The sequence below is a fragment of the Caloramator proteoclasticus DSM 10124 genome, assembly GCF_900129265.1.
Classification (GTDB): Bacteria; Bacillota; Clostridia; order Clostridiales; family Caloramatoraceae; genus Thermobrachium; species Thermobrachium proteoclasticum.
In genome coordinates this window covers 1-57,671 of the sequence record NZ_FQVG01000002.1, presented here as the reverse complement: position 1 = coordinate 57,671, position 57,671 = coordinate 1, and the positions used below count along the sequence as shown (strand labels likewise).

58 protein-coding genes (1 of these 58 running past the window's edge) are annotated in these 57,671 nt (G+C 30.1%); all 58 read right to left on the bottom strand.

Annotation, left to right across the window (positions count from 1 at the left end; genetic code table 11):
• On the bottom strand, positions 1-497 hold the start of the coding sequence (locus BUB63_RS00920; protein WP_073247628.1) for an AAA family ATPase. It extends 943 nt beyond the left edge of the window; the window shows 497 of its 1,440 coding nt (coding positions 1-497); it begins with the start codon at positions 495-497; its stop codon lies beyond the left edge, outside the window.
• A complete protein-coding gene (locus tag BUB63_RS00915) occupies positions 494-1,477 on the bottom strand; it encodes a metallophosphoesterase family protein (RefSeq protein WP_073247627.1) in 984 nt (327 codons plus the stop codon). Before BUB63_RS00915 ends, BUB63_RS00920 begins: the two co-directional genes overlap by 4 nt.
• A 6-nt stretch (positions 1,478-1,483) precedes the next feature.
• Positions 1,484-2,107, bottom strand: a complete 624-nt coding sequence (locus BUB63_RS00910) for a regulatory protein RecX (protein ID WP_027307492.1) — start codon at positions 2,105-2,107, stop codon at positions 1,484-1,486.
• A gap of 57 nt (positions 2,108-2,164) precedes the next feature.
• Complete coding sequence (recA, locus tag BUB63_RS00905; protein ID WP_027307491.1) at positions 2,165-3,199, bottom strand: recombinase RecA; 1,035 nt, start codon at positions 3,197-3,199, stop codon at positions 2,165-2,167.
• Between the two features lie 160 nt (positions 3,200-3,359).
• Positions 3,360-3,893, bottom strand: coding sequence for a CDP-diacylglycerol--glycerol-3-phosphate 3-phosphatidyltransferase (pgsA, locus tag BUB63_RS00900; RefSeq protein WP_027307490.1), 534 nt, complete (start codon positions 3,891-3,893; stop codon positions 3,360-3,362).
• The gene (gene rimO / locus BUB63_RS00895; RefSeq protein ID WP_341465366.1) at positions 3,877-5,220 is read right to left on the bottom strand and encodes a 30S ribosomal protein S12 methylthiotransferase RimO; all 1,344 of its coding nucleotides are present in this window, start codon (positions 5,218-5,220) and stop codon (positions 3,877-3,879) included. The genes pgsA and rimO overlap by 17 nt, the downstream gene beginning before the upstream one ends.
• Positions 5,221-5,396: 176 nt before the next feature.
• The gene (locus BUB63_RS00890) at positions 5,397-7,625 is read right to left on the bottom strand and encodes an FtsK/SpoIIIE family DNA translocase (protein WP_073247626.1); all 2,229 of its coding nucleotides are present in this window, start codon (positions 7,623-7,625) and stop codon (positions 5,397-5,399) included.
• 68 nt (positions 7,626-7,693) lie between these two features.
• Positions 7,694-8,401, bottom strand: coding sequence for a ClpP family protease (locus tag BUB63_RS00885; protein WP_035165594.1), 708 nt, complete (start codon positions 8,399-8,401; stop codon positions 7,694-7,696).
• 223 nt (positions 8,402-8,624) lie between these two features.
• Positions 8,625-9,812 (bottom strand): aspartate kinase, encoded by a 1,188-nt coding sequence (gene dapG, locus BUB63_RS00880; RefSeq protein WP_073247625.1) that lies wholly within the window; start codon positions 9,810-9,812, stop codon positions 8,625-8,627.
• A gap of 66 nt (positions 9,813-9,878) precedes the next feature.
• The gene (locus tag BUB63_RS00875) at positions 9,879-10,127 is read right to left on the bottom strand and encodes a YlmC/YmxH family sporulation protein (RefSeq protein WP_035165593.1); all 249 of its coding nucleotides are present in this window, start codon (positions 10,125-10,127) and stop codon (positions 9,879-9,881) included.
• 44 nt (positions 10,128-10,171) lie between these two features.
• Positions 10,172-10,612 carry a dUTP diphosphatase gene (gene dut, locus BUB63_RS00870; protein WP_027307485.1) on the bottom strand — a complete coding sequence of 147 codons (441 nt, stop codon included), beginning with the start codon at positions 10,610-10,612 and terminating at the stop codon, positions 10,172-10,174.
• 3 nt (positions 10,613-10,615) lie between these two features.
• Complete coding sequence (locus tag BUB63_RS00865) at positions 10,616-11,875, bottom strand: M16 family metallopeptidase (RefSeq protein WP_073247624.1); 1,260 nt, start codon at positions 11,873-11,875, stop codon at positions 10,616-10,618.
• Between the two features lie 142 nt (positions 11,876-12,017).
• Positions 12,018-14,129, bottom strand: coding sequence for a polyribonucleotide nucleotidyltransferase (locus BUB63_RS00860; protein ID WP_027307483.1), 2,112 nt, complete (start codon positions 14,127-14,129; stop codon positions 12,018-12,020).
• Positions 14,130-14,278: 149 nt separating this feature from the next.
• Positions 14,279-14,542, bottom strand: a complete 264-nt coding sequence (rpsO, locus tag BUB63_RS00855) for a 30S ribosomal protein S15 (RefSeq protein WP_027307482.1) — start codon at positions 14,540-14,542, stop codon at positions 14,279-14,281.
• Positions 14,543-14,659: 117 nt separating this feature from the next.
• The gene (locus BUB63_RS00850) at positions 14,660-15,571 is read right to left on the bottom strand and encodes a bifunctional riboflavin kinase/FAD synthetase (protein WP_027307481.1); all 912 of its coding nucleotides are present in this window, start codon (positions 15,569-15,571) and stop codon (positions 14,660-14,662) included.
• A gap of 10 nt (positions 15,572-15,581) precedes the next feature.
• Complete coding sequence (truB, locus tag BUB63_RS00845; RefSeq protein WP_073247623.1) at positions 15,582-16,436, bottom strand: tRNA pseudouridine(55) synthase TruB; 855 nt, start codon at positions 16,434-16,436, stop codon at positions 15,582-15,584.
• Positions 16,420-17,406: a DHH family phosphoesterase gene (locus tag BUB63_RS00840; RefSeq protein WP_035165592.1), complete on the bottom strand. Its 987-nt coding sequence runs from the start codon at positions 17,404-17,406 to the stop codon at positions 16,420-16,422. The genes truB and BUB63_RS00840 overlap by 17 nt, the downstream gene beginning before the upstream one ends.
• Positions 17,399-17,749 (bottom strand): 30S ribosome-binding factor RbfA, encoded by a 351-nt coding sequence (gene rbfA, locus BUB63_RS00835; protein ID WP_027307479.1) that lies wholly within the window; start codon positions 17,747-17,749, stop codon positions 17,399-17,401. Before rbfA ends, BUB63_RS00840 begins: the two co-directional genes overlap by 8 nt.
• A gap of 14 nt (positions 17,750-17,763) precedes the next feature.
• Positions 17,764-19,878, bottom strand: coding sequence for a translation initiation factor IF-2 (infB, locus tag BUB63_RS00830; RefSeq protein ID WP_027307478.1), 2,115 nt, complete (start codon positions 19,876-19,878; stop codon positions 17,764-17,766).
• On the bottom strand, positions 19,865-20,200 hold the full coding sequence (locus BUB63_RS00825; protein WP_027307477.1) for a L7Ae/L30e/S12e/Gadd45 family ribosomal protein: 336 nt from the start codon (positions 20,198-20,200) through the stop codon (positions 19,865-19,867). Before BUB63_RS00825 ends, infB begins: the two co-directional genes overlap by 14 nt.
• A complete protein-coding gene (gene rnpM / locus BUB63_RS00820) occupies positions 20,190-20,459 on the bottom strand; it encodes an RNase P modulator RnpM (protein WP_027307476.1) in 270 nt (89 codons plus the stop codon). Before rnpM ends, BUB63_RS00825 begins: the two co-directional genes overlap by 11 nt.
• Before the next feature lie 16 nt (positions 20,460-20,475).
• Complete coding sequence (nusA, locus tag BUB63_RS00815) at positions 20,476-21,519, bottom strand: transcription termination factor NusA (RefSeq protein WP_073247622.1); 1,044 nt, start codon at positions 21,517-21,519, stop codon at positions 20,476-20,478.
• 2 nt (positions 21,520-21,521) lie between these two features.
• Positions 21,522-21,977 carry a ribosome maturation factor RimP gene (locus tag BUB63_RS00810; protein ID WP_027307474.1) on the bottom strand — a complete coding sequence of 152 codons (456 nt, stop codon included), beginning with the start codon at positions 21,975-21,977 and terminating at the stop codon, positions 21,522-21,524.
• A gap of 152 nt (positions 21,978-22,129) precedes the next feature.
• Entirely contained in the window at positions 22,130-26,422 is a 4,293-nt protein-coding gene (locus BUB63_RS00805) for a PolC-type DNA polymerase III (protein WP_073247621.1), read from the bottom strand.
• 15 nt (positions 26,423-26,437) lie between these two features.
• Entirely contained in the window at positions 26,438-27,064 is a 627-nt protein-coding gene (locus BUB63_RS00800) for a glycosyltransferase family 2 protein (RefSeq protein ID WP_084106387.1), read from the bottom strand.
• 22 nt (positions 27,065-27,086) lie between these two features.
• Complete coding sequence (gene ispG, locus BUB63_RS00795) at positions 27,087-28,136, bottom strand: flavodoxin-dependent (E)-4-hydroxy-3-methylbut-2-enyl-diphosphate synthase (protein WP_073247620.1); 1,050 nt, start codon at positions 28,134-28,136, stop codon at positions 27,087-27,089.
• Positions 28,137-28,153: 17 nt separating this feature from the next.
• Entirely contained in the window at positions 28,154-29,164 is a 1,011-nt protein-coding gene (gene rseP / locus BUB63_RS00790) for an RIP metalloprotease RseP (RefSeq protein ID WP_073247619.1), read from the bottom strand.
• Between the two features lie 14 nt (positions 29,165-29,178).
• Entirely contained in the window at positions 29,179-30,327 is a 1,149-nt protein-coding gene (locus BUB63_RS00785) for a 1-deoxy-D-xylulose-5-phosphate reductoisomerase (protein ID WP_073247618.1), read from the bottom strand.
• Entirely contained in the window at positions 30,324-31,259 is a 936-nt protein-coding gene (locus tag BUB63_RS00780) for an AI-2E family transporter (protein ID WP_073247617.1), read from the bottom strand. The genes BUB63_RS00785 and BUB63_RS00780 overlap by 4 nt, the downstream gene beginning before the upstream one ends.
• A 5-nt stretch (positions 31,260-31,264) precedes the next feature.
• Positions 31,265-32,053 (bottom strand): phosphatidate cytidylyltransferase, encoded by a 789-nt coding sequence (locus BUB63_RS00775; protein WP_073247616.1) that lies wholly within the window; start codon positions 32,051-32,053, stop codon positions 31,265-31,267.
• Positions 32,054-32,066: 13 nt separating this feature from the next.
• Complete coding sequence (locus tag BUB63_RS00770) at positions 32,067-32,831, bottom strand: isoprenyl transferase (protein WP_027307466.1); 765 nt, start codon at positions 32,829-32,831, stop codon at positions 32,067-32,069.
• An 84-nt stretch (positions 32,832-32,915) separates the two neighbouring features.
• Positions 32,916-33,098 (bottom strand): hypothetical protein, encoded by a 183-nt coding sequence (locus BUB63_RS00765; RefSeq protein ID WP_073247615.1) that lies wholly within the window; start codon positions 33,096-33,098, stop codon positions 32,916-32,918.
• A 1-nt stretch (position 33,099) separates the two neighbouring features.
• Positions 33,100-33,657, bottom strand: coding sequence for a ribosome recycling factor (gene frr / locus BUB63_RS00760; protein ID WP_027307464.1), 558 nt, complete (start codon positions 33,655-33,657; stop codon positions 33,100-33,102).
• Positions 33,658-33,674: 17 nt separating this feature from the next.
• Entirely contained in the window at positions 33,675-34,385 is a 711-nt protein-coding gene (pyrH, locus tag BUB63_RS00755) for a UMP kinase (RefSeq protein WP_027307463.1), read from the bottom strand.
• Positions 34,386-34,471: 86 nt separating this feature from the next.
• Complete coding sequence (tsf, locus tag BUB63_RS00750) at positions 34,472-35,389, bottom strand: translation elongation factor Ts (protein WP_027307462.1); 918 nt, start codon at positions 35,387-35,389, stop codon at positions 34,472-34,474.
• Between the two features lie 66 nt (positions 35,390-35,455).
• On the bottom strand, positions 35,456-36,172 hold the full coding sequence (gene rpsB, locus BUB63_RS00745) for a 30S ribosomal protein S2 (protein ID WP_027307461.1): 717 nt from the start codon (positions 36,170-36,172) through the stop codon (positions 35,456-35,458).
• A gap of 199 nt (positions 36,173-36,371) precedes the next feature.
• On the bottom strand, positions 36,372-37,151 hold the full coding sequence (codY, locus tag BUB63_RS00740; protein WP_027307460.1) for a GTP-sensing pleiotropic transcriptional regulator CodY: 780 nt from the start codon (positions 37,149-37,151) through the stop codon (positions 36,372-36,374).
• A 14-nt stretch (positions 37,152-37,165) separates the two neighbouring features.
• Positions 37,166-38,554 carry an ATP-dependent protease ATPase subunit HslU gene (gene hslU / locus BUB63_RS00735; RefSeq protein WP_027307459.1) on the bottom strand — a complete coding sequence of 463 codons (1,389 nt, stop codon included), beginning with the start codon at positions 38,552-38,554 and terminating at the stop codon, positions 37,166-37,168.
• Positions 38,555-38,569: 15 nt separating this feature from the next.
• Entirely contained in the window at positions 38,570-39,100 is a 531-nt protein-coding gene (hslV, locus tag BUB63_RS00730) for an ATP-dependent protease subunit HslV (protein ID WP_027307458.1), read from the bottom strand.
• A 175-nt stretch (positions 39,101-39,275) separates the two neighbouring features.
• Positions 39,276-41,327, bottom strand: coding sequence for a type I DNA topoisomerase (gene topA, locus BUB63_RS00725; protein WP_073247614.1), 2,052 nt, complete (start codon positions 41,325-41,327; stop codon positions 39,276-39,278).
• Between the two features lie 59 nt (positions 41,328-41,386).
• Positions 41,387-42,451 carry a DNA-processing protein DprA gene (gene dprA / locus BUB63_RS00720; protein ID WP_073247613.1) on the bottom strand — a complete coding sequence of 355 codons (1,065 nt, stop codon included), beginning with the start codon at positions 42,449-42,451 and terminating at the stop codon, positions 41,387-41,389.
• A gap of 9 nt (positions 42,452-42,460) precedes the next feature.
• Positions 42,461-43,981, bottom strand: a complete 1,521-nt coding sequence (locus BUB63_RS00715) for a YifB family Mg chelatase-like AAA ATPase (protein WP_073247612.1) — start codon at positions 43,979-43,981, stop codon at positions 42,461-42,463.
• Between the two features lie 110 nt (positions 43,982-44,091).
• A complete protein-coding gene (locus BUB63_RS00710) occupies positions 44,092-44,451 on the bottom strand; it encodes a YraN family protein (protein ID WP_027307454.1) in 360 nt (119 codons plus the stop codon).
• A gap of 9 nt (positions 44,452-44,460) precedes the next feature.
• Positions 44,461-45,216 (bottom strand): ribonuclease HII, encoded by a 756-nt coding sequence (locus tag BUB63_RS00705; RefSeq protein ID WP_084106383.1) that lies wholly within the window; start codon positions 45,214-45,216, stop codon positions 44,461-44,463.
• Positions 45,206-46,075: a ribosome biogenesis GTPase YlqF gene (gene ylqF / locus BUB63_RS00700; protein ID WP_027307452.1), complete on the bottom strand. Its 870-nt coding sequence runs from the start codon at positions 46,073-46,075 to the stop codon at positions 45,206-45,208. Before ylqF ends, BUB63_RS00705 begins: the two co-directional genes overlap by 11 nt.
• Before the next feature lie 70 nt (positions 46,076-46,145).
• On the bottom strand, positions 46,146-46,493 hold the full coding sequence (gene rplS, locus BUB63_RS00695; protein WP_027307451.1) for a 50S ribosomal protein L19: 348 nt from the start codon (positions 46,491-46,493) through the stop codon (positions 46,146-46,148).
• 125 nt (positions 46,494-46,618) lie between these two features.
• Entirely contained in the window at positions 46,619-47,353 is a 735-nt protein-coding gene (gene trmD, locus BUB63_RS00690) for a tRNA (guanosine(37)-N1)-methyltransferase TrmD (RefSeq protein WP_027307450.1), read from the bottom strand.
• On the bottom strand, positions 47,350-47,853 hold the full coding sequence (gene rimM, locus BUB63_RS00685; RefSeq protein ID WP_027307449.1) for a ribosome maturation factor RimM: 504 nt from the start codon (positions 47,851-47,853) through the stop codon (positions 47,350-47,352). The genes trmD and rimM overlap by 4 nt, the downstream gene beginning before the upstream one ends.
• A gap of 53 nt (positions 47,854-47,906) precedes the next feature.
• The gene (locus BUB63_RS00680; protein ID WP_027307448.1) at positions 47,907-48,134 is read right to left on the bottom strand and encodes a KH domain-containing protein; all 228 of its coding nucleotides are present in this window, start codon (positions 48,132-48,134) and stop codon (positions 47,907-47,909) included.
• A gap of 15 nt (positions 48,135-48,149) precedes the next feature.
• Positions 48,150-48,395 (bottom strand): 30S ribosomal protein S16, encoded by a 246-nt coding sequence (gene rpsP, locus BUB63_RS00675; protein WP_027307447.1) that lies wholly within the window; start codon positions 48,393-48,395, stop codon positions 48,150-48,152.
• A gap of 35 nt (positions 48,396-48,430) precedes the next feature.
• A complete protein-coding gene (gene ffh / locus BUB63_RS00670; RefSeq protein ID WP_073247611.1) occupies positions 48,431-49,771 on the bottom strand; it encodes a signal recognition particle protein in 1,341 nt (446 codons plus the stop codon).
• A 15-nt stretch (positions 49,772-49,786) separates the two neighbouring features.
• Positions 49,787-50,119, bottom strand: coding sequence for a YlxM family DNA-binding protein (ylxM, locus tag BUB63_RS00665; protein WP_027307445.1), 333 nt, complete (start codon positions 50,117-50,119; stop codon positions 49,787-49,789).
• A gap of 64 nt (positions 50,120-50,183) precedes the next feature.
• Positions 50,184-51,089 carry a signal recognition particle-docking protein FtsY gene (ftsY, locus tag BUB63_RS00660; RefSeq protein ID WP_073247610.1) on the bottom strand — a complete coding sequence of 302 codons (906 nt, stop codon included), beginning with the start codon at positions 51,087-51,089 and terminating at the stop codon, positions 50,184-50,186.
• 1 nt (position 51,090) lies between these two features.
• Positions 51,091-54,636, bottom strand: a complete 3,546-nt coding sequence (gene smc / locus BUB63_RS00655) for a chromosome segregation protein SMC (protein ID WP_073247609.1) — start codon at positions 54,634-54,636, stop codon at positions 51,091-51,093.
• 201 nt (positions 54,637-54,837) lie between these two features.
• The gene (locus tag BUB63_RS00650) at positions 54,838-55,098 is read right to left on the bottom strand and encodes a stage V sporulation protein S (protein WP_027307442.1); all 261 of its coding nucleotides are present in this window, start codon (positions 55,096-55,098) and stop codon (positions 54,838-54,840) included.
• 77 nt (positions 55,099-55,175) lie between these two features.
• Positions 55,176-56,240 (bottom strand): elongator complex protein 3, encoded by a 1,065-nt coding sequence (locus BUB63_RS00645; protein ID WP_073247608.1) that lies wholly within the window; start codon positions 56,238-56,240, stop codon positions 55,176-55,178.
• Between the two features lie 4 nt (positions 56,241-56,244).
• Entirely contained in the window at positions 56,245-56,952 is a 708-nt protein-coding gene (rnc, locus tag BUB63_RS00640; protein WP_035165588.1) for a ribonuclease III, read from the bottom strand.
• Between the two features lie 104 nt (positions 56,953-57,056).
• Entirely contained in the window at positions 57,057-57,290 is a 234-nt protein-coding gene (gene acpP / locus BUB63_RS00635; protein WP_027307439.1) for an acyl carrier protein, read from the bottom strand.
• Between the last annotated feature and the right edge of the window lie 381 nt (positions 57,291-57,671).

The window sequence follows — 57,671 nt, the reverse complement described above, 5'->3', positions numbered from 1 at the left end:
TTAATAGCTTCATCTATTATATTAAGCCCTACAATCTTACCTATTGCCTTTGATTTAAAAGAATTAGGTTGACTCAATAAAAATGGTCCCTCTAATTGTTCTGATAAATTCAAACACAAGTCGTTATCTTTATCAATTTTTATTTTTCTTATCCTATGAGCCTCTAAAATTTCTAATGGTATATCATTACCAAATCCTTCAAAAACCGATTCTTCTCCATTCTTTATTAATCTATATGAATTTTTAGTTTTTGTTCTTTCTCTTATTATTTTAACCCCATCCGATAAAGTTAAAGTTACTCTACAATAATTAGAATCAAATCTTATAAACTCTGAACCCTTTGGTTCATTAAAAAGGCACCATTTTAACGCCCTTATAATAGCTGATTTACCATTGTCAGAAGGACCTACAATAACATTTAAGTTCTCACTTAAATCAAGTTTTGAGTACTTATGTGATTGAAAATTTTCAATTTCAATTGATTTTATATAAATCAATCTACCACCTCTTTTGATAAAATTATATGGGCCCTTGTTAATCTATCCAAAACCTCTTTTTTTATTTCGTCAGGAATAGATTCCTTCTTTGCGACTTCCTCAACTATCTGATTAATACTTAACATTTCAAATTCACCATAAGTATTAACTGTTTGAATTATATTATTGAACAATATCTCCCTTTGTTCCTGTATTTTTATAAAACTTCTATCAAGTATATCTTCACCCCTTGGTGCTGACTTTAATTTTTCAATATATACGGATATATTTTCATTGATATCTATTACTGCAAAACTGGGCTGTCTCTTTATTTCTGCTATACTATTATTTATTCTAACAATTGCTCCAGGGTTAACAATATATTTATTTTCAATCTTTATTATTCCATAGCCCGTATGATAATGACCACATAATGTAATATCTGCTTCTGTTCTTTGAATAATTTCATCTATTGTTGTGTGGGGAACTTCCTTTATAAATGGTTTTTCCATTAACATTCCATGTGCAATATGTATTAGATAATCACATTCTCCTTTATTAGTAATATATTTGCTCTTAGATGAATCTACATCAATATCATATGTAAAGCTTGAACCAGTAATTTTTATCTTTACTTTACCATCATTCAATTCCACGGGTTTATCATCTAAAATCCATACTATACCTAAAGTTTCAAGAATTCCAATAATTGTTCTATTTACAGTGTTAGGATTTTGTCCATATATATCGTGATTTCCTAATACCATATAAATAGGCTTTGGAAATTTATTTAATACATCTATAAATTTTTGCATAACAGAAAGTGAAACATCAGGCCTATCTAATAAATCTCCACCAAATAAAACATAATCTATATTATTTAATCTAACATAACTAAGTAATTCCTCAAACTTATTATATAAAGTTTTCTCAAAATCATCTAATCTGGCTCTTGGATTGGTTCCCCTTATATGTGTGTCTGTAAAAAACAAAAACTTCATTAACATCTACTCCCATTCTATATCTTTATCTATTTTTTTCAATACTTTCTTTATTTCTTCATTTGTATATCCTTTATAATATAGAAACCTTGCTACTTTCGTTAAGTCTTCATTTTCGTTTTTATTTCCTTTTAATTTCTTAATAGCTAAATTATATGCATTGTTTAACATTTTATCTTCATCAAAATTAATCTTTTCAACTATATTATTATTTACCCCCTTTAATTTTAACTCATTTATTATTCTTAATTTACCTAACTTATTCATATTTATTTTCTTTCTGACATATTTATTGGCATATTTAAAATCATCAATCAACCCATACTCCTCAAGTTTATTAATAATAATATCTATACTTTTTTCACTATACCCTTTTTGTTTTAATTTATCAATAAATTCTTTTTTTGAATAATCCTTTACATTCAACAAATTTAAAGCATATCTATATCCTTTATTTATTTCACATTTCTGTATTAATATTGATAATTCATTCTCACTTATGTTTCTATCAATTTTTATATCATACTTTATTATATCCTCCAATTCAGCCGAAAAACTATATGTTCCATCTATGTATATATTATATCTTTCACTATTTTTCTTTTGTTTTTCAATCCCTGTTATTTGCATTCTAACAACTCCTTTATAATCGAAAATAAACATCCCAAAAGGGATGTTTATCAGATACTACTCTTCACTTTTATTATCTAAATTTGAATTAATTGCTGAATTTGCTAAAGGTAGATTATATTTTTGTCTTATTGTATTTTCAATTTCTAAAGCTACTTGAGGATTTTCCTTTAAATAATTCTTAGCATTTTCTCTTCCTTGACCAAGCTTTATATCTTTATACGAGAACCAAGCACCACTCTTTTGTATTATGTTGTTATTTACTGCCACATCTAAAATATTTCCTTCTTTTGATATACCTTCACCATACATTATATCAAATTCTGCTTGCTTAAAAGGAGGTGCTACTTTATTTTTTACAACCTTAACTCTTGTTCTACTTCCTAAAACATCTTCACCTTGCTTTATTGAATCCACTTTTCTAACATCTAACCTTACAGATGCATAAAATTTTAGTGCTCTACCTCCTGGAGTGGTCTCTGGACTACCAAACATTACACCTACTTTTTCTCTTAATTGATTTATAAAAATAGCTACACACTTTGACTTATTTATTGCCCCCGCTAATTTTCTTAATGCCTGTGACATTAGCCTTGCTTGTAATCCTACAAAGGCATCTCCCATTTCGCCTTCAATCTCTGCCTTTGGTACTAATGCAGCAACAGAGTCAATAACAATGACATCAATTGCACCTGATCTTACTAATGCTTCAGCTATTTCAAGTGCTTGCTCTCCAGTATCTGGTTGAGATACCACTAAATTTGATACATCTACACCAAGCTTTGTTGCATATGTAGGATCCAATGCGTGTTCTGCATCTATAAAAGCTGCAGTCCCTCCATTTTTTTGTGCTTCAGCAACTATATGAAGAGCTACTGTTGTTTTACCTGATGATTCTGGTCCATATATTTCTACTATTCTTCCTCTTGGAACTCCTCCAATTCCTAATGCTATATCTAAATCAAGAGAACCTGTTGAAATTGCTTCAACATTTAACTTTGAATTTTCACCTAACTTCATTATTGAACCTTTTCCAAATTGTTTTTCAATTTGGCTTAACGCTAATTCCAATGCTTTTTGTTTTTCATTCATATTTTATCCTTCCTTTCCCGAACATCTGTTCTTATTATATAACATTTTTTTCTGCTGGTCAATATTATTATTTTTGTATTCATTATCACTTTTGATATTGTCATATATTACATAATAACATTTTAATAATAAAAGGAATAAGAGTAAAATAAGGTTACTCTTATTCCTTTGAATTTATAAATTTTCTATTTTTTTTAATATAATCTATACCCGAAATAATTGTTATAATGGTTGCTATATACATCAAATATATGTATATATTAAATTCTTTATATTTTAACTCAATTAGAGCAGCAATTATTGCTATGATTTGAGTGACAGTCTTAAGTTTTCCCCAGTTGCTTGCAGCAATAACATTCCCTTCAGAAGCAGCCACCGCTCTTAATCCTGTTATTGCAAATTCACGAGCAAGAATTATCACAACAAGCCATGACGGTATTATCTGACGTTCTACTAAAGCAACTAATGCGGCAGTAACTATAAGTTTATCAGCTAATGGATCTAAGAATTTTCCAAATTTAGTTATTTGATTTCTATTTCTTGCTATATACCCATCTAAACTATCAGTTAAAGCTGCTATTATAAATATTATTGTTGCAATCCAATTACCATATGGTATTTTAACTAATAGAAAAAATAAAAATAGTGGAACTAAAAATATTCTTGATATTGTTATCTTATTTGCTAAATTCATTAACATCAACTCCTAATAAATCATAATTATAAGCCTTTGTTATTTTTACACTAACAATATCACCTCTATTATAATCTTTACTTGCATCAAAATAAACTGTTTGGTCAATCTCTGGAGCATCAGCATATGTTCTTCCAAAATACATTCCTTCATTTGTTTTACCATCAATAATTACATTAACTTCATTTCCAATTAATTTCATATTTTTCTCTAAAGCAATTTTGCTTTGGATTTTCATTAATTTTTCTTTTCTATAAGTTTTAACTTCATCACTTATTTGATTATCAAGCAATGCTGCTCTTGTACCTTCTTCCTGTGAATATTCAAAAATACCCACTCTATCTAATTTATATTCCTTTATAAATTCAACTAATTCATTAAAATCATCATCAGTTTCATTTGGAAAACCTACTATCAATGAAGTTCTAATTACTGCATCAGGAATGTTTTTTCTTATATTATCTATTACATTTAATATTTTTTGCTTTGTTGTCCTTCTATTCATTAACTTTAATATTTTATCGCTTATATGTTGTATTGGCATATCAAAATATCTACATATTTTTTGACTATTTTTTATAGTTTCTATAAGTTCATCATCTATCTCCTCTGGATATGAGTACATTACCCTTATCCATTCTATGCCTTCAATTTTCTCAATTTCCTTTAATAACATTGACAATGATTTCTTTTTATATATATCTATTCCATACATAGTTGTATCTTGTGCAACTATAATTAGTTCCTTAACACCTATATTTGCTAATTGTTTTGCCTCTTTTATTATATCTTCAATTTTTCTGCTTCTATATCTGCCTCTTAATTGAGGAATTATACAGTAACTACAATTATTATTGCATCCTTCAGCAATTTTTAAATATGCATAGTGATTAGGTGTAGATAAAATCCTTTCATTATATTCTAAATTATAATTTATATTTCCTACTTTTACAATCTTATTATTTCCTTTTAATATATTATTAACAACTTCAACTATATTTTGATAATTACCTGTACCAACCACAGCATCTAATTCTGGCATTTCATTAAGTAAATCTTGCTTATATCTTTCTGCCATACATCCAGTTGCTATAACAGCTTTACAATTACCCTCTTGTTTGTTTTGTGCCATTTCCAATATTGTTTCTATTGATTCCATCTTAGCAGATTCTATAAAACCACAGGTATTTACTATAATAATATCTGCAATCTTTTCATCATTTACAATCTCAAATCCATTTTGCTTCAATTCGTGTAACATAACCTCTGCGTCAACTCTATTCTTATCACAGCCTAACGAAATCAATCCGACTTTATATTTCATCAAAATCAACTCCTTTTCTATTTCCTGGGCAATTATTGCTAATTATTTAATATTATCTCCTTTTTACTCATTTTTACTCCATTTTTATTAATTTTACTTCTTTTATTATATTTTGATTTTATACGACAAAAATCAACCTCATATATTTTATAATATATGAGGTTGATTTACAATATATATTAATATTTTTCTACATCTTGTTTAGAAATTAGTACTTGTCTTGGTTTACTTCCTTCTTGTTTACCTATTATTCCCCGCAATTCCATTTCCTCAATTAACCTTGCTGCTCTATTAAATCCTATTCTAAGTCTTCTTTGTAACATTGATGCTGATACCTGACCACTTTCAACCGCAATATTTATTGCTTCGTCTAAAAGTTCATCTTCAAATTCTCCATTACCATCTGATGAACTATTAATATTTTTTTCAATATCATCTATTATCTCTTCTTTATAGTCTGTACTACTATTATTCTTTAGATACGATACAATATTTTCAACTTCTTTATCAGAAATAAAAGCACCTTGAATTCTTATTGGTTTACTTTCACCAATTGGCATAAAGAGCATATCTCCTCTTCCCAATAATTTTTCAGCACCAGCCATATCTAATATAGTTCTTGAATCAACTTGGCTTGATACTGCAAAGGCAATTCTTGATGGAATGTTGGCTTTAATAACACCAGTTATTACATCAACAGATGGTCTTTGTGTAGCAATTACTAAATGCATACCTGCTGCTCTTGCCATTTGAGCCAGTCTACATATTGCGTCTTCTACATCATTAGGGGATACCATCATTAAATCTGCTAATTCATCAATTATTATAACAATTTGTGGTAACTTTTTAGTCGAATCAATATCTTCCATTAGTTTATTATATCCTTCAATATTCCTTACATTATTTTCAGCAAACAATTTATATCGCTGGGTCATTTCATTTACTGCCCAATAAAGTGCAGAAGCTGCTTTTTTAGGTTCTGTTACTACCGGTATCAATAAATGCGGTATTCCATTATAAACTGATAATTCAACAACCTTAGGATCAATAAGTAACATCTTTACATCATTAGGAGATGATTTATATATAATACTTGTAATTAAAGTATTTATACAAACACTCTTTCCTGAACCAGTTGCACCTGCTATTAGTAAGTGAGGCATCTTAGATAAATCTGTTACGATGCATTTACCTGTTATATCTTTTCCTAATGCAAAAGATAGATTTGATTTGAATTCTATAAATTCCCTTGATTCTAATACCTCTCGTAATGTTACTGGGACAACTTCCTTATTAGGAACTTCTATTCCAACTGCAGATTTACCTGGAATAGGTGCTTCTATTCTTACCGATGATGCTGCTAAATTTAAAGCTATATCATCCGCTAAATTTACTATCCTGCTAACTTTAACACCTGCATTTGGTTGTATCTCATATCTTGTTACAGACGGTCCTCTATTTACCTGAATTACCTTTGCATCAACTCCAAAGCTATTTAATGTATCCTCTAATAGTTTTGCATTTTGTAATAATTCCTTCTTATCCTGTAGTTGCCCTTTATATTTATTTTCACAAAGAAGCTCTAATGGTGGAAATTTATAATCAATTATATTATTTTTTCCTTTACTTATTTCTTCATTAAGATTATCGACTGCTGTTTCCTTCTCTTTTTTATCATTTTGTTCTTGTTTTGAATCTTTAGTATCCTTTAAAAAATCAACTATTTTTATCTTTTTATCAATTTTTTCTATATTTTCTTTAATGTCTTTTACATCAATACTATCTTTATTATCATATTTTTTATTTTCATTTTTATCAGCTTCATCTATAACTATTTCTTTTTTATTTTTCATTTTTATAAACATCAATTTAATATTAGTAATTAAAGGTATTAATATAGATCTCTCTGTTATTAATAAAATAAGTACAATTGATATGCATACTAATATGATGTATGTACCTACTTCTCCAAAAGCATATATCATCGGTGTTGCCAATAATTCACCAATAATTCCGCCACCTTTATTATCAATTCCGTTCAAATATGAATCTTTTAATTTATTTAAAAACTTCCCATTAGTGTTTTCTGAAGAATATGGTACTGTTAACATAACATTTATTATGTATAATAATAATGATATATAGTAAAATTTGTTATTAACCTTAATCTTACCCCTCTTTACTATAAATATAAGGCCTACAAATAAAAAATATAACGGAAATATGTAGGCACCAAGTCCAAACATTCCCAATACAAAATCTCTAATAATTATTCCTGCAATACCTGAAGGTTTAATATAGATGCTTAAGCCAATAATTAAAGAAATACCAAAAATCACAACACCATATATTTCTTTTTTAACATTATTGTTATTATTGCTTACCATTCTTTTATTTTTCCTTGCCATCCTATCACCTCTTAAACTTTCTCCTATTTAGAAATATAACATATTAACAAAAAAAAGCAAATGCTATTTTATGCATTTGCTCTATCAACCATATCTCTCAGTTTTTTATATGCTTCACCTATTCCACCAACTTCATCTATTAAACCTAATTCAACTGCCTGATTACCTATTAGTATGGTACCCATATCATTTAAAAGCTCATCTGTCTCAAGCATTAACTCTCTTAACTTTTCTTTAGAAACTTTACTATTTCTTGTGATAAAACTTAATATCCTATCCTGCATTTTTTGAAAATAGGCAAATGTTTGTGGAACTCCTATTACTAAACCATTCATTCTTATAGGATGTATTATCATTGTAGCTGTTGGTGATATAAATGAATAGTCGGTCGCTACTGCAAGAGGAACACCTATACTATGTCCACCACCAACTACAAGTGAAACAGTTGGTTTTGTAATACTGTTTATCATTTCAGCTATCGCAAGTCCTGCTTCAACATCCCCTCCCACAGTATTCAAAATAACCAAAAGTCCTTTTATATTAGGGTTCTCCTCAACATTAACAAGTTGAGGAAATATATGTTCGTATTTTGTTGATTTAGTTTGAGGAGGTAATACTGTATGTCCTTCTATCTGTCCTATAATCGTCATAGTAAAAATGTCAGAAGTAAATGGTGCTGGAGGATAATTTCCTAATTCTTTTATATTTTCAACTTCATTAGCGTCCTTTTTGTTTTTATTATCATCAGGCTCTTCATTTTTTATTATAAAACTCATACCATCACCTCTTTATTAGTCTAACCAACATAAAATTAATTTATAATCCTTTAAACTAACAAGTGATAAAAATTATCCTCTTTTATTAGTAGATAGTAGACAATAAATATAAATTGACTAAATATTTATATACAAAAATTATACGCTTTGAAGAAATTCACTGAAAAATGAATAACAATAGTAAAGGTCCCTACAATTCAATGTAGAGACCTCTTAAATATTATTACAAATCAAATGCCTCGTGTAGAGCTTTTATAGCTGATTCAGTATCTTCTTCCTTAACTAAGCACCATATAGTTGTATGTGAATCCGCAGTTTGTAATACCTTTATATTTCTCTCCTTCAATGCCTTTAGTATTTTTGCCATAATTCCAGGTGTACCACGCATTCCATTTCCTATAACTGCTATTTTACTACAATTTGACACTACTTTATATTTTATTTTTAGCATTTCTAATATCTTTATGACACTTTCTTCTTGTTTTGAATTTACTGTAAACACTCTATAATCTGGAAATACATTTATTAAGTCAATACTTATTTTATTGTTTGCCAATACTTCAAAAATATCATCAGCATTTTGGCAACTTTCATCATATTCTATACTAATTTGTGTTCTTGATGACATATGTGTTATGCCAGTTATAATTCTTCCAATATTTTCACGTGAAATTGTAATTAGGGTTCCTCTACTATTACTCATCGTATTTTTTATATATACAGGTATATTTGACTTCATAGCATACTCAACAGCTCTTGGATGAATAACTTTAGCTCCTTGATCTGCAAACTGAAAGACTTCATTATAGCTCATAGTTTCAATTAAATGTGCGTTGCTAACTATTCTTGGATCAGCAGTCATAATACCATCTACATCTGTATATATCTCTACAAAATCAGCTTTTAATGCAGCACCAAGTGCTGTACCTGTTATGTCACTACCTCCTCTACCCAATGTTGTAATTTCACCACTTTGAGTCATACCTTGAAAACCAGCCACAACAGGAATATAACCATCATTTATAGTGTTAATAATTCTATTTGTATCTATTCTTAAAATTTCAGCATTTCCAAAGTTATCATTTGTTACAATTCCAGCCTGTCCCCCAGTTAAAACCCTTACCTTTAACCCTCTTTTTGATAAAACTTCTGATAACACAACGCAAGAAATAATCTCACCACAAGACATCAATATATCATATTCTCTCTTTTCTAAATATGTTTTTTCATTATCAAGCAATGATAGTAGTGTATCAGTTGCATAGGGATCACCCTTTCTACCTATCGCTGAAACAACTACAACAGGCTTATACCCCCTTTTTATTGCATCTAATACTTTGTCTGCAACCATTTCTCTTCTTTGATGTGTTGAAACTGAAGTGCCTCCAAACTTTTGAACAATAATTTTCATAGCAGGGCCTCCTCTAGCCATTTGATAACACTACTATATAATACTAATTATATTTAAAATCTGTTATCAAAATTTAGTCTTTAAATCAAAAAGAATTGTTTTAGCGAATACATTTATTCTCTTATTCCAAGGAATCTCCATATAATCTCTATTCTTAAATGAAAATAGTGAAAAATTTGATGCTGTAATTAAGCTTTCAATCTCACCTGTTAACCTATTAAAAACAATATCACAGTCACCAATTGTGCCAAATTTACTTCCTTCCGATACATCAATAATTTCAAGTTCCATCAAATCTGAAAATCTTTTACTCATATACTCATCCCCCTTTACTATATAATTATATGAAAAAAGATGGTTTATAGACCTGTTGATCCAAAACCATCTTCTCCTCTTAAAGTACAATCTAAATTTTCTAATTCCTCTATCTCTGGAATAACGACTTGATTTATTACCATTTGAGCAATTCTATCTCCCCTTTTTACTACAAAGGGTTCCCTGCCTAAATTTATTATAATCACACCTATTTCGCCTCTATAGTCACTATCAATTGTACCAGGTGAATTAACTAATGCTATACCATTCTTTAGAGCCAAGCCACTTCTTGGTCTAATTTGTGCTTCATATCCCTTTGGTAAACTTATTGAAATTCCTGTTGGTATAAGATTTATTTCCATAGGCTTAATAACCAAATCCTCTTCTACATTTGCATATAAATCCATACCACAGGATCCTTCAGTCATAAACTTTGGAAGTGGCAAATCTTTAGCATTTTCAAGTCTTTTTATCTTAAGCTTCATTTTCTACCCCCAAATCAACTTTTTATATTTTTCTTCTTCAACATTTTTGCCAACTATTGCAGCTGACTTAATTCCATTAGAGAATATTTTATCAATTATTCTTCTAATATCTTCTTCTGTTATTTTATCTATTTTGCTTAGAACTTCAGAAGGTTCGTATACCTTATTTTGTAATAAAAGTGACTTACCCATACTAAACATTCTATTTGCAACACTTTCTAAACCTAAAATATAATTGCCCTTGAGTTGTTCTTTTGCTTTAAGTATTTGTTCTTTATCTATACCTAATTTACATAAATTGTTTATTTCCTCTTTAATATATGAAATTGCTCTTTCTACATTATTCTCATTTAATGCAAAATATATGTTGAAGGAACCACAATTTATATATGATGAAGGGAAAGAATATATAGTGTATACTAAACCATTTTCCTCCCTTAATCTTTGGAATAAACGCGAACTTGTTCCTCCTCCAAAATAATTATTTATTGCTGACAATGTATATATCTCTTCATTTCCAAGCTCAATTCCATCTAAAGACAATCCAATATGTACCTGTTCAATATCCTTTTGTTTTACCAATATACTATTATTAACCTTTGGAGAAGAAATACTTAAGTCTTGTAGTTCATCTAAATCATTTTTGTTAAAATAACTTTCTAATTTTTCTATAACTTTATCTTTTTCAAAATTACCCGCAATTGCAATGACAATGTTTTTATAATTGTAGGTTCTTCTCATATAACTTACTATTTTTTCTTTAGACATATTATCAATTGTATAATGTGTTCCTAAAATTGTATATGATAAGCTATCTCCATCCCAAGTAGCCTTAGATAATAAATCACCAACTAAATCCTCTGGAGAGTCTTCATACATATTTATTTCTTCTTTAATTACACCTTTTTCCTTCTCTATATCATCTTTATTCATATTTGCATTTAACAACATATCCATTAAAACATCGATTGCTATATCTATATGTTGGTCTATCATCTTTACATAATAGCAGGTTGCTTCTTTACTTGTAAAAGCGTTTATTTGTCCTCCAAGCCCCTCTATATCCTCTGCAATTTGTTTAGCTGTTCTATTTTGAGTTCCCTTAAACATCATATGTTCTATAAAATGAGATATGCCATTAATTTCTTCACTTTCATATCTTGAACCACTTTTTACCCACACACCAACGCTAACAGAATTAACATAAGGTATATGTTCTAAAACTACGCGTATTCCATTATTTAAATTTAAAACTTGATACATATTAACCTCCTGTATATAACTAAAAATTAGGTTTTAGCTCTTCTACATATATTATGCGGCTTAATTTTAATAAATATCTAACTTTCCAAACTTTAAAAGGATTAATTAACTATACGTTATAAAAAAAGGCTTATAATAAGCCTTATTCTTTGTCCTTATCTTTGGTTTCTTCTTTTTTAATTGCATCTTTTCTTGATAGGTTTATTCTTCCTTGATTATCAATTTCTGTTACCTTAACTAATATTTCATCTCCAACATTTACAACATCTTCTACTTTATTTACTCTCTCGTGAGCTAACTTTGAAATATGTACTAATCCCTCTTTACCTGGAAGAATTTCAACAAATGCACCAAATTGAGTTATTCTATTAACTCTACCTAAGTAAATCTCTCCAACCTGTACATCCTTTGTTATTCCTTCAATTATTTTCTTAGCCCTTTCACCTGATTCAATGTTTGGTGCACAAATATATAATCTACCATCATCTTCTGTATCTATTTTTACACCTGTATCTGCTATTATCTTTTTAATTGTTTTTCCACCTGGTCCTATAACATCTCTTATTTTATCTGGATCTATTAGCATATGTATTATTCTTGGTGCATATTTTGAAAGCTCTTTTCTTGGTTCAGCTATAGTTGATAGCATTGTATCTAATATTTTTAATCTTGCTTCTCTTGCTTGCATAATAGCCCTTTTAATAACATCCTCTGGTAATCCCTTTATTTTTGTATCAACTTGGATAGCTGTAATTCCTTTTTCTGTACCTGCTACTTTAAAGTCCATATCACCAAAGAAATCTTCAATTCCTTGTATATCAGTTAATATCTCTGCTTTTGTTAATTCTTCGTCTGTAACAAGTCCCATAGCTATTCCAGCAACAGGCCTTTTAATTGGAACTCCCGCATCCATTAGAGCAAGTGTACTTGCACAAACACTGGCTTGCGATGTTGAACCATTTGAGCTTAAAACTTCAGATACTAATCTTATAGTATATGGGAATTCCTCTTCTGGTGGTATTACTGGTTCTAATGCTCTTTCTGCTAAGGCACCATGACCAATCTCTCTTCTTCCAGGACCTCTCAAGAATTTAACTTCACCTGTTGAATATGGTGGAAAATTATAATGGTGCATATAACGCTTAAATTCTTCATCACCAAGTCCATCAAGTATTTGTACATCACCAAGTGCTCCTAAAGTTGCTGCTGTCAATACTTGTGTTTGTCCACGTTGGAATAATCCTGAACCGTGTGTTCTTGGTAATATACCTACTTCACAGTATAAAGGCCTTATTTCATTAAACATTCTTCCATCAGGTCTTCTCTTCTCTTCTAAAATCATCTTTCTTACATGTTCCTTCATTATTCTATACATAACATCGTCTATATCTTTTTCAGCATCTTCAAAAACTTCAGCAAAATGAGCAAATACTTCTTCTTTAACTAAATCAACCTTTTCTTGTCTTTCTTGTCTATCTGTATATTGCATTGCTTCCCATAATTTATCAGTAGCATATTCCCTAACAGCAGTTTCAATTTCATCTGGAACTTTATAAAGTTGTGGAATTCTTTTTTCTTTACCACATTTTTGTGTAACTTCTTCTTGGAATTTTATCATTTCCTGACAAGCATTAAAACCAAACATTATAGCATTAAACATATCTTCTTCTGGTATTTCTTGCCCACCAGCTTCTATCATCATTACTCTTTCCTTTGTTGCTGATACTATTAAATGAAGATCACTTTCTTCTCTTTCCTTTGCTGTTGGATTAACGACAAAATTTCCATTAATCCTTCCTACTAAAACTGCTGCACAAGGACCTTCAAAAGGTATGTCTGAAATACATAAAGCAAGAGATGCCCCATTCATTGCAACAATTTCTGGTGGATTGTCAGGGTCTACTGATAGAACAGTACAAATAACTTGAACATCATTTCTATAACCCTTTGGAAATAGTGGTCTTATTGGTCTATCTATCGCTCTTGCTGACAATATTGCCTTTTCTGTTGGCTTTCCCTCTCTCTTTATAAAACCTCCAGGTATCTTACCCACTGCATATAATCTTTCTTCATAATCAACACTTAATGGGAAAAAGTCTACCCCTTCCTTTGGTTCTTCTGATGCATTTGCTGTAACTAAAACAACAGTTTCACCATAGCTAAATAAAACTGCTCCATTTGATAGTAATGCATATTTTCCGATATCTGCTTTTACTTCTCTACCAGCGATGTTTGTTGTAAAAATATTATGCATCTAATAGCCTCCCTTCTTATTCCTCTTTTATTATTATTTCATAAAAATTATAATTTAAACATTTCTTACAATAATATTATACCATATATTGCACATTTAGAAACAGGTTTAAAAAATAGAGCGGATTTTCCGCTCTATTTTTTAAGTTATTATTTTCTAATTCCTAAATCTTGAATTAGTTGACGATACTTTTCAAGGTCAGTCTTCATTAGATAGTTTAATAGACCTCTTCTCTTACCAACCATCTTTAAAAGACCTCTTCTTGAATGGTGGTCTTGCTTATGAACCTTTAAGTGTTCAGTTAAATGATTAATTCTTTCTGTTAAAAGTGCAATTTGTACTTCTGGAGAACCAGTATCTCCTTCATGTCTCTTGTACTTGTTGATAATTTCTTGCTTAATTGTCTTATCCATTGTTACACCTCCTAAATTATTAACCCCTTGTGCAAGGTTAACGCCGGTGCTACGATAACTTTGCACAGGTTACAGACAAATTATATCAAAAGGATTGTTAATTGTAAATACATATTTTTATATGTTTCTTGCTATAATAATATCTTCTTGTATCCTCTTCTTGAGATTAATTATGCTATCAAACTTCTGTTCATCTCTAATAAATTTTAAAAATTTAACCATTATTTCCTTACCATATAAATTTATGTTTGTATTAAATAGGTGAGTCTCTAATACTTTTTGTTTTCCATTAAATGTTGGTTTAATACCTATATTTGATATAGAAGAATACTCCTTACCATTTATTACTGTTTTAGTTGCATAAACACCATTTCTAAGTGCAATTCTGTCATCAACATAGATATTGGCTGTTGGATACCCCATTTCTCTTGCTATTTGGTTTCCTTTTTCAACAGCTCCATAAATACTAAATTCATATCCTAAAAGTTCATTAGCTTCTATTATTAACCCTTTTTCTAACTTTTCTCTAATTGCTGAGCTGGAAACTTTAAATCCATTTATTTTTATTTCATCAACAACTTCTAAAGAATACCCATAATTATTTGCATACATTCTTAATAAATCAATATTACCTTTTGCCTTTTTACCAAATTTATAATCAAAACCACATACAACCTTTTTTATACCAATATTATTTATTAAAAAATTTATAAAATCCTCTGGATTAAGATTAAGCAATTCCTTATTCGTTTTTAATAAAATAAGATAATCTGGTGAAAGTTCTTCAATTAATTTTATTTTTGTCTTGTTTTCAGTTATTATTTTATGCTTTTTATCTGGATATAAAAATTCATCAGGATCTTGTTCAAAAGTCAATACTACACTTTTAGTTTTATTAATTTTTGCATCCAATACTGCTCTTTTTATTATTTCCCTATGTGCAATATGCACCCCATCAAACATCCCCAATGCAACTGTAGTATTATAATCTAATAAAATATTTCTAAAATCTTCATTAATTATCTTCATACAAAACACCTTATATTAATATTTTATCAGGTTTAAGTCTATTTTTTTGAATTATACCTATACCTAAAAAAGTTTCATTATTACTATATATCCTATAGTATTTATCCTCTAAATTCATTTCTAAAAAGGCCCCATTTAAAAACTTTTTAGTTTGATTTTCATTTAATTTAATTATGGGATATTCAAGAACATCGTCGATAGTTAACATAATTTTTTTTATGTTTTCTATTGTTATATCATCTAATAAGACTGAATTATCAATTGTAAATTTTCCAGATTGTGTTCTTAAAAGGAAACTCATATATGCACCATATCCAACTTTTTTACCCAAATCGTTGCATAGGCTTCTAATATATGTTCCCTTTGAACAGTGTATCTTTAATAAAGCACTTTTTTGGTATACTTTTAATATATCTATACTATATATATATACTTTTCTACTGGGAATTGCAAAGGATTCCCCTCTCCTTGCCAATTCATAGGCCCTTTGTCCATTTATTTTTATTGCTGAATATGTTGGAGGAGTTTGTTCTATTTCACCTACAAACTCATCTGTAACCTTTTTTAATTCATTATACTCTAATTCAAAATCATTATTGTACTCTTCTATAATTTTTCCATATTTATCAAATGTATCAGTAACTTTCCCAAACGTTACTTCACATATATAGGTTTTATCTTGTGAAGTTATATACTCAACAATTTTTGTAGCCTTTCCAATACATATAGGCAGCACCCCTGCAGCACCTGGATCTAATGTTCCAGTATGTCCTATTTTTTTTATATTTAATCTTTTTCTTAAGAAGGATACTACATCGTGTGAAGTCATTCCTGGTGGCTTTAGAATATTAATTATTCCATTCATTATATTTCACCCAAGCCTTTTTTATTTCATCAATTAATTCCTTTTCAATTTCATCTATTGATTTATTTTTGATTGTACAGCCTGCTGCCTTTATATGTCCTCCTCCTCCATATTTTAAAGCAATATCTTTTACATCGAAATAATCCTTAGATCTAAAACTAATTTTATAGGTATCTATATCAACTTCTTTTATTAAAATTCCTACCTCAACACTTTCTATATCCCTAACTATATTAACAAGTTCACCAGCTTCATCTTCCTTTGTTTGACATTCTTCTAACATTTGTTTTGTAAGCTTCATTGTTGCTACCTTACCATCTAAATAAATCTTTAATGTAGATGTAACCTTAGAAATTAATTTTATACCGTTTAAAGTTTTTAAATCCATTATCCTGTAATAGATATTTGTAAAATTTATTCCTGTATCTATAAGATCGGCTACTATCCTCATTGTCTTTGATGATGTATTAGAAAATTTAAAGCCTCCTGTATCAGAAACAATAGATGTGTAAAGGCATTCAGCAATTTCTTTTGTAATTTTATAATTAAGATTTTTATACAATTCAAATAAAATTTCTCCAACACTCGATGCCTTTGCATCAATTATATTTATATTACCAAAGCTATTATTTGTTATATGATGGTCAATATTAATTATTATATCCGTTCTATTTAACAAATCTTTGCATTCACCTAATCTATCCTCATCACCACAATCTAAAACAAACAAACAATCATACCTGCTGTTTGACTGACTAATATTTTTTATATTATAAAAGCCGCTTAAATATGAAAATTTATAAGGAGCTTGGCCTTCAACAAAAACATCAACATTTTTATTCAAATCTATTAATAAATTATAAAGACTAAGAATAGACCCCATACTATCACCATCTGGTGAAGTATGGGATACTATTGCAAAGTTATTTAGGGAGTCAATAATTTTTTTTAGTTCTTCAAGCTTATTCATTTTTGTTTATCTCCCTTAATATGTCATTTATTTTCATACTGTATTCAATTGACTCATCAAGCTCAAAAATCAATTCTGGAGTATATCTAATTTTAATCCTATTGCCAAGTTCCTTTCTTAAAAAACCTGATGCACTTTTTAATCCTTCAATGCAGCTTTTTTTAGATTCATTATCAGCAAATACGCTAACATAAACCTTTGCATATCTTAAGTCCTTAGTTACATCTACGTGTGTAATTGATGTTAAAGGTGGAATTCTTGGATCCTTTAACTCATTTTGAACTATATTACTCAAAACCTTTCTTACTTCCTCTGAAAGTCTTGTATTCCTTTCAAATGCCATATAAATGCACCTCTTTACTTTCTTTCAACTTCTTTCATTGTATAAGTTTCAAAAACGTCTCCCTCTTTAATATCATTAAATCTTTCTATAGTTAATCCACATTCATATCCAGCAGCAACTTCCCTAACGTCATCTTTAAATCTCTTTAATGATGATATCTTTCCTTCATAAATCACTATTCCATTTCTTATAACTCTTATGTTATCATTTCTATTAACTTTACCATCTTCAACATAACATCCTGCAATTGTTCCAACTGATGAAACCTTAAATGTTTGTCTAACCTGTAATCTTGCAGTAACAACTTCTGTAAACTCAGGATCTAACATACCCTTCATTGCTGCTGTTATATCATCGATTGCTTCATAAATTATTCTATATGTTTTTATTTCAACACTTTCCTTTTCTGCCAGTTGTCTTGCCATTCCATCTGGTCTTACATTAAACCCAATTATTATCGCATTAGATGCTGAAGCAAGTGATACGTCAGTTTCAGTAATAGCACCTACAGCTCCATGTATAACTTTAACCTTAACTTCATCATTTGATAACTTCTCTAATGATTGTCTAATAGCTTCTACTGAACCCTGTACATCTGCCTTTACAATAATGTTAAGAACTTTAACTTTTCCTTCTTTAATTTGTGAGAAAAGATCCTGTAGTGAAACTTTTGCATTTGCAGCAAACATCTCTTCACGTTGTTTTTCTTTTCTTATTTCTGCAATCTCACGTGCAGTTTTTTCATCGGCAACAACATAGAATTTTTCACCAGCATTTGGTACTTCAGAAAGTCCTAAAATTTCAACAGGCATTGATGGGCCCACTTTAGTAACCTTTCTACCCTTATCATCAATCATCGCTCTAACTTTACCGTATGCTGTTCCTGCAACAACTGCATCTCCAACCTTCAATGTTCCTGCTTGTATAAGAGCAGTTGCAACTGGTCCTCTTCCTTTATCAAGCTTTGATTCAATAATTGTACCCTTTGCTGCTCTGTTTGGATTTGCCTTTAACTCTTGCATTTCGGCAACAAGTAAAATCATTTCAAGTAATGTATCAATTCCTTGATGTGTATGAGCTGAGACAGGTACACATATAGTATCTCCACCCCAGTCCTCAGCAATCAATCCGTATTCTGTTAATTCCTGTTTTACTCTATCTGGGTTAGCACCTGATTTATCAATTTTATTAATAGCAACAATTATTGGAACGTTTGCTGCCTTTGCGTGGTTTATTGCCTCAATAGTTTGTGGCATAACACCATCATCAGCTGCTACAACTAATATAGCAATATCGGTAACCTTTGCACCTCTTGCTCTCATTGCAGTAAAAGCTTCGTGACCTGGTGTATCTAAAAATACTATCTTTTGTCCGTTTACATCAACACTGTAGGCACCTATGTGTTGTGTTATTCCTCCTGCTTCATGAGCAGCAACCCTTGAATTCCTTATCGCATCAAGTAATGAAGTTTTTCCATGGTCAACGTGTCCCATTACTGTTACAACAGGAGGTCTTGGAAGCATATCTTCAGCACTGTCCTCAAAATCATTTATTAATACCTCTTCCTTTTCTTTAACCTGCTCCATCTCAAGTAGTATATTGTATTCTTCTGCTATTTTCTCAGCCACTTCAAAGTCTATTTCGTGATTAATTGAAGCCATAACACCCTTTAAAATTAATTTCTTTATTATTTCCGCAGCTGGCTTCTTAATCTTTTGAGCAAAATCACCAACTTTTATTGTTGGAGGAATAACAACAATTCCTACTTCCTCTTCATCATTTTTATTTTTTTCCTTAACTTGAGTTTGTTTAATTTTTTCACTTCTTGGTTTTTTTCTTATTTTTTCGTTCTTTGTATAATTATCATCCATTAATCCTAAATCATCAAATTCATTTACTTCATTGTGTTCTTCTGTTTTTATTGTTTCATTCTTTTCTTCACTTGATTCTTTTTGTTTTTTACCATTTAACTCTTCAATATACTCTTTTATTATATTAGCATCCTCGCCTTCAATCACGCTCATATGATTTTTAACCTCTATACCAAACTCATTATATAGAAGTTCTATAACTTCCTTACTAGATTTGTTTATTTGCTTTGCTAATTCATAAACTCTAATCTTTGACAATACTGTCACCCCCACTGTTATTTTCTTTAATCTTTTTTATAAAAGCTTCTGCAAAATTATTATCTTTGATCGATAGAACCGATCTCATTGACTTACCTATATAATAACCAATGTTCTCTTTTTCTCCAAAAATTAGATAAGGCACGCCAAAATTTTTTGCCATACTAATAAATTTCTTTTTTGTATTTTCACTTGCATCCTCAGATATAATTAAAAGCTTACACTTACCTTTCTTTATGTCTATTTCAACACCATCATCGCCAGAAGTTAGATTGCCTGACCTTTGAATAAGACCAAGAAAATTATATAATTTATTGTCCACTCTCTAATTCCTCCTTTAGCTTTTCATAAACCTCAGGAGATATTGTTACTTCTAATGCTCTTTCAAACTTTTTTGCCTTATATGCCTTCTCAAAACATTCAACATTTCTACAAATATAAGCCCCTCTACCTGGTGCCTTTCCTGTTAAATCAAGGTTTACTTCACCTTCTTTATTTCTAACAACTCTAATTAATTCCTTTTTAGGTTTCATTTGCATGCACCCAAGACACATTCTTTGAGGAATCTTTTTAACCTTCATTTTTTATTCCTCCTTACTAAATGTTGACTTGAGATTCACTTTTGATATCTATTTTCCATCCTGTAAGTTTTGCAGCAAGTCTTGCGTTTTGTCCTTCTTTACCAATTGCTAATGATAACTGATAATCTGGTACTACAACTCTTGCTATTCTCTCTTTTTCATCTAATATTTCTACACTTAATACCTTTGCTGGGCTTAAAGCATTTTCAATAAATTCTGCAGGATCTTTACTCCATTTTACTATATCTATTTTTTCTCCCTTTAGTTCATTTACAACATTCTGTACTCTAACTCCCTTTGGTCCAACACATGCTCCAGTTGGATCAACATTTTCATCCCTTGAGTAAACAGCAATTTTAGTTCTTGAACCTGCTTCTCTTGCAATACTCTTTATTTCCACTATTCCTTCATATATTTCTGGAACTTCTAATTCAAACAATCTTTTAACAAGCCCTGGATGAGTTCTTGAAATTATTATATTTGGTCCCTTAGTAGTCTTTTTTACTTCAACAACATAAAACTTTAACATATCTCCATGATTGTATGTATCATTTGGCATTTGTTCACTTGGATTTAATAATGTTTCTACCTTGCCAATATCAACAAGAACCTTATCCTTCTCTTTCTTTTGTACAACACCTGTTATAATATCATTTTCCTTTTCAACAAATTCTTCATATATTATCCTTCTCTCTTGTTCTCTTATTTCTTGAATTACACGTTGTTTTGCTACTTGAGCTGCTGCCCTTAAGAAATCCTTTGGAGTAATTTCAATATCAACTACATCATCTAAATTATACCTAACATCTATATTTCTTGCATCTTCCAAACTTATTTCCAATAAGTTATCATAAACATCCTCTACAACTTTCTTTTGTGCATAAACATGTATTTCACCAGTTTCTCTATTTATGGTTACCTTTACATTTTGTGATGTTCCATAATTTTTTCTATAGGCAGCCACTAACGCAGATTCAAGTGCATTAAATATAGTCTCCTCATCAATCCCCTTTTCCTGAACAAGTAATTTTATAGCTTCAATTAACTCAACTGAATTCATTATTATCTCCCCTTTCCACTCAACCTAATGAAATAAATATCATCAAATTTTATATTTTTGTCTTCACCATCAACATTTAAAACTATATTATTTTCACTATAATTTACTAATTTTCCAAATAAGGCTGTATAATTTTCATCGTTAAGCCTTACCTTAACATTTTTGTTAAGGGCTCGCTTTAAAGCCTTTTCTTCTTCAATAAGTTTTAATTCGCCTGGTGATGACACCTCAAAATAATAGCTAAACTCAATTGGATCAATTTTATCTAACTCATCACTTACTCTTCTACTAATTTTAGTACAGTCGTCTAATGTAACACCTTCTTCTTTGTCTATGTAAACTCTTAAATACCATTCACCTGATTCCTTTAAAAACTCTACATCAACAAAATCACAACCAAACTCTTCAACTATAGGCCTTGCTATTTTTTCCACTTCATTCTCAATTTTATTGAACATCTTATCCCTCCTTTATTATTTCTATTTTTTGTATACATCAAAAAATAATTCATTATATACAAAAAACATAAATATAGAGTGGGTTTTGCCCACTCTGTGTCAAATATATTTAGGACAATATTATTATAACACCATAATAAATTTATTTCAAGTTAAAACAGAGAAAGTTGGTTAGTTTCTGGTAATCCCTTTAAACATCCATGGGAATCTAATATCTCAATGACTGTTTTTGTTGCCTTCGCTCTAATTCTTAAATCCTCCTTTGATACAAAAGGACCTTGTTCTCTTGCTGCAACAATATTTCTTGCTGCATTTTCTCCAACACCTTGAAGAGCTCTAAATGGAGGTAATATTCCTTCTTCAGTTATTAAAAACTTTACTGAATCTGATTTATAAAGATCTACAGGTATAAATTTTAAACCTCTCTTATACATTTCAAGTGCTATTTCTAATATAGTCATAAGACCTTTTTCCTTTTGTGAAGCCGAATTTCCTAAAGATTCTATTTCTTTAATTTTGCTGATTATTGCTTTTTCACCCTTTACTATCAAGTCTGCATCAAAATCATCTGCTCTTACAGTAAAGTAAGTAGCATAGTATGCTTCAGGATAGTAAACCTTAAAATATGCTATTCTAACAGCCATCATAACATACGCAACTGCGTGTCCCTTTGGGAACATATATTTTATTTTATTACAAGATTGTATATACCAATCTGGTACATTGTTTTGTTTCATTACTTCAATATCTTCATCCCTTAAACCTTTTCCTTTTCTAACCCTCTCCATAATATTGAAGGCTGTTTTTGGTGGTACCCCACTATAAATTAAATATAACATAATATCGTCTCTGGTACATATAACTTCTTTTAATGTAGCAAGCCCCTGTCTTATTATATCCTGTGCATTATTTAACCAAACATCTGTACCGTGGGATAATCCAGATATTCTAACTAAATCTGAAAAATTTTGTGGTTGTGTATCAATAAGCATTTGTCTAACAAATTTTGTTCCAAATTCCGGCAATCCCAATGTTCCAACTTCACAGTTTATATCTTCCTTGGTTATTCCTAAAGGTTCTGTTGATGTAAATAATTTTATAACATTTTTATCATCTAAAGGAATATCCTTAGGATCTATTCCTGTTAAATCCTGAAGCATTCTTAAAACAGTAGGATCGTCGTGACCAAGAATATCAAGCTTTAATAATCTACCACTTATAGAATGGTAATCAAAATGTGTTGTAGTAACCTCAGAATTAACATCATCTGCAGGTTTTTGTATCGGTGTAAATTCATATATTTCCTTATCTCTCGGAACTACCATTATACCACCAGGGTGTTGTCCTGTAGTTCTTTTTACACCTGTACACCCCTTTACTAATCTTTCCATTTCAGCAGATGTTGCTTTAATTCCTCTCTCCTCTAAATAGTTTTTAACAAAACCATAGGCTGTTTTTTCTGCTATAGTACCAATAGTACCTGCTCTAAATACATGACCTTCACCAAATAACTCTTCTGTATATTTATGTGCAACCGGCTGATATTCTCCAGAGAAATTTAAGTCTATATCTGGCTCCTTATCACCTTCAAAGCCTAAAAAGACTTCAAAAGGTATATCAAAACCATCCTTCTTATATTTTGTATTACATACAGGACAATTTTTATCTGGTAAGTCAACCCCTGCTCCAACACTTCCATCAAGGAAAAACTCGGAATTTTTGCAATTTGGACAAACATAATGTGGTGGCAAAGGATTAACTTCTGTAATTCCACACATTGTAGCAACAAAGGAAGAACCTACAGACCCTCTGGATCCTACCAGGTAACCATCATTTAATGATTTGGCAACCAGCTTATGTGCAATTAAATACAAGACAGCATAACCATTATTAATAATTGAATTTAACTCCTTATCAAGGCGTTTTTCAACAACTTCAGGAAGCTTTTCTCCATAAATGCTATGCGCATTATCCATTGTCATTTTTCTAATTTCTTCATCTGCTCCATCAATCTTAGGTGGGAATGTTTCTTCTGGAATCGGCTTAATCTCTTCAACTAAATCCGCAATCATATTTGGATTTTTAACAACAACTTCATAAGCCTTTTCTTCACCCAAATATTTGAATTCCTCTAACATTTCATCTGTTGTTTTAAAATATAATGGTGCTTGATTATCTGCATCATCAAATCCTTGTCCTGCCATTAGAATTCTTCTAAAATACTCATCATGTGGATCAAGGAAATGAACATCCCCTGTTGCAACAACAGGTTTTTTATACTTCTCACCTAATTCCACTATCCTTTTATTATATTCATATAACTTATCTACACTATCAACCTTTCCATTTTCATATAAAAACATATTATTTCCTATAGGTTGTATCTCTAAATAATCATAAAATTTTATTATTTCTTCTAATTCCCCTTCAGATAAATTATTTAAAATGGCCCTATATAGCTGTCCTGCTTCACAGGCAGTACCTATTATTAGTCCATCCCTCATCTGTTCAAGTAAGCTTTTGGGGATTCTTGGTCTCTTAAAAAAATAATTACAATGGGCCATAGAAATCAATTTGTATAGATTATACAAACCTTGATAGTTTTTAACTAATATAACAATATGATAGGTATCTGCCTTTTTAATATCAAAATTACCGCTATATTGTAAATTTATATCTGAAAGCTTAGAAATTTCCTTTTCCTTAAGCATATCAACAAATTTTAAAAATATATGTGCTGTTGCTTCAGCATCATCAACAGCTCTATGATGATTTTCTAAACTTATGCCTAAATGTTCAGCTATTACATTAAGTTTATGTCTCTTTAAATCAGGTAATAGCCATCTTGCTAAAGGAAGTGTATCTAAAATAGAATAGTTAAACTGTAAATTAAACTTTTTAAACTTTTCTCTTAAAAATCCTGTATCGAATTTTGCATTATGTGCTACTAAAACACCGTCTCCAACGAATTCTGTAAATTTTGGAAGTATATCTATAATTGTTTGTTTATCAATTACCATTTCATTGGTTATACCTGTTAATTTTTGTATTTCTTCAGATATATGCCTTTCCGGATTAATCAATACAGAAAATCTATCTACAATTTGATAATTTTTAATTTTAACAGCACCAATTTCTATTATTTCATCTGTCTGTGGATTAAAACCTGTAGTCTCTATATCAAATACAATAAATTCTCCATCTAAAGAACAATCCCTTGGATTGTAGACTATTGGTTCGCCATCATCTACCAAATATCCTTCAACACCATATATAACCTTTACACCATATTTTTTTGCTGCATCCATAGCCTCTGGGAATGCCTGCACAACTCCATGGTCTGTTATTGCTATTGCCTTATGCCCCCATTCTTTAGCTCTTTGGATTAGTTTTGTGGCTGAACTTACTCCATCCATTCCACTCATTTGTGTATGAAGATGTAACTCTACTCTTTTTTCTTCACAAGTATCTATTCTCTTTGTTTTTTCTTTTTTATCTATAAACTTAGCCATTAATACTATTTCATTTACAAACTTATCATATGTCGCTTCACCAATTACCTTTAAATAACTTCCTTCTGAGATTTGTGATTTAATTTCATCTATTTTTTCTGGCTTTGGAAATAATTTAACTGTAATTGAGCTTGTATAATCTGTAATATAAAATGACATAATATATTTTCCGTTTTTAGTTTCTTTTATATCTACTTTAAATACCTCTCCCTCAATTTCTACTATTCCAGAAGTTTCAGTTATAGAAACTATTTTAGCAAAATCAGCCTTTATAGGTTTTCCATAAATATAAGGATTATCATTATTACTATTATTGCTATTTATATTTTTATCACCAGATTCAATCTTAATTGGTACACTTTTTTCTCTAACTTCTTGTATATATTGATTTATAAGTTTACTATCTTCATCATATTTTAATTTATTATAATCATCAATTATCAATTCATCATATTGGAAGTTTATATTGATATTTTTATTAAAAATATTATATAATTCCTTCTTTAATATTTTATCAATTTGTCTACTTTTTAACATATTTACAGTAAACTCATTATCTATGTTAAATTCAATATTTTCATTATTAATTTTAAACTTACTTGATGTTAAAACAGAACATATTGAGGGATATTGTTTTAAAATATCCCTCAATATTATTCTAAAACTTTCCTCATTTATGTTCTTATAGTCCATATTTTTATTAATATAATCTATATATAGTTCTAAATTATTATCTAGTTTTAGTTTACTTTTAAAGGCTTCAATAAGTTTTGTTTTTAATTCCTGATTAGTCTCAACATAAGACTTTATAAACACCTCATATTTTTTTGTTTTTTTATCTACTATTACCTTCTCTACAAACAATTTCTCCAGTATTTCATTATTATTCAATTCTGCAACATCAATTAGCACTTCACTTAATGCTTTGGACATTATTAAACCTCCTATTTATGTCCTTAGACACTTTAGTATATCATAGTACATCTTTAATCTTGCTTTAAATCCTCTAACGAATCCTAATTTTTCTTCCTTCATTATGTGTGTCATATCCTTCATTTCAACATTTTTAACTTTAAATTGCATTCTTTGTACATGCTTAGTTAATGCAACTTCAACTCCATATTTAGTAATATCCATATTATCCATTGTATCTAAAACAAATCTCTTTAAGGCCCTTTGACCTGAAAGATTTGGAGCAACAAATTGTGCTAAATCAGTTGCAAGCCTTCCACTTGAAAATATACCAACAGACATATCAGCTTCATTACTTAAAACAGGATTTAACAAATCAAGTATATGATTTGGTGTAAGACCAATTAAATCAGCATCTAATAATAAAATTACATCAGCATCTGAATTTTCAAGCCCAATCTTAATAGCTGCTCCCTTTCCCATATTTTTTTTATTATCGACAACCTTTACTCCTTTGCTCTTTGCAATTAGTGAAGTATTATCATTAGAACCATCATTTACTACTATAATATCTCTAATACAATCCACCTTCTTAACAACATCAATTACATCCCCAACGGTTTTTTCCTCATTATAAGCAGGAATAATACAGTCAATAAACACACAAATTCCCCCTTAGTAGCTTTTATAATTTATTTATTTCTTCTATTAATTCACTAATAATATTTTCTTCACTTACCTTCTTAATTATTTTACCTTTTTTAAATATCAAGGCCTCTTTTATTCCTCCTGCTATACCTATATCTGCCTCTTTTGCCTCTCCCGGTCCATTAACAACACAACCCATTACAGCAACTTTTAAAGGTTTATTAATGTTCTTAAGCTCTTCTTCTACTTTTTTTGCAAGTCCTATTAAATCAATTGATGTTCTGCCACACGTTGGGCAAGAAATAATTTCCACTCCAAATCTTCTAACCCCACAAGCCTGTAATATCTCTTTACCTAATTTTATTTCTTCAATAGGATCATCTGTTAATGACACTCTTATTGTATCCCCAATACCGTCTAGCAAAAGAGCTCCTATTCCTATTGCAGACTTTACTGTACCACTGTAGATAGTTCCTGCCTCAGTTACACCTAAGTGGAGAGGATACTCAGTATTTTTTGATAATAATCTATAGCTATCTACCATTTCCTTAACATTTGAGGATTTCACAGAAATTACTATATCATTAAAATTATATTTTTCTAATATCTCAACATTTCTTAAAGCACTTTCCACAAGTGCCTCTGGGCAAGGTCTCTTATATTTTTCTAATATTTCCTTTTCAAGCGAACCAGAATTAACTCCAACTCTTATAGGTACAGAATAATATTTTGCTGCATCTACAACTTCCTTTATTCTTATCTCATTTCCTATATTCCCCGGGTTTATTCTTAAGGCATTCGCTCCATTTTCCACTGACTTTATTGCTAACCTATAGTCAAAGTGTATGTCTGCAACTAACGGTATATCAATTTGCTTTACAATTTCCTTTATTGCATCAGCCGCTTCAAAGTCAGGTACTGCAACCCTAATTATTTCACACCCTTCACTTTCAAGTCTTTTTATCTGTTCAACAGTTTTATTAACATCTCTTGTATCTGTATTAGTCATAGATTGGACAGATATAGGACTATCCCCTCCAACAAATATGTTACCGACTTTTATTTTTTTTGTTCTTCTTCTATTCATAAATTACCACCCTATACCTATAATAATTTGAACCTGAGTATATCTTTATATGTTATAAATATTGCAAACAATATTAGAATAGTAAACCCAATTAAATTGACAAGTCCAATCTTATTTTCATCTATTTTTTTTCTTGTTATTCCTTCAAACAATAATATTATAACCCAACCACCATCTAATGCTGGAAAAGGAATTAAATTTAAAACTCCCAAATTAATGCTAAGTAATGCTGCAAAGGATAAAAGACTCAATATGCCATATTTTGCTGCTTCTCCAGACATTTTAACAATCGCAACTGGTCCTCCGACATCCTCAGATGAAATATTTCCTCTTAGAGCTCTTCCTAAAAATATACCCATTTGTTTTACTGTAAAAACTGTTTTGTTAAATCCCTCAGCTATTGATGTTATTACACCAGCCTTTTGTACAGTTGGGACAATTCCTATAATATATTTACCCCTTTCTTTACTATAAACAGGCGTAACTGTAATTTTTTTTATAACATCATCTCTTTTTATTGTTAAGTCTATAGGTTTTTCCTTATTCTCTGATATTTCTATGATGAAATCCTCCCAAGTTTTAACCTTCTTATTATTAACTTCAATTATTCTATCATTTACCTTAACTCCAGCATTATATGCAGGAAGACCAACTTCTACTTCACTTATAATTGGTCTTACAACCCCTGCATTATAAGCAATAATAGCAAATAATATTATAGCTATAACGAAATTCATAAAAGCACCTGCTATAATAACTATAAGTCTTATCCAAGGACTCTGATTACAAAATGCTCTTGGGTCATTAGAATCTCCCTCTTCACCTAACATTTTTACATATCCCCCAATAGGAAAAAGCCTTAAAGAATAACTCGTTTCTCCCTTTTTAAAGCCAAATATCTTTGGCCCCATCCCTATAGCAAATTCAAGAACCTTTATTCCTGATAACTTCGCAGTAACAAAATGACCAAGTTCATGACTTGTTATCAATAATCCAAATACAAAAATTGTTGCCAATAACGTTTGCATATAAAAACACCACCCTATTTGATTATATTTCTAATATACTCTCTTACTTCCTTTTCTAAATTAATAATGTACTCTAAATCAAATTCATATTTTACCTTAAAATTATTCATAGCCTCTTTAATTATAATTGGAATATCTAAAAATTTAATTTTATTATTAAGAAATAGATCTACCGCTTCTTCATTTGCAATATTACATACAGCTGGCATAGTTCCTCCAACTTTTCCAGCTTCATAGGCTAATTTTAAACACTCAAACGTTTCAATATCTGGTTCTTCAAATGTTAAAGTATTGTATTTAATTAAATCGAGATAACCAATCAATGACTCTGTTCTATTTGGATATTCAAGTGCATATTGAATTGGGTGTCTCATATCAGTATTTGATAGCTGAGCAATTATTGAACCATCTTTATATTCCACCATAGAATGTATAATACTCTGAGGATGTATAACAACCTTTATATTATCATAATCAACATCAAACAAATAGTGTGCTTCTATTACTTCTAATCCTTTATTCATTAATGTTGCCGAATCTATTGATATTTTTCTTCCCATATTCCATCTTGGATGTTTTAAAGCCATCTCTGGAGTAACTTGAGTTAAATCCTCCTTCTTTTTACCTCTAAATGGGCCTCCAGATGCTGTTAAAATCAAATTATTAACTGCACTCCTACTTTCACCATTTAAACACTGAAAAAGAGCACTATGCTCACTATCCACTGGAATAATTCTTGATTTAGATTTTGATAGTTCATCTTTTATTATACTTCCACCAACAACTAAAGTCTCTTTATTAGCAAGTGCAATATCTTTACCTTCCCTAATTGCTGCTATTGTTGGTCTTAAACCTATCATACCAACAACAGAAGTTAAAACTATATCTACATTATGTAATGTACTTATAAATTCTAAACCCTCAACACCTGAGAGTACCTTTGTTCCAATATTAGAAACTCTGTCCTTTAATTCACTTACTAAATTTTCATTCATTATTACAACATATTCAGGGCTGAATTCTTTAACCTGCTCAACTAATTTATTTATATTAGAATGTGCAGACAAAGCTACAACATTAAACTCATCCCTTTTATGACGGACAACATCAAGTGCTTGAGTTCCAATCGAACCTGTAGAACCTAATATAACTAATTGTTTCATATAATTCTCCTTTCTATATCAATAAGTTCTTTTGTAAAAATAATCATAAAGGGTCCAAATATAACTCCCCATAACTTAAATATTATAACCCCTACATACAACGCAAAAAGTGAAATAACAGGATGTATCTTTAAAGAACTTCCTACCATCTTAACCTGTAATATTTCTCTTATTATCTGCAACAATGCATACAATGATATAAGACCTATAGACAAAAAGTACTTTTTATCTATAAAAGCTAATACACTCCAAGGTATAAAAATTAATGCAGGTCCTAAAACAGGTAACAAATCTAGTATACCACAAATTATTCCTATAGTTAATGCATTTTCAATGCCTAATACAAAAAATCCAGCTATTGTAAGTATTGTAGAAATAACTACTAATTTTAATTCAATTAATGCAATGGAAGTTAATTTAATAAATGAACTTATAAATGCAGCTATATATTTATTATCAATGCTTAGAATAATATTTTCAGATATTTTATTAAAGTCTAAACTTAAAATTATACTAATTATAAAAACTATAAATATCTTAAGTAACTCATTTATAGTACCCATTGTTTTATCTAAAAAATTAAAGTCACTATTTTTTAAGGTAGTTATTTTCTCAATTACATAATTTATTTGATCATTATATATTTTATTTGATATCACTATGTATATTTTATTTACTTCGTTAATTATATATTTTATAAAAATATATGTCAAAAAGGCTAAAACTAAAAATATAAAAATATAAGATAAACTAACGGCTATATTTCTATTTATTTTTAAACTTACTATCTTTTTTATAAAAGGTTCCATAAGTAGTGCAATTAAAATTGCAACAAGAAATGGCCATAAAAAAACAAGGCATAACTTAAGAATTATGATAACTATTAAGTCTACCACTATTATCTTAAGTAATGCCTTTATATTAATATTCATATATATCATCCTAAAATAATTGCTATATAATAATATACGACAGGAATGACAAATAGTATGCTATCAAATCTATCTAAAATTCCTCCGTGTCCAGGCATTATATTTCCATAATCTTTTATGCCTACATGTCTTTTTATTAATGAGGCTGAAAGGTCACCTATCTGTGATACAACAGCACCAATTATTCCTAATATAATTAATTGTATATATGTAATTTCAATATTACCATTAAAAATCTTCCAAATAACAAGGCCTACTATACTTCCTAATATTCCTCCAATAGAACCTTCTACTGTTTTTTTAGGACTAACTTCTGGACACAACTTTCTTTTCCCTAAAAACATACCTATAAAATATGCAAAAGTATCACAGCACCAAGCAATTAAGAAAACCATCCATATTAATTTATTTCCATTTTTCATCTCATTTATTTTAACAAGAAGATTAAAAAAGCTAATTATATATATATATCCAACAACAGTAAATGCTGAAGATATAATAGAATACTTTTTATTAAAAATAGGATAGGCCATTGATATTAAAAGTAACGTATAAATTAAAATAGTATTATACTTTGACAAATCAGATGTATAAAATATAAATTGATTTATTAAATAAAATATAATTAATAAAGGAGTAATAACCCTATATTTTTTTTCAAAAGCATTTATATACTCATATACTGCTATAGCAGTTATTATTGATACACCTATCTTTAAAATCAATCCCCCTGATATTACAAAAAAAAGTAATATTGGAATAGCTACTAATGCACTTATAATTCTTGTTTTCATATTTTCACCTTCTCTATTTTATACCACCAAATCTTCTATCTCTATTTTGGTAATCATATATAGCTCTATATAGATGTTCTCTATTAAATTCTGGCCAATATATATTTGAATACCAGAATTCTGTATATGCTACTTGCCATAATAGAAAATTACTCAATCTATATTCACCACTTGGTCTAATTAATAAATCTGGATCTGGCATATTTGCAGTATATAAATTACTACTTATCAATTCTTCATTAATATCTTCAATATCTATTTTATTTTCCTTTATAAGCTGTGCAATTTTAATTACTGCATTTTTTATTTCATCGCGTCCACCATAATTTAATGCAAGATTTAATACTAAACCCGTATTATCTTTGGTTTTTTCATAAGCATTTTTCAACTCTTCCTGACATATCAATGGTAATTTACTTATATCACCAATCGAATTAACCACAACATTATTTTTATGTAGTTCTTGAACTTCAGATCTTAAATATTCAACTAATAAATTCATAAGAGCATTTACTTCTTCACTTGGTCTTTTCCAATTTTCTGTTGAAAAGGCATATAGAGTCAAATATTTTACACCAAGTTCTGAACATGCCTTAACAATTTCTCTTATAGTTTCTACACCTGCTTTGTGCCCAAAAGTTCTTGGTAAATTTCTTTGTTTTGCCCATCTACCATTACCATCCATAATTATAGCAATGTGCTTTGGAATTTTATTTTTATCAATCATTTCTAAAAAATTTTTGGATTCATTCTTTTTTTTCTTATTAAAAAATAACATCGTTACCTCCCTCATAAAAATAAATTTTTTATGCCAAAGCTTAAAGCTTTGGCATTACAGTCTTTATTTATTTTTTATATTTGATTAAAAATATGAATAGTATATTTTTATGGAGGCATCTTCTACTATCTTGATAACCCTTTTTTCATCACCAATTTTAACTCCCTTAGGATTATCTACTTCTATTAACTCATAATCTATTCCACTTTTCTTTAAATATTCTTCTACATCCTCTAATTTATGAGCTAAAAAACTCTTCACTTCCATATTATACAGTTAATATCTCCTTTTCCTTTGCTTCTACTAATTTATCAATCTCTTTTATAAAATTATCAGTTATCTTTTGTACTTCTTCCTCAGTTCTCTTTATTTCGTCCTCTGAGAAATTACCTTCCTTTTTAAGTGCCTTTAATCTATCATTAGCATCTCTTCTTACTGACCTAACTGCAACTTTAGTGTCTTCTCCGTGCTTTTTAACAACTTTAACAAGATTTTTTCTTGTTTCCTCTGTAAGTTCTGGAATAACTAATCTTATTACTTGACCATCATTAGTTGGATTAATACCTAAATCTGACTTTTGAATAGCCTTTTCAATATCCTTGATTGCATTTTTATCCCAAGGTTGTATTACTAAAACTCTTGGTTCAGGAATTGAAATTGAAGCAAGCTGTGCAATATGAGTTGGTGTTCCATAATAATCAACAGTTATTTTGTCAAGCATTGCAGCATTTGCTCTTCCGGCCTTTAGTCCTTGTAATTCCTTCTTAAGAAGCTCAATTGATTTTTTCATTTTTTCTTCAGAAGCAACAATTACTTCTTTAATCATTAAAAAAACCTCCTTTATTAATTTTCAACAACAGTACCTATGTTTTCTCCAAGTACTGCTCTTTTAATATTTCCAGGTTCATCAAGTGCAAAAACTATGATTGGAATATTGTTATCTTTGCATAATGATGTTGCAGTAGAATCCATTACCTTTAGATCTCTTTCTAATACCTGCATAAAAGTCAATTTATCAAACTTCTTGGCATCTTTATTTTTATTTGGATCTGAGTCATATACACCATCTACTTTTTTAGCAAGCAGTATAGCTTCTGCCTCTATCTCTGCAGCTCTAAGTGCTGCTGCAGTATCTGTTGAAAAATATGGATTTCCAGTCCCAGCTGCAAAAATAACAACTCTACCCTTTTCAAGATGTCTTACAGCCCTTCTTCTTACAAATGGTTCTGCAATTTCCCTCATTTCTATTGCAGTTTGAACTCGCGTTTTGACACCTATTGATTCCAATGAATCTTGCAGAGCCATAGCATTTATACAAGTTGCAAGCATCCCCATATAGTCGGCTGTTGTTCTATCCATATCTATTCCGTTTCTACCTCTCCATATATTCCCTCCGCCGACAACACAACCAACTTCAACACCCATATCTACAATATCTTTAATTTCTTCAGATATTCTTTTAATAACATCAAAATCAAAGCCATAGCCCTTTTCACCTGCAAGAGCTTCACCACTTAATTTTATCATAACTCTTTTATATTTTGGAGCTGTCATCTTATTACCTCCAACTTAATATATTCTACCAAAAATTAAAATATCCTTCTTAAAAAAAGAGAACACAGGTGTGTTCTCTTTTTAAATTACGCCCTAGTTTGCTTCATAACTTCTTCAGCAAAGTTTTCTTCTTTCTTTTCTATACCTTCACCCTTTTCAAATCTTACGAACTTCTTAACTGTAAGTTCTGCATTTGCTTCTTTTGACTTTTCTTCAACAAACTTTCTTATAGTCTTGTCTTGATCTCTTATCCATAATTGTTCTATTAGGCATACTTCCTTAAAGTACTTTTGTAATCTACCTTCAACCATCTTTTCAACAACTTTTTCTGGTTTTCCTTCGTTTAGAGCTTGTTGTCTATATATTTCTCTTTCCTTTTCAATTACTTCTTGTGGTACTTCTTCCTTAACAAGGTATAAAGGATTTGCTGCAGCTATTTGTAATGCAAGTTCCTTTGCAACTTCCTTTGCAACTTCATTTGTTGCTCCTTCAACTTGAACCATAACAGCTATTCTTCCACCACCGTGGATGTAGTCCATTATAACACCATTTTCAACATTGAATCTTTCAAATCTTCTAAAAGTCATATTCTCTCCAAGCTTTGCTATTAAAGCTGTTATAGCTTCTTTAACAGTCATATTTTCATCTGCTATGTACTTTTCTTCTAATATTTCTTCAACTGTATTAGCCTTTGAATAAGCTGCTTGCTTAGCAAGATTCTTAGCAAGATTTACAAAGTCATCATTCTTACCAACGAAGTCTGTTTCACAGTTAACTTCAACAACTGCACCTGTCTTACCATCTTCTGTTATGTATGTTTCTACAACACCTTCAGCAGCAACTCTTCCTGCCTTCTTAGCAGCTGCTGCTAATCCCTTTTCTCTAAGGATTTCAATAGCCTTTTCCATATCTCCCTCTGCTTGAACAAGTGCCTTTTTACAATCCATCATTCCAGCACCAGTTCTTTCTCTTAGTTCACTTACCATCTTAGCTGTAATTTGCATAACCGATTCCTCCTTAATGTTATTAAAGGTAAGGGTTAAGATACCCTTTACCCTTACCTTTTAATATTATTCTGCTAATTGTTCACCTTGTCTTCCTTCAAGTACAGCATCAGCTATCTTTGATGCAATTAGCTTAACTGCTCTTATTGCATCATCATTACCTGGTATTACATAATCAACATCATCTGGATCGCAGTTAGTATCTACTATACCAACTACTGGTATACCAAGTATTCTTGCTTCTGCAACAGCATTCTTTTCCTTTCTTGGGTCAACAACGAAAAGAACTATGTTGTCCTTATCGATTTTATTAAGCTTAGCTAATTCCTTGATTCCTCCAAGGTTCTTTTCAAGCTTTTCCATTTCATTCTTTAACTTTATAACTTCCTTCTTTGGAAGAAGATCGAATGTACCATCTTCAGCCATCTTTTGAAGTTCATTTAGTCTTGCTATTCTTGTCTTGATAGTTCTGAAGTTTGTAAGCATTCCACCAAGCCATCTTTCATTTACATAATGCATATTACATCTAATGGCTTCTTCCTTAACTGAATCTTGAGCTTGCTTTTTTGTTCCTACAAATAGAATTTCTTTTCCTTCTGCTGCTGCATTCTTAACGAATTCATATGCTTCTTCTAATTTCTTTGCAGTCTTTTGAAGGTCAATGATGTAAATACCATTTCTTTCAGTGAAGATGTACTGTGACATTTTAGGATTCCATCTTCTTGTTTGATGTCCAAAATGAACACCAGCTTCTAATAATTGCTTCATTTGAATAACTGACATATAGGCACCTCCTGGTTTTATTCCTCCACTCTACTCATTTTTTTAAAAGGCCTTATTACAGGCACCCTTTTAAAAATTGTAGAGTGTGTGTTTTTTTCACGATTGATAGTATAACATAGATTTGTCATATAATCAATAATTATTTTAACAAATAAAGAAAAATTTATTCATATTTTTTACAAAAGAAAGAAGCTAAAAATTAGCTTCTTAGCTTCTTTAATTCATCAAGTAACTTATCGTTAAGTATCTTTATATGAGTACCCTTCATACCAAGTGATCTTGATTCAATTACACCAGCACTTTCAAATTTTCTAAGTGCATTTACTATTACTGATCTTGTTATACCTACTTTATCTGCAATTTTACTTGCTACAAGTAATCCTTCATTTCCATCAAGTTCATTGAAGATATGTTCAACTGCTTCTAATTCAGAATATGAAAGTGTTCCAATTGCAAGTTGAACAACTGCCTTCTTTCTTGCTTCTTCTTCTATTTCATCCTGCTTTGATCTTATTATTTCCATACCAACAATAGCTGCACTGTATTCAGCAAGAACTAAGTCTTCATCTGTAAATTCTTCTCCAAATCTTGCTATTAAAAGTGTTCCTAATCTTTCTCTATTTCCTATAATAGGAACTATAGTTGTTATTTTATCTGCAAAAAGGCAATTAACATCATTTTCAAAAACACAAACACCCTTTGATTTTACATTAGGCTTTGTTTCTGATATTTGCATTATACTATTGTTGTAATCTTCTGGGAATTTTTGTTCTCTAATAACTGTGTTTTTAACTATATCGCATTCAAATTCATCCCTTAATTGATATCCAAGTATTTTTCCCTTTCTACTTACAACATAAACATTGCAGTTCATAACCTCACTTAAAGTTTTGCAAATATCCCCAAATACTACTGGCTCAGTTGCTGATTTTTGTAAAATTTTATTTAACATTCTTGTCTTCTCTAGTAAGCTGTACATAATCATTCTCCTTTCTAAATTATATAATTTTTTTCTGAAGTATCTTTAACCAATTCTGTGGTTCTCTGCTTTACATATTCTCTATTAACAGTTATAACTTTTTCTTCTAAATCTGGTGCTTCGAAAGAAACATCTAAAAGAACTTTTTCTATAATAGTATGAAGTCTTCTTGCACCTATATTTTCACTTGTCATATTCATTTTATATGAAACTTCAGCAATTTCCTCTATACCATCTTCAGTAAATATCAACTCTATTCCTTCAACCTTAAGTAACTCTTTATACTGTTTAATTAAAGCATTTTTTGGTTCCATCAATATCTTAACAAAATCCTCTTTAGTTAAATCATTTAACTTAACTCTAACTGGAAAACGCCCTTGTAGTTCAGGTATTAAATCTGACACCTTTGAAACATGGAAGGCTCCTGCAGCAATAAATAATATATGATCGGTTTTTACTGGACCATACTTTGTATTAACAGTACTTCCCTCTACAATAGGTAATATATCTCTTTGAACACCTTCCCTCGAAACATCAGGACCACTCTTATTATTTTTGCCAGCTATTTTATCTATTTCATCAATAAACACAATTCCATCTTCTTCTGCTCTTTTTACTGCTATTTTATTTATTTCATCTAAATCCAGTAATTTATTTGCTTCTTCATTTTTAAAAATATTAAGTGCATCCTTTACCTTTACTTTTTTAGATTTTTTCTTTTTTGGAAGAATCCCACCTAATAAATCTTCAAAATTTATGTTTAAATCACTTATATTGCCACCAGCTATAACCTCAAATGGAAGTGTTGAACTATCCTCTATTTCTATTTCTATTTCCACATTGTCAAGCAACCCCTGTTCAAGCTGGTGTAATATCTGCTGACGTTTTAAATTAATATCTTCTTCACTTTCATTAAGGCTTACATTTTTATTTTCATTTTGAAATCCAAAAATATAATCGAAGGGATTTTTATTTATTTTCTTATTTGGTAGAGGTGCTATTACATCAACTACCCTCATTTTTGCCATTTCAAGTGCCTTTTCTTCTACCTCTTTAATTTTTTCTTCCTTTACAAGTCTAATAGAATTTTCTACCAAATCTCTAATTATGGAATCAACATCCCTTCCAACATAGCCAACTTCAGTAAATTTAGTTGCCTCTACCTTTACAAAAGGTGCATTAACAAGTTTTGCTAACCTTCTTGCTATTTCTGTCTTACCTACACCAGTTGGACCAATCATCAAAATATTTTTTGGAATTATATCTTCTTTTATATCATCGGATGCCAATCTTCTCCTATATCTATTTCTTAAAGCAACTGCCACCATCTTTTTTGCTTCATTTTGACCTATTATATATTTATCAAGTTCTTGAACTATCTTTTTCGGAGTTAGTTGTTCCATTTATATCCCCCCAATTTAAAGCTCCAATACATTAATGTTTCTGTTTGTATAAACGCATATCTCAGATGCAATTTCTAATGATTTAAATGCTATTTCCTTTGGGGTGAGTGTTGTATTTTGCTTTAAGGCTCTTGCTGCTGCTAATGCATACATACCTCCTGAACCTATTGCAGCAATACCATCATCAGGTTCTATAACCTCTCCACCACCAGATATAATTAGTAGAGTTTCCCTATCTGCTGCAATCATAAGTGCTTCAAGCTTTCTAAGTGCCTTATCACTTCTCCAAAAACCTGCTAGTTCTACAGCGGCCTTTCTTAAATTTCCATTATATTCTGTTAGTTTATCTTCAAATTTTTCAGCAAGTGTAAAGGCATCCGCCACTGAGCCTGCAAAACCAATCAAAACTTTGTTATTATATATTTTACGTATTTTATTTGCAGATGATTTTATAATAGTATTTTCTCCAAAAGTTACTTGTCCATCACCTGCAATTGCTACCATATTATTATTCTTTACAGCAACTATTGTCGTTGCCTTAAACATACTAATAACCCCCAGTACCATTTATAAAATCATTTTTTAAAATTTTTAGAATTGTTTATTTCCCATCAGCAATATAACTATAACATAATGCAAACGATTATGCAACATATTTTTTATTATTTTCGACAAATTTTTTAATTTTTACAATAAGATTTGTGCAATTTTTCTGATTTTATTATTTGCAGTTTTTATTTATACATACAAGCTTTTTTTCTCCCTTAACATTCTTTTCATAAAGTGTTTCTCCGCATTTTGGACATTTTTCGTTTGTAGGTTTATCCCAACTTACGAAGTTACATTTTGGATAATTGCTACATCCATAAAATGTCTTTCCTTTTTTGCTCCTTCTTACAACAACCTTAGCTCCACATAATGGACAATTAACATCAAGCTCATCTAAAATAGGTTTAGTATTTTTACATTCAGGATAACCTGGACAGGCAAGAAATTTACCATACTTACTCTTTTTTATTACCATATTTCTTCCACATTTATCACATTTAATATCTGTAACTTCAACCTTTTCTTCTATTGAAACCTTTTCAATTGTATTCTCAGCTAACTCAATTTGTTTTTTTAATGGTTTAAAGAAGGAATCCACAACTTCAACCCAATTCTCCTGTCCTTCCTCTATCTCATCAAGTTTCTTCTCCATTTCCGCAGTAAATTCAACATCAACTATATCCTTAAAATTTTCGTTTAAAAGTTCTGTTACTATTACACCTAATTCTGTAGGTATAAAATATTTCTTTTCCTTTTCAACATATCCACGCTCTAATATAGTACTAATAATAGGTGCATATGTACTTGGTCTTCCAATTCCTTTTTCCTCAAGAACCTTTACTAATGTAGCTTCAGTATATCTTGCTGGTGGTTGAGTAAAGTGTTGTTTGCTATCTAAATTAATTAACGATAATACGTCATTAATATTTATTTCTGGTAACTTTGCTTCTTTTTCATCTTCATCCTGTTGGTATACGGACAGGTATCCATTAAATTTTAAAATACTTCCTGTAGCTTTAAATTGATAATCACCTGCTGTAATATCAACAGATGTAGTATCATAAACAGCTTCAGACATTTGGCTTGCTATAAATCTATTCCAAATTAGATTATATAATTTGTATTGATCATTTGTTAAAGAATCCTTTATGTTATCAGGATGTCTATTAACTGAAGTAGGTCTTATTGCTTCATGGGCATCTTGAACATTTCCTTTTGTTTTATAATTTTTAGTTGTATTTGATGTATATTCCTTACCGAAATTATTAAGTATATACTCCTTTGCCTCCCTTTGTGCTTCTTCTGATACTCTTACTGAATCTGTTCTCATATAAGTTATTAAACCTACAGTTCCTTCACCTATTATATCTATACCTTCGTATAGCTGTTGAGCTATAGACATAGTCTTTTTAGTTGTAAAATTCAATTTTTTAAAGGCCTCCTGTTGCAATGAACTTGTTGTAAAAGGTGGCATTGGACTCTTTTTCTTTTCTTGTTTCTTAACATTCACAACTTTAAATTCTGTATCTTTTAAATTATTTAAAATTTCATCAACCTGCTCTTTATTTTTAAGTTCTATCTTTTCATTTGCTTTTCCATAAAATTTAGCTTCAAACTGCTTGTTTTTATTCTTTAATTTTGCAGTAATAGACCAGTATTCTTCAGGTATAAAATTATTGATTTCCTGTTCACGTTCACAGATTAACTTTACCGCTACTGATTGTACTCTACCTGCAGAAAGACCCCACTTGACCTTTTTCCACAAAATAGGGCTTATTTCGTAACCTACTAATCTATCTAAAACTCTTCTTGCCTGTTGTGCATTAACTAAATTCATATTTATTTTGCGGGGATTTTTAATAGCCTCATTTAATGCCTTCTTAGTTATTTCATGAAATTCTATTCTACACTCATCGTTAAAATTAAGGCCCAGAATGGTAGCAAGGTGCCAGGATATAGCCTCTCCTTCCCTATCTGGGTCTGTTGCAAGATAAACCTTTTGACATTTTTTTGCTTCCTTTTTTAACTCGTCAATAAGTTTGCCCTTACCTCTAATTGTTATATACTTAGGTTCATAGTTATTATCTATATCAACACCTAATTGACTCTTAGGTAAATCTCTTACATGTCCCATTGAAGCAGCAATCTTATATCCTTTTCCCAAAAATTTTCCTATTGTTTTTGCCTTAGCAGGTGACTCAACTATTACAAGAGATTGAGCCATTCTAACACCTCCAGTAACTATTTAGCAATAACTGTATTATAACAGAAAATTTTATAAAATCAAGATTTTATGATAACATAATTTCCACCATAAACCCTTTTAATTATTCCTTTACATTCAAGAATAGTTAATTTTGACAACAAAAAACTTGTCTCATATTTACATTTTAATTTTATTTGTTCAAAGGTTAAATTTCCTTCATTAATATAATTTATGATATTTTTTTCATACTCATCTAATTCTATATTATATTTCTTGGTGTTATTTCTTATACCAAATTCTTCGAGTATATCATCAGTCGTATCAACTAATTTTGCACCTTCCTTAATCAACTTATTGCACCCCTTACTCTGTTCTTTATATATATCACCTGGAACTGCAAAAACGTCTCTACCTTGTTCTAATGCATAATTTACTGTTATCATTGAACCGCTGCTTATTCCAGCTTCAACTACTAAAACAGCATTAGATAAACCACTTATAATCCTATTTCTTTCTGGAAAATTAAAACTAAATGGTTTAACATCAGGCAAATATTCTGTAAATACACAACCATTATCAATTATTTTATTCATTAATTTTATATTTTCCTTTGGATAAATATTATTAAACCCGGAACCTAAAACAGCAATTGTAAATCCATTAGAGTCTATTGCACCATTATGTGCTTCTGTATCAATTCCCCTTGCCATTCCACTTACTATGCCTATATTATATTTTGATAGTTCTAAACTAATTTTATATGCAATTGTTTTTCCATAGTTAGTTGCCCTTCTTGAACCTACAATAGCTAAAAGCTGTTTTGGTAACATAATATTTCCTATGTAAAATAGACCTATTGGGGCATCTTCAATTGATTTCAAAAGATAAGGATATACTTCATCTGTCATAAATACAAATTTAAAATTTTTCTTATTCATCTGTTTAATTATCTCTTCAACAGGTTTTAAGTCTTTATTTTTAACTATATATTCAGCAGTGATAATATCTATACCCATATAAACTAATTCATCTAAATTTTTATTAAATATTTCTTTTGGCGTAATATTTAAATTCATTATCTCTCTCTTTATCCTTCTATTTATTTTTAACATAAAAAACCATAAATTATATTCTAAACTCATAAATTTCACCTACTTCAACAAAGTACCATCTAATTTTCTATATTGTAATGCCTCTGCAATATGATTTGATTTTATGTTTTCACTCTCATCTAAATCTGCTATTGTTCGTGATATCTTTAATATTTTTGCATAGGATCTTGTTGTCATATTAAATCTTTTATATGCATTTTCTAATAATTTTTCTGCATCACTATCTAACCTACAATATTTCTTAATATGCTTTGATTTCATATTTGAATTGTATAAAATCCCATCATTTTTAAATCTTTTTGCCTGTATTTCTCTTGCCTTTATAACCCTCTTTAATATCTCAAGTGAACTTATCTCATCCTTACTATCCTGCAATTCTTCAAATTTTACAGGTGAAAGCTCAATATGTATATCTATTCTATCTAAAATAGGGCCAGATATCTTTGATAAATAATTTTTTATCTGTAATTCAGTACATTTACACTCTTTAATTTCCGAACCATAATAACCACAAGGGCAAGGATTCATAGCTGCAACAAGCATAAATTTTGCTGGAAAAGTATATTTTGCTTTTACTCTTGAAACTGTAACAATTCCATCCTCAAGAGGTTGTCTTAAAGCCTCGAGAGCATCTCTCTTAAACTCAGTAAATTCATCTAAAAATAGAACTCCATTGTGGGCTAAAGAAACTTCACCTGGAATAGGAACTGTACCTCCTCCTATTAAAGAATTGGTAGACACATTTACATGAGGATTTCTAAAAGGTGGATAAAATATCATACTTTCATCCTTTAAAGCTCCAACAATACTATATACCTTTGATACTTCTAAACTTTCTTCATATGTAAGATATGGTAAAACAGTTGGTATCCTTTGAGCTATCATTGTTTTTCCTGATCCAGGCGGACCGTACATTAATATATTGTGAAAACCTGATGCTGCTATTTCAACAGCTCTTTTAGCAAAACTGTGTCCCTTTACTTCATTAAAATCAATTCCATACTTTACATTTGTAATATCATACTTTATTGTCAATACCTTATCTAATTGTATTTCTCCATTTAAATAATCAATAACTTCACGTAGACTATTTACAGGATATATGTCTATTCCATCTATCATTTTAACTTCATTTATATTATCTATTGGAATAAATACCCTTTTAAATCTCTTTGACCTTGCTTCTATTATCATAGGAAGAAGTCCCCTTACTCTACGAATATCCCCATTTAATGCAAGTTCACCTACAAAAATATCCTTTTCTATATTACCGCGTATATATCCACAGGCCTTTAAAATTGAAATTGCAATAGGTAAATCAAGATGATTACCTTCCTTTTTTATTGAAGCTGGTGCAAAATTAACCAAAACTTTACCCTTTGGAAATTCAAGATTTGAATTTTTAATTGCACTCCTGACTCTTTCTTTGGACTCTTTTATTACCGCATCTGGTAACCCTACCATATTAAAGGCTGGAAGTCCATTTTGAATATCAACTTCTATATCTAAAATATATCCATCCAAACCCATTAAAAAAATAGAGTTTACTCTACTTATCATAAAATCCTCCCCTTATACAATACAATTTATTGTAAATTATATCCTCCTTTTAAATAGTTTAATCATATTAACGACAACAAAAAAACCGTGAATAATATAATTCACGGTTACTAAAAAGCATCTTTTATTATATTAATTTGTTTTATTGTTCTCCTATCCTTATCTAAATAAACCTCAACAACATCAAATCTTATATTATAACCCCTATGTCTATTTTCATTTAGATATCCCAATGCAACCTTTTTTATCTTGTCAATTTTTTTATAATTAACTGCTTCACAAGGTAGTCCATATTTTACAGAGCTTCGAGTTTTAACCTCTATAAAAGAAATGCAATCCTTTTCAATAGCAACTATATCTATTTCTCCAAACTTATTTTTATAGTTTGTTTCAACTACCCTATAGCCATTTTTAATTAAAAAATACTTAGCAGCCTCTTCCCCTAAATTACCCAATACCCTATTGTTCATATAATCACCCTAAACCATATTCTTTATAAAACTTCTTCTATGTATTTCACATGGCCCATACTTCTTAATTGCCTCAATATGTTCCTTTGTACCATATCCTTTGTTTTTTTCAAAGGAATAAACGGGATATTTTAAAGCAATTTCATCCATAAATTCATCTCTTTCCACCTTTGCAATAATAGATGCAGCACCTATAGATACTGATAAATCATCTCCCTTTATTAAAGAATCTGAATCAATTCCCAAATCAATCTTTACAGCATCTATTAATATAAAGTCTGGCTTAACACTAAGTCCCTCTATTGCTCTTTTCATTGCAAGCTTAGTGGCATTCAATATATTTAGTTCATCTATCTCCTTTTCTGTTGCAAAGGCTATCGAATATGATATAGAACTCTCCTTTATTTTTTCAGATATTTCTTTTCTTTTTATATCTGATAATTTTTTCGAATCCCTTATCTCATATATTGGACTATTCAAATCTAAAATAACAGCTGCTGCATATACAGGACCAGCAAGAGGACCTCTACCTACTTCATCAACACCCGCAATAAACCTATAACCTCTATTCAATAAATCCTTTTCATAGGTCAATCTTTTCTGATACTCATCTATTAATTTTTGATGTTTTTTAAATTTATTCTCATATTTTTTAAAAAGATTAACTATAGACTTTTTCTCTTCATCAAAGTAGGATGCCTTTAAATTTAAAAACTCTTCATAGGATGAATTTTTTATTAAATCCTCTAACTCCTTAATCTTCATTTTGCACCTCTTCTTCATATGTTGGAGATTCCAATGTAATTTTTCCTAATTTACCAGACCTATAATCCTCAAAAAGAATAGTTGCAGCACGTAATGTATCTATTTCACCACCCGATACAATACAACCCCTCTTTTTACCTATTTCCTTTAATATCTCTATAGCTGTTTTATCCATATCAACTTTGTATCTCTCTTGTATACACTTTGGAAACTTATCCTTCATCTCATCAATAAATTTCAATGACAATTCTTCTATATCGATGATTTCTTCCTTAATAGATTTGGTATAGGCTAAATGTAGTGCAACCTTCTCATCCTCAAACTTAGGCCATAATATCCCTGGAGTATCTAATAGTTCAAACTCCTTATTTACCTTAATCCATTGTTTTGATCTTGTAACCCCTGGTAAATCACCTGTTTTGGCACTTGACTTATTTGAAATTTTATTTATAAAGGAGGATTTACCTACATTTGGTATACCAACAACAAGTGCACGTATAGGTCTTCCTACAATTCCTTTAGCAGCCTTCCTTTCAAATTTATCCTTTACTGCCTCCTTCAAAACGGGATATACCCTTGATATATTTTTACCAGAAACCGAGTCAATGTCTAAAGCGTATATTCCCTTATCTTTAAAATATTTTATCCATTCTCTTGTTATCTTTTCATCAGCTAAAGTACACTTATTCAACAATACTACCTTAGGTTTATTTTTAATTAATTCATCTATATCAGGGTTTTTACTACTTACAGGTATCCTTGCATCTAAAAGTTCTATAACAACATCAATTATTTTTAAACTCTCTTCTATTTGTCTCTTGGTTTTCACCATATGACCTGGGTACCACTGAATATTCATCATATCCCCTCCTTTTGTAATTATATAAAAACATTCTATAAAAGTAAAATGGGACTGATATTCAGCCCCATTAGTCCATAATTTCCTTAACCTTTGTAGCAGCCTTACCTACTCTCTTTCTTAGGTAGTAAAGCTTAGCTCTTCTTACCTTACCTCTTCTTACAACTTCAATCTTATCAATCATTGGTGAGTGAACTGGGAATGTTCTTTCAACACCTACGCCGTAAGCAATCTTTCTTACTGTGAATGTTTCTCTAAGACCACCATTTTGTCTCTTTAAAACGATTCCTTCGAAAACTTGGATTCTTTCTCTGTTTCCTTCCTTTACCTTTACGTGAACCTTTACAGTATCTCCAGGTCCAAAGTTTGGAATATCACTTCTTAATTGTTCTGCTTCAATAGCTCTAATGATATCCATGTCCTTTACCTCCCTTTTATCCTAGACGTTCATGACGTTGCAGAGGAACGCCCGTTTTTTACACAACGATAATTATAGCATACAAATCAAAATATATCAACAACATTTTTCATATTTTTGACTCTTTACTCTTCTTTTGACTTTATTATTTCATCTAACATATCCTGTTCTTCTTTGGTTAATTTCTTTTTATTTAACAAATCGGGTCTTCTCTCATATGTTATTTTTAATGATTGATATTTTCTCCACCTTCTAATTTTTTCGTGATGACCAGACAACAGTACATCTGGTACCTTCATACCTCTAAAAACTTCCGGTCTTGTATACTGAGGATATTCTAATAGACCATCATAAAAGGACTCATCTTGATAGCTTTCTTCCTTAGGTAAAACTCCTGGAACTAACCTACTTATACAATCGATTATTGCCATACTTGCTATTTCTCCACCAGTTAACACAAAATCTCCTATTGAAATTTCTTCGTCTACAATACTTAAAACTCTTTCATCAATTCCCTCATAATGACCACATAAAATTACAATATGTTCCTTTTGTAAAAATCTTTTAGCATCACTTTGTTCAAACCTTTTACCCCTTGGTGACATCATTATTGTATATGGTTTTTTTCCATACCTATTTATTATATAGTCAACTGCATTAAATATAGGCTCTGCCTGCATAACCATACCTGCACCGCCACCATATGGGTAATCATCAACTTTTTTGTGCTTGTTATTAGAAAAATCCCTTATATTTATAGGGTTAATTTCAATAATACCATTTTCCTGTGCTTTTTTTAATATACTGTGGTTTAATGCTTCAAACATCTCAGGAAATAAAGTTAATACATCAAATTTCATCTTAATCCCTCTAATAAATTAATTTTCATAATAGAATTATTTAAATCAACTTGCTTAATAACATCCTTAATTGCTGGTATAAGTAGGCTATTATCATCGTTTTTTATTTCATACACATCATTGCTACCTGTACTAAAAACATCTGTTATTTTTCCTAAATACTCTCCTTCTAAAGTATAAACATCAAGACCTATTAAGTCTGCAATAAAATAAGCATCCTCTTCAAGCTTAACTGCATTTTCCCTATCTACATATAAATATACCTTCTTATATTTTTCAGCCTCTGTCATATTATTTATACCTTCTAATTTCAAAATCACAAGATTTTTAAAATATTTTACTCCCTCAACATTAACCTTTGTATATGCATCCTTATCCTTTATAAACACGAACTTTAACTTATTAAACCTTTTAACATCATCTGTTAAAGGATAAACCTTAACTTCTCCCTTCACTCCGTGCGTATTTATTATCTGACCAACCTTTAAATAATTTTTCATAATATTACCACCCTTTTATGTTAAAAAGAGTTAGGTAATCCTAACTCTTTTTATTATATTATTTCAACTATAACTCTTTTATTTTCCTTAATTGCAGCGGCCTTAACTACAGTTCTTATAGCCTTTGCAATTCTTCCTTGCTTACCTATAACTTTACCCATATCCTCTGGAGCAACCTTTAATTCTATAATAACTGATTGCTCACCAGATATTTCTTTTACCTGAACTTCATCAGGATTGTCAACAAGTGACTTGGCGATTACCTCAACCAATTCCTTCATGGTAATCCACCTCCATTATTCTATAACACCAGCTTTTTTAAATAGACGCTTAACAGTATCTGATGGTTGAGCTCCATTTGCTAACCACTTCTTTGCATTTTCTACATCAATCTTTATATCAGCTGGCTCAGCAATTGGATTGTAGTATCCTATTTCTTCAATGAATCTACCATCTCTTGGTGATCTTGAATCAGCAACAACTATTCTGTAGAAAGGAGCCTTCTTAGCACCCATTCTTCTTAATCTTATCTTTACTGCCATTATTTTCACCTCCTTACAAAGCACGTTGTCATAATTTATTTAAAGAAAGGAAATTTAAATTTCCCTTTTTTCATATTTTTTTGCATATCTCCAAATTGTTTCATCATCTTTCTTGCCTGTTCAAATCCATTTAGTAACTTATTTACTTCTTGAATTGTTGTTCCTGATCCCTTTGCTATTCTCTTCTTTCTACTTGCATTTATAATTGAAGGATTCCTTCTCTCTTCCTTGGTCATTGATTTAATAATTGCTTCTGCATGTAATAATTCCTTTTCATTTACTTCCATATCACCTAACTTTGATACATCTACACCAGGAATCATTTTAACTAAATCCTTCAATGGACCCATCTTTTTCATTTGCTGCATTTGATCAAGGAAATCTTCAAGTGTAAATTCTTGACTTAATATCTTCTTTTCAAGTTCTGCAGCCTTCTTTTCATCAATAGCCTCTTGAGCTTTTTCAATTAGGCTCAATATATCTCCCATTCCAAGGATTCTTGAGGCCATTCTGTCTGGATGAAATACTTCAAAATCATTTAGTTTTTCTCCAGTTCCTACAAACTTTATTGGTGTATTTGTAACTGCCTTTACTGATATAGCAGCTCCACCTCTTGTATCCCCATCTAACTTTGTTAGTATAACACCAGTTAGATCAAGATTACTATTAAAGTGTTCTGCTACATTTACAGCATCCTGTCCTGTCATAGCATCGACTACCAACAAAATTTCATTTGGTTTTACTTCAGATTTTATATTCTTAAGTTCCTGCATAAGCTCTTCATCTATATGAAGACGTCCTGCAGTATCTATGATAACATAGTCTCTTTCTAACTTTTTTGCATTTTCTATACCAGCTTTAGCTATATCCACCGGATTTACCTTATCACCTAAACTGAAGACTGGAACATCAATTTGGTTACCTAATATTTGTAGCTGTTTTATAGCAGCTGGTCTATACACGTCTGCTGCCACAAGAAGTGGCTTTTTATTGTGCTTTTTTAAATGGAGTGCAAGTTTTGCGGCCATTGTAGTCTTACCTGCACCTTGAAGACCAACCAACATAATTACTGTAGGTGGATTATTAGCTGGTTTTAATTTGCTTTCTGTGCTTCCCATTAATTTAATTAATTCTTCATTAACTATTTTTATAACCTGCTGTGCTGGAGTTAAACTCTCCATTACCTCTTCTCCAACAGCCCTTTCAGAAACACTATTAATAAAATCCTTAACAACTTTATAGTTAACATCAGCTTCAAGAAGGGCTAATTTAACTTCACGCATTGCATCCTTTACGTCCTTTTCAGTTAATTTACCCTTACCCCTTAATTTTTTAAATGTTTCTTGAAGCTTAGACGTAAGCCCTTCAAAAGCCATAAGATGACCTCCTAATCAAATATCTAAAAGCTTGTTTAATATATCCAGTGATTTTTTTATGTCATCATATTCTTGATATTTACTCAAAAGATTTTTTATTTTAATAAGCTCCTGTTTTTGTTTCAAAAACCTGTCAACCAAACCTAATTCTTCTTCGTAATCTAACAGTGCCTTTTCACTTCTTTTTATTATATCATGTACTGCCTGCCTTGAAATGCCATATTCCTCAGCAATCTCAGCAAGGGACATATCCTCTTCAAAATGTCTTGACATTATATCTCGTTGTTTTTCGGTTAAAAGATTTCGATAAAAATCTAACAAAAGAATAATATAACTTAATCTATCCATATCAGCACATCCCTAAATGATAATAACAAAATATATTGAATGTGTCAAGTATTTTTACTTAACATCAAAACAAAGCATCTGCAAATTCTTTTGGATCAAATTCCTGCAGGTCCTCAATCCCCTCTCCTACACCTATCATTGAAACAGGGATATTTAATTCATTGGCAATTGATATTACAACTCCACCCTTTGCTGTTCCATCTAATTTGGTTAAAATTAGTCCATTAACATTTGCCACATTCATAAACTCCTTTGCTTGATTTAATGCATTTTGGCCTGTTGTAGCATCAAGCACAAGGAAGGTTTTTTTGTAGGCATTTTCATATTCTCTTTCAACTATCCTATTTATCTTTCTTAGCTCCTCCATTAAATTCTTCTTATTATGAAGTCTACCGGCAGTATCACAAATTAATATGTCTACTCCTCTCGCCTTTGCTGCTTGAATGGCGTCAAACACAACTGCTGCTGGATCAGCACCCTCTTGATGCTTTATAATATCAACTCCACTTCTTTTAGCCCACACTTCAAGTTGGTCAATAGCAGCTGCTCTAAATGTATCTGCTGCAGCAAGCATAACTTTATAGCCTTTTTGTTTTAAATAGTGTGACATTTTACCAATTGAAGTTGTTTTTCCAACTCCATTTACACCAACAACTATATACACAGCAGGAGTTGATTTAGGAATAACTGAATGTTTTTCATTATCTAAAATATCTGCAATTATTTCCTTTAAAAGTTCTTTTACCTTTGAAGGATCATCTATACGATTTTCCCTAACCTTTTTTCTAAGCATCTCTATTATCTTTGTTGTAGTGCTAACACCAACATCTGATGTTATTAATATCTCCTCTAATTCTTCATATAATTCCTCATCTATTGTCTTTGTAAAGGACAATAGTGCATCAACCTTATCGTTTATTACATCCCTTGTTTTTGTAAGTCCTTGCTTAAGTTTTTCAAACCAAGACATACTATTTTCCTCCCTCTAACTTTAATGAAACAACCTTTGATACTCCCTTTTCCTCCATTGTAACACCATAAAGAGTATCTGCAGCTGCCATAGAACCCTTTCTATGTGTTATTATAATAAATTGTGTCCTTGTTGAATAGTCCTTTAAGAATTCAGCAAATCTATTAACATTGGCATCATCTAATGCTGCTTCTATTTCGTCAAGAACACAAAATGGAGTCGGCTTCATCTTTAATATTGCAAAAATAAGTGCTATCGCAGCAAGACCTCTTTCTCCACCAGATAGTAGTGATAGTGTCTGAAGCTTCTTTCCTGGAGGTTGAACTATAATTTCTATTCCTGCATTTAATACATCATCCCCATCAAGCCTTAAATCTGCATAACCGCCACCAAACAACTCCTTAAAGGTTAAATTAAAGTTTTCCCTTATAATTCTAAAATTATATTTAAATTGTTCTGTCATCTTTTGAACCATCTCATTTATTACACCAACTAAGGATTTTTCAGCATTAATCAAATCTTCCCTTTGTTGTTTTAAGAAAGAATATCTTTCAACAACTCTTTTATATTCTTCAATTGAATTTACATTTACATCTCCAAGAGATCTTATATTCGCTTTAAGCTCATTTACTCTTTTTGATATTTCCCCTACATTTTTGATTTCCTTTTTATACTTTACCGCCTGAGGAATTGACAATTCATACTCTTCCCAAAGTTTATTTATCAGTACCTCAATTTCATTTTCAAGCTTATTTTTCATAATATCAAGTTTATGAATAGAATTTATAACAGATGAAATACTCTCTTCTACTGCTACAATATCCTTTTCTTTGCTCTGTATTATATCTGTAATTTCCCTTTTCTTTCCCTCAAATAAATAATATTCTTCCTTAACTTTTATAATATCTTCTGCATACTTCTGCAATTCTATTAAATTTTTTCTTATATTTTCTTTAGTATGTTCTATCTTTATATTTAAATTTTCTATTTCTAATTCATAATTTTTAATTCTATTTTCATAATTATTTTTTTCCTTTTCTAACTGTTTTCTTCTTTCGCTTATTCCCTCTAAAATTTTGTTTTTTTCTGCATATAATATTCTTTTATCTGTTAGTTCCTTATGAAGAACATCCTTTTTAACCTGTAGATCCTTTATATCTCTTTGAGTATTCTCAACGTATTCTTGAATTGAAGCTTGTTTTTCCTCTAAAAGCTTCAGTTGCTGTTCTCTTTCCTCAAGCTTTTTCTTGACATTTTGAGTTTCTATTTCAATATGTTCTAATTCTACTTCAATATCCTTTATATTTTTATTTATATCTTCAATTTGTTTTTCATAAAATAGCTGTTTTCCAACTAATATCTGTATTTCCTTTTCAATTGATTTTATTTCCTGATCTATCTCATTCTTTTTAATAAAATAATCATTGATCTTTTCATTATTTAAAGCAATATTTTTATTATACTTTAGAGTTGTTTCCTTTAGTATCTTTATATCTGCATTTAATTCTTCAATCTCATTTTTTCTTGATAAAATACCGTGGCTTTTAACTACACTACCACCAGTAAAGCTTCCACCAGCATTTATAACATCTCCCTCTAATGTAACTATCCTTAGAGCATAATCTATTTCCTTTGCTATATTTTTTGCATTCTCTAAATTATCACAAATAATAACCCTTCCTAATATATTTCCAACTACATTTTTATACACTTCATCAAAACTTACAATCTCATTAGCAAGCCCTAAATATCCAGGCATTTGTTTTATCTTTTGGTCTATCATATATGGTTTATATTTAACAGTATTTAATGGATAGAAGGTAACCCTTCCTATATTATTCTTTTTAAGAACATCTATAAGCTGTATTGCTACACTCTCATTTTTAACAACAATATTTTGAATGGCAGCACCAAGTGCAATTTCAACTGCAACTTCATACCCCTTTGGAACTTTTATAATATCTGATACCGCACCTAAAACACCAAAATTCTCTTTATAATTAGTCAAAATGTATTTTGTAGCTTTATTAAATCCCTCTAATTCATTTTCCATAGAAACTAAAGCATTACATCTTGCCTCTTTTGACCTTAGATCTGAAATAATATTATTTTTTTCTGATTGTAATCTCTTTCCTTCCTGTTCTAAAAAACTAATCTGTTGAAGAACTGAATTAAATAAGTCGGTTTTATTTTTCCTTTTTTCACTTAAATTATTATAATTAATATCATTTTTTTCTTTTTCCTTCTTAACTTTTTCTAACTCTTCTTCTTTTTGACTTCTTATAAAATTTATTTGTTCTTTACGTCTATCAAAATTTTGTAATGTTATTTCATAGGAACTAATTTTATTTTTTTCTTGAGATATATCATTAAGAAGCTGAAGCAAATTTGATTTCTTTTCATCTATATCAGACTCTATTGTGATATATTTTTGGTTTAAACTATTATATTCCTTTTCAATTTTATCTATCTCGTTCTTGATTAATTGTATCTCATCTAATACCTCATTATTATCTAATCCTAAGTTTTGTATACTTGATTCTACCTCTAAAATATATTCTTTGTTATTCTCAATTTCATTCTTTAACCTATCTATTTCATTTATAAAGTTTGCATATCTCTCATTTAATACCTTAATTTCACCCTGTTTATTTTCTTGATTCTTTTCAAGTTCCAATCTTTCTGTTGAAACTCTTTCTAATTCCTTTTCTATTTCAACAAGGTTTTGCTTTAAAGAAACTACCTCTTCCTTTAAAATTTGCTTTCTTTTTTCTTCCTGTTCCTTGGTTTGGTTTATTTCATCCGAATCTACTGTAATTTTTTTATATTTTTCTCTTGCCTCATTATAATTGTTTAATATTAAGTTTATTTCCAATTCCTTTAATTCTTCTTTAAATGATAAATATTTTTTAGCAACCTCGGATTGTTCCTTTAATGGTTCAATCTGTGCTTCTAATTCCGAAATGATATCATCAATTCTTAATAGATTTTGTCTTGTATTTTCAAGCTTTCTTTCTGCCTCTAACTTTCTTGTCTTGTATTTTACTATACCAGCAGCTTCTTCAAATAAATTTCTTCTATCCTCTGAACGCGTACTTAAAATTTCATCTACTCTTCCTTGTCCAATTAATGAATATCCATCCTTACCTATCCCTGTATCCATAAAAATCTCTTGAATATCCCTTAATCTACAGGGTGTATTATTAATTAAATATTCACTTTCACCAGAACGGTAAAGTCTTCTTGTAACTGTTATTTCTGTATATTCAATTGGAACAATTCCATCAGAATTATCGATTGTTAAAGAAACCTCTGCACAGCCCAATGGTTTTCTTGTCTCTGTTCCTGCAAAAATAACATCCTCCATTTTTGCTCCTCTTAAAGTTTTAGCACTCTGTTCTCCTAAAACCCATCTTATAGCATCAGATATGTTACTTTTACCACTACCATTTGGACCTACTATTGCAGTAATTCCTCCATTAAAATCAAGTTCAATTTTATCTGCAAATGACTTAAAACCCTTAACTTCAATTCGTTTTAAATACAATCTAAACACCCTCTCTAAATGTAAAAAAATAAAAATGCACTTATGTTCTGGTGTCCCATAAAGAATCTAACATATCTATTTTAATTATATAATTAAACAGGTGTCAAGCTAAGTTAAAAAACAAAGTGCCATAAATAAGTAAAAGCATTAAACACTTCTACTATTTATGGCACTTGTTTATAAACATCATAGTAATTTTAATTATCTTGGTTCCACAATAAATTTGATTGCTGTTCTTTCTTCCCCATCTATTTCAACTTCTGAAAATGCTGGGATGACAACCAAATCAATGCCATTTGGTGCTACAAAACCTCTTGTTATTGCAATAGCCTTTATTGCTTGATTTACTGCACCTGCACCTATAGCTTGTATTTCTGCTGATGCCCTTTCCCTTAAAGTTGCAGCTAAAGCTCCTGCTACAGCCTTTGGTTGTGATTGAGCTGATACCTTTAATACTTCCATATATAACTCCTCCTTCATATAGACTATAATTATTACTCTCCTATTATATATTCTATATAAAGGAGTGTTTTCCTTCTTTATATAATAGAGCTAATATAATCAAATAACGACATTTTATAACATTTTTCTTCGTTTCTTAAGCATATTTCAAATAAATCTAAATCAGTAGATTGGTGTACCTTGACCTTTTTGTCGGAAATTTGTTGTAAAATGTCGTTAAAAAATCTTTTCTTATCTGAATACATTTTTGATAACGTTTTTTGATTAACAATCAAGTCTATTGATTTTGATTCTTTAAAATACGTATTAATATAATATAAAATCATATCATTTAATAAACTTGATTCAACAAGCTCTCTAAAGGCTGGATGAAAAGGCCCCGCAACTACATTTTTGCCAAGAGTAAAGTCATCTGAAACCTGTAGACCTATTTTCATTATATAAATATTGTTTTTATAAAATAGTTTGTAAAGTTCCTTACATATATATACGGCATCCATTAATTCTAAAGGTTTATACATACCTTTTTTATATAATACCTCTAAATAGGTATCCTTAACTACAAGCGTTGGATAAATTCTAACAAAATCAGGTTTTAATTCAATAAATTTTTTTGCAGTATATATATCCTTTTCAAAGGAATCTCCATAAAGCCCCACCATCATTTGAAGCCCCAATTTAAACCCATATTCTTTTATTAATTTTGAGGCATTAACAACATCTTCACTACTATGCCCTCTACACTGTTTCATTAATACATCATCATCCATTGATTGTGCACCAAGCTCTATATTCTTCACACCATATTTTTTAAGATAGTCAAGTATTTCCCTATCTATATAGTCTGGTCTTGTAGACAATCTAATCTCATCAACTAATCCTTTATCTACATACTCCTTGGCTATACTTAAAAATTCCTTCTGTTTTTCTATTTCTATCCCTGTAAAACTTCCTCCAAAAAAAGAAATCTCAATATGTGAATTATTTCTATCTATAGTTTTTAGATGTTCTTCAATTATCTTATAAACATCTTCAGCCTCTACATCATTGTATTGACCTGTAATTCTTTTTTGGTTACAGAAAATACAATCGTGAGGACACCCCTTATGTGGAACAAAAATTGGTATTATAAAATGCTTCATATTACTAATCAACTCCTAATGTTCTCAATGCTTCCCTTGCTGCATTTTGTTCTGCCTCTTTTTTACTCTTTCCTATTCCCTTGCCATATAAAGTATCATCAAGATAAACATTAATTTCAAATGTTTTATTATGATCAGGTCCATATTCATTTGCTACCCTATACACAATTTTTTTATTTATATCTCTTTGAACATACTCCTGTAGTTTAGATTTATAATCATTGTAGTTTATATCATTGCTGAATAGTTCAATTTTTTCCTCTAAATTCTTAATAACAAACTTCTTAGCCTTTTCATATCCCCTATCAAGATATATTGCAGCTATTACTGCTTCACAGCAATCCGCAAGGAGAGAATCCTTTTCTCTCCCTCCAGTAAGTTCTTCACCTTTTCCTATCCTTAAATATTCATTAAACTTTAATCTTCTTGCTATCTCTGCCAAAGAGGACTCACAAACAACTGCTGCTCTAATCCTTGTTAATTTACCTTCGTGCTTATTTTTAAACTTTTTAAATAGATATTCACTTACTATTAAACTTAAAACTGAATCACCTAAAAATTCCAATCTCTCGTTATGGGAATTATATCCTAAATTAAACTGATTTGCATATGAACTATGCGTTAGTGCAATATCTAATAAACCTATATTTTCAAAATCCACATCAATTATTTCTTCCAAATGCTTTAACTGTTTCTTTCTTATTTTATCCATATAAAGCCCCCTAATGGTTTTTTGTCACATTTCATAAGTTAACTTTATATTAATAAAATTAACTTATGAAATATGTTAAAAGCCCCGAATAAATCGGGACTATGTTAAAAATCTGTATTTTCCTTTATGTACTCAACAACATCTCCAACAGTTTGAATTTTTTCTGCCTCTTCATCTGGAATTTCTAAGTCAAACTCATCTTCAAGAGCCATTATTAATTCAACAACATCTAATGAATCAGCACCTAAATCATCCATAAATGATGATTCCATTGTTATATCGTCAGGATCTATTCCTAAAACTTCTGAAATTCTTTCCTTAACTCTTTCAAATATCATAAGTTCACCTCCCTTCAAACTCAACTATATAATATTACATATAATGTAAAGAGTCAACATAAATTATCATTTCTTATTTACAGAGATTTCGCATCTAATTTCCAGTAAAGCTTTTTTCTTTATAGGAAATTAGATTTTTTCTATTTTATTGAAATTTTGGAAGGGAAAAAGGCCGTAGGCCATGTATATAGATACACCTTCCCCCTCCCCATCATAATGAAAAGCTGTATTTCCAATTTTATTATCGACTATGCGGTGTTAAAAATTGGATTAATCCAATTCATAATTATCAACATTTCATCTTTCAAATCTTCTATTATATTTATCTGCAAAAGCCTTTTTTCTCTGAATCCTCGAATGTTTCTAAAAAAGTATAATTGG

Bases quoted from the DNA above. Each gene is read 5' to 3' on its own strand.
- BUB63_RS00915 (WP_073247627.1), bottom strand. From the start codon at position 1,477: ATGAAGTTTTTGTTTTTTACAGACACACATATAAGGGGAACCAATCCA.
- BUB63_RS00910 (WP_027307492.1), bottom strand. From the start codon at position 2,107: ATGCAAATAACAGGGATTGAAAAACAAAAGAAAAATAGTGAAAGATAT.
- recA (WP_027307491.1), bottom strand. From the start codon at position 3,199: ATGAATGAAAAACAAAAAGCATTGGAATTAGCGTTAAGCCAAATTGAA.
- pgsA (WP_027307490.1), bottom strand. From the start codon at position 3,893: ATGAATTTAGCAAATAAGATAACAATATCAAGAATATTTTTAGTTCCA.
- BUB63_RS00890 (WP_073247626.1), bottom strand. From the start codon at position 7,625: ATGGCAAGGAAAAATAAAAGAATGGTAAGCAATAATAACAATAATGTT.
- BUB63_RS00885 (WP_035165594.1), bottom strand. From the start codon at position 8,401: ATGAGTTTTATAATAAAAAATGAAGAGCCTGATGATAATAAAAACAAA.
- dapG (WP_073247625.1), bottom strand. From the start codon at position 9,812: ATGAAAATTATTGTTCAAAAGTTTGGAGGCACTTCAGTTTCAACACAT.
- BUB63_RS00875 (WP_035165593.1), bottom strand. From the start codon at position 10,127: ATGAGTAAAAGATTTTCAGATTTGATGGAACTTGAAATTATTGATGTA.
- dut (WP_027307485.1), bottom strand. From the start codon at position 10,612: ATGAAGCTTAAGATAAAAAGACTTGAAAATGCTAAAGATTTGCCACTT.
- BUB63_RS00865 (WP_073247624.1), bottom strand. From the start codon at position 11,875: ATGTATCAAGTTTTAAATTTAAATAATGGAATACGCGTAGTTTTAGAA.
- BUB63_RS00860 (WP_027307483.1), bottom strand. From the start codon at position 14,129: ATGCATAATATTTTTACAACAAACATCGCTGGTAGAGAAGTAAAAGCA.
- rpsO (WP_027307482.1), bottom strand. From the start codon at position 14,542: ATGGATAAGACAATTAAGCAAGAAATTATCAACAAGTACAAGAGACAT.
- BUB63_RS00850 (WP_027307481.1), bottom strand. From the start codon at position 15,571: ATGAAGATAATTAATGAAGATTTTAGAAATATTTTATTAGATTATAAT.
- truB (WP_073247623.1), bottom strand. From the start codon at position 16,436: ATGAATGGAATAATTAATATTCTAAAGCCACCAGGAATGACTTCACAC.
- BUB63_RS00840 (WP_035165592.1), bottom strand. From the start codon at position 17,406: ATGAATAAGCTTGAAGAACTAAAAAAAATTATTGACTCCCTAAATAAC.
- rbfA (WP_027307479.1), bottom strand. From the start codon at position 17,749: ATGGCATTTGAAAGGAATACAAGACTTTCAGAGGAAGTAAGAAAGGTT.
- rnpM (WP_027307476.1), bottom strand. From the start codon at position 20,459: ATGAAGGTTAAAAAGATTCCTCAAAGAATGTGTCTTGGGTGCATGCAA.
- nusA (WP_073247622.1), bottom strand. From the start codon at position 21,519: ATGAATTCAGTTGAGTTAATTGAAGCTATAAAATTACTTGTTCAGGAA.
- BUB63_RS00810 (WP_027307474.1), bottom strand. From the start codon at position 21,977: ATGTTCAATAAAATTGAGAATGAAGTGGAAAAAATAGCAAGGCCTATA.
- BUB63_RS00805 (WP_073247621.1), bottom strand. From the start codon at position 26,422: ATGTCCAAAGCATTAAGTGAAGTGCTAATTGATGTTGCAGAATTGAAT.
- ispG (WP_073247620.1), bottom strand. From the start codon at position 28,136: ATGAATAGAAGAAGAACAAAAAAAATAAAAGTCGGTAACATATTTGTT.
- rseP (WP_073247619.1), bottom strand. From the start codon at position 29,164: ATGCAAACGTTATTGGCAACAATTTTTGTATTTGGATTATTGATAACA.
- BUB63_RS00785 (WP_073247618.1), bottom strand. From the start codon at position 30,327: ATGAAACAATTAGTTATATTAGGTTCTACAGGTTCGATTGGAACTCAA.
- BUB63_RS00780 (WP_073247617.1), bottom strand. From the start codon at position 31,259: ATGAATATTAATATAAAGGCATTACTTAAGATAATAGTGGTAGACTTA.
- BUB63_RS00775 (WP_073247616.1), bottom strand. From the start codon at position 32,053: ATGAAAACAAGAATTATAAGTGCATTAGTAGCTATTCCAATATTACTT.
- BUB63_RS00770 (WP_027307466.1), bottom strand. From the start codon at position 32,831: ATGTTATTTTTTAATAAGAAAAAAAAGAATGAATCCAAAAATTTTTTA.
- BUB63_RS00765 (WP_073247615.1), bottom strand. From the start codon at position 33,098: ATGGAAGTGAAGAGTTTTTTAGCTCATAAATTAGAGGATGTAGAAGAA.
- frr (WP_027307464.1), bottom strand. From the start codon at position 33,657: ATGATTAAAGAAGTAATTGTTGCTTCTGAAGAAAAAATGAAAAAATCA.
- pyrH (WP_027307463.1), bottom strand. From the start codon at position 34,385: ATGACAGCTCCAAAATATAAAAGAGTTATGATAAAATTAAGTGGTGAA.
- tsf (WP_027307462.1), bottom strand. From the start codon at position 35,389: ATGCAAATTACAGCTAAGATGGTAAGTGAACTAAGAGAAAGAACTGGT.
- rpsB (WP_027307461.1), bottom strand. From the start codon at position 36,172: ATGTCAGTTATTCAAATGAAGCAATTATTAGAAGCTGGTGTTCATTTT.
- codY (WP_027307460.1), bottom strand. From the start codon at position 37,151: ATGTACAGCTTACTAGAGAAGACAAGAATGTTAAATAAAATTTTACAA.
- hslU (WP_027307459.1), bottom strand. From the start codon at position 38,554: ATGGAACAACTAACTCCGAAAAAGATAGTTCAAGAACTTGATAAATAT.
- hslV (WP_027307458.1), bottom strand. From the start codon at position 39,100: ATGTTTAAGGCAACGACAATAGTTGCTGTAAAGAATAATAATATGGTA.
- topA (WP_073247614.1), bottom strand. From the start codon at position 41,327: ATGGCTCAATCTCTTGTAATAGTTGAGTCACCTGCTAAGGCAAAAACA.
- dprA (WP_073247613.1), bottom strand. From the start codon at position 42,451: ATGAGTTTAGAATATAATTTATGGTTTTTTATGTTAAAAATAAATAGA.
- BUB63_RS00715 (WP_073247612.1), bottom strand. From the start codon at position 43,981: ATGATAAGTAGAGTAAACTCTATTTTTTTAATGGGTTTGGATGGATAT.
- BUB63_RS00710 (WP_027307454.1), bottom strand. From the start codon at position 44,451: ATGAACAATAGGGTATTGGGTAATTTAGGGGAAGAGGCTGCTAAGTAT.
- BUB63_RS00705 (WP_084106383.1), bottom strand. From the start codon at position 45,216: ATGAAGATTAAGGAGTTAGAGGATTTAATAAAAAATTCATCCTATGAA.
- ylqF (WP_027307452.1), bottom strand. From the start codon at position 46,075: ATGAATATTCAGTGGTACCCAGGTCATATGGTGAAAACCAAGAGACAA.
- rplS (WP_027307451.1), bottom strand. From the start codon at position 46,493: ATGGATATCATTAGAGCTATTGAAGCAGAACAATTAAGAAGTGATATT.
- trmD (WP_027307450.1), bottom strand. From the start codon at position 47,353: ATGAAATTTGATGTATTAACTTTATTTCCTGAGATGTTTGAAGCATTA.
- rimM (WP_027307449.1), bottom strand. From the start codon at position 47,853: ATGAAAAATTATTTAAAGGTTGGTCAGATAATAAATACGCACGGAGTG.
- BUB63_RS00680 (WP_027307448.1), bottom strand. From the start codon at position 48,134: ATGAAGGAATTGGTTGAGGTAATCGCCAAGTCACTTGTTGACAATCCT.
- rpsP (WP_027307447.1), bottom strand. From the start codon at position 48,395: ATGGCAGTAAAGATAAGATTAAGAAGAATGGGTGCTAAGAAGGCTCCT.
- ffh (WP_073247611.1), bottom strand. From the start codon at position 49,771: ATGGCTTTTGAAGGGCTTACGTCTAAGCTTCAAGAAACATTTAAAAAA.
- ylxM (WP_027307445.1), bottom strand. From the start codon at position 50,119: ATGGATAGATTAAGTTATATTATTCTTTTGTTAGATTTTTATCGAAAT.
- ftsY (WP_073247610.1), bottom strand. From the start codon at position 51,089: ATGTCTTGGTTTGAAAAACTTAAGCAAGGACTTACAAAAACAAGGGAT.
- BUB63_RS00650 (WP_027307442.1), bottom strand. From the start codon at position 55,098: ATGGAAGTATTAAAGGTATCAGCTCAATCACAACCAAAGGCTGTAGCA.
- BUB63_RS00645 (WP_073247608.1), bottom strand. From the start codon at position 56,240: ATGAAGCATTTTATAATACCAATTTTTGTTCCACATAAGGGGTGTCCT.
- rnc (WP_035165588.1), bottom strand. From the start codon at position 56,952: ATGGATAAAATAAGAAAGAAACAGTTAAAGCATTTGGAAGAAATAATT.
- acpP (WP_027307439.1), bottom strand. From the start codon at position 57,290: ATGATATTTGAAAGAGTTAAGGAAAGAATTTCAGAAGTTTTAGGAATA.